The organism is Proteiniclasticum sediminis (genome assembly GCF_018128025.1).
GTDB lineage: Bacteria > Bacillota > Clostridia > Clostridiales > Clostridiaceae > Proteiniclasticum > Proteiniclasticum sediminis.
Map to the genome: position 1 here is coordinate 115,343 of NZ_JAGSCS010000002.1, position 57,671 is coordinate 173,013.

At 52.2% G+C, this 57,671-nt stretch carries 57 protein-coding genes and 1 other annotated feature (2 of these 58 running past the window's edge); of the genes, 49 read left to right on the forward strand and 8 right to left on the reverse strand.

All coding sequences use genetic code 11. The features are described 5' to 3' along the window. Positions 1–223, forward strand: the final stretch of a protein-coding gene (gene fsa / locus KCG48_RS02130; RefSeq protein ID WP_211799647.1) for a fructose-6-phosphate aldolase. It extends 422 nt beyond the left edge of the window; 223 of the gene's 645 nt are visible here — the last part of the coding sequence; its start codon lies off the left edge, out of view; the stop codon is at positions 221–223. Between the two features lie 56 nt (positions 224–279). Beyond that, complete coding sequence (locus KCG48_RS02135; RefSeq protein ID WP_211799648.1) at positions 280–798, forward strand: SixA phosphatase family protein; 519 nt, start codon at positions 280–282, stop codon at positions 796–798. Between the two features lie 81 nt (positions 799–879). Here the strand turns inward: KCG48_RS02135 and KCG48_RS02140 are convergent, their stop codons facing one another. Continuing rightward, on the reverse strand, positions 880–1,635 hold the full coding sequence (locus tag KCG48_RS02140; protein ID WP_211799649.1) for a sulfite exporter TauE/SafE family protein: 756 nt from the start codon (positions 1,633–1,635) through the stop codon (positions 880–882). 148 nt (positions 1,636–1,783) lie between these two features. Between KCG48_RS02140 and rlmD the strand changes: the two genes are divergently transcribed. From rlmD to KCG48_RS02215, 15 genes are all read left to right on the forward strand, one after another. Continuing rightward, the gene (gene rlmD, locus KCG48_RS02145) at positions 1,784–3,151 is read left to right on the forward strand and encodes a 23S rRNA (uracil(1939)-C(5))-methyltransferase RlmD (RefSeq protein ID WP_211799650.1); all 1,368 of its coding nucleotides are present in this window, start codon (positions 1,784–1,786) and stop codon (positions 3,149–3,151) included. Positions 3,152–3,153: 2 nt separating this feature from the next. Beyond that, positions 3,154–3,504, forward strand: a complete 351-nt coding sequence (locus KCG48_RS02150; protein WP_211799651.1) for a hypothetical protein — start codon at positions 3,154–3,156, stop codon at positions 3,502–3,504. A 226-nt stretch (positions 3,505–3,730) separates the two neighbouring features. Next, the gene (locus KCG48_RS02155; RefSeq protein ID WP_211799652.1) at positions 3,731–3,916 is read left to right on the forward strand and encodes a MerR family transcriptional regulator; all 186 of its coding nucleotides are present in this window, start codon (positions 3,731–3,733) and stop codon (positions 3,914–3,916) included. 669 nt (positions 3,917–4,585) lie between these two features. Beyond that, entirely contained in the window at positions 4,586–5,194 is a 609-nt protein-coding gene (locus tag KCG48_RS02160) for a TetR/AcrR family transcriptional regulator (protein WP_211799653.1), read from the forward strand. 4 nt (positions 5,195–5,198) lie between these two features. Beyond that, positions 5,199–5,873 (forward strand): flavodoxin family protein, encoded by a 675-nt coding sequence (locus KCG48_RS02165; RefSeq protein ID WP_211799654.1) that lies wholly within the window; start codon positions 5,199–5,201, stop codon positions 5,871–5,873. Positions 5,874–6,320: 447 nt separating this feature from the next. Beyond that, a complete protein-coding gene (locus tag KCG48_RS02170; protein ID WP_331000364.1) occupies positions 6,321–6,722 on the forward strand; it encodes an NUDIX hydrolase in 402 nt (133 codons plus the stop codon). Positions 6,723–6,961: 239 nt separating this feature from the next. Continuing rightward, entirely contained in the window at positions 6,962–8,437 is a 1,476-nt protein-coding gene (locus KCG48_RS02175; RefSeq protein ID WP_211799655.1) for a long-chain-fatty-acid--CoA ligase, read from the forward strand. A gap of 267 nt (positions 8,438–8,704) precedes the next feature. Next, on the forward strand, positions 8,705–8,890 hold the full coding sequence (locus KCG48_RS02180; protein ID WP_211799838.1) for a hypothetical protein: 186 nt from the start codon (positions 8,705–8,707) through the stop codon (positions 8,888–8,890). A gap of 16 nt (positions 8,891–8,906) precedes the next feature. After that, positions 8,907–9,122, forward strand: a complete 216-nt coding sequence (locus KCG48_RS02185; RefSeq protein WP_211799656.1) for a hypothetical protein — start codon at positions 8,907–8,909, stop codon at positions 9,120–9,122. A gap of 151 nt (positions 9,123–9,273) precedes the next feature. After that, the gene (locus tag KCG48_RS02190) at positions 9,274–9,795 is read left to right on the forward strand and encodes a hypothetical protein (protein ID WP_211799657.1); all 522 of its coding nucleotides are present in this window, start codon (positions 9,274–9,276) and stop codon (positions 9,793–9,795) included. Then, positions 9,792–10,709 carry an aminoglycoside 6'-N-acetyltransferase gene (aac(6'), locus tag KCG48_RS14955; protein WP_211799658.1) on the forward strand — a complete coding sequence of 306 codons (918 nt, stop codon included), beginning with the start codon at positions 9,792–9,794 and terminating at the stop codon, positions 10,707–10,709. The genes KCG48_RS02190 and aac(6') overlap by 4 nt, the downstream gene beginning before the upstream one ends. Positions 10,710–10,802: 93 nt before the next feature. Next, positions 10,803–11,129 (forward strand): DUF2200 domain-containing protein, encoded by a 327-nt coding sequence (locus KCG48_RS02200; protein ID WP_230976974.1) that lies wholly within the window; start codon positions 10,803–10,805, stop codon positions 11,127–11,129. Between the two features lie 361 nt (positions 11,130–11,490). After that, positions 11,491–11,940, forward strand: coding sequence for an NAD(+)--rifampin ADP-ribosyltransferase (arr, locus tag KCG48_RS15060; protein ID WP_408004691.1), 450 nt, complete (start codon positions 11,491–11,493; stop codon positions 11,938–11,940). A 107-nt stretch (positions 11,941–12,047) separates the two neighbouring features. Beyond that, positions 12,048–12,251, forward strand: a complete 204-nt coding sequence (locus tag KCG48_RS02210) for a hypothetical protein (protein ID WP_211799661.1) — start codon at positions 12,048–12,050, stop codon at positions 12,249–12,251. 268 nt (positions 12,252–12,519) lie between these two features. Next, positions 12,520–13,011, forward strand: coding sequence for a hypothetical protein (locus KCG48_RS02215; protein WP_211799662.1), 492 nt, complete (start codon positions 12,520–12,522; stop codon positions 13,009–13,011). Positions 13,012–13,143: 132 nt separating this feature from the next. Here KCG48_RS02215 and KCG48_RS02220 read toward each other — a convergent pair whose 3' ends face one another. Further along, positions 13,144–14,928 (reverse strand): sigma-54-dependent transcriptional regulator, encoded by a 1,785-nt coding sequence (locus tag KCG48_RS02220; RefSeq protein ID WP_211799663.1) that lies wholly within the window; start codon positions 14,926–14,928, stop codon positions 13,144–13,146. Positions 14,929–15,170: 242 nt separating this feature from the next. On the opposite strand from KCG48_RS02220, the gene KCG48_RS02225 reads away from it, so the two are divergent. The 19 genes from KCG48_RS02225 (at position 15,171) to KCG48_RS02315 (ending at position 34,882) form a co-directional block, all read left to right on the forward strand. Further along, complete coding sequence (locus KCG48_RS02225) at positions 15,171–16,430, forward strand: four-carbon acid sugar kinase family protein (RefSeq protein WP_211799664.1); 1,260 nt, start codon at positions 15,171–15,173, stop codon at positions 16,428–16,430. A gap of 4 nt (positions 16,431–16,434) precedes the next feature. Further along, entirely contained in the window at positions 16,435–17,670 is a 1,236-nt protein-coding gene (locus KCG48_RS02230) for a sialidase family protein (protein ID WP_211799665.1), read from the forward strand. Next, entirely contained in the window at positions 17,654–18,817 is a 1,164-nt protein-coding gene (locus KCG48_RS02235; protein ID WP_211799666.1) for an iron-containing alcohol dehydrogenase, read from the forward strand. Before KCG48_RS02230 ends, KCG48_RS02235 begins: the two co-directional genes overlap by 17 nt. Positions 18,818–18,853: 36 nt before the next feature. Further along, positions 18,854–19,762: a 4-hydroxy-tetrahydrodipicolinate synthase gene (gene dapA, locus KCG48_RS02240; protein ID WP_211799667.1), complete on the forward strand. Its 909-nt coding sequence runs from the start codon at positions 18,854–18,856 to the stop codon at positions 19,760–19,762. Next, entirely contained in the window at positions 19,763–20,857 is a 1,095-nt protein-coding gene (locus KCG48_RS02245; RefSeq protein WP_211799668.1) for a PdxA family dehydrogenase, read from the forward strand. It begins immediately after the preceding gene. A 108-nt stretch (positions 20,858–20,965) separates the two neighbouring features. Further along, positions 20,966–22,246: an SLC13 family permease gene (locus KCG48_RS02250; RefSeq protein WP_211799669.1), complete on the forward strand. Its 1,281-nt coding sequence runs from the start codon at positions 20,966–20,968 to the stop codon at positions 22,244–22,246. A gap of 155 nt (positions 22,247–22,401) precedes the next feature. After that, positions 22,402–22,749, forward strand: coding sequence for a VOC family protein (locus tag KCG48_RS02255; protein ID WP_211799670.1), 348 nt, complete (start codon positions 22,402–22,404; stop codon positions 22,747–22,749). Between the two features lie 207 nt (positions 22,750–22,956). Beyond that, positions 22,957–23,619 (forward strand): GNAT family N-acetyltransferase, encoded by a 663-nt coding sequence (locus tag KCG48_RS02260; protein WP_211799671.1) that lies wholly within the window; start codon positions 22,957–22,959, stop codon positions 23,617–23,619. 61 nt (positions 23,620–23,680) lie between these two features. Then, the gene (locus KCG48_RS02265) at positions 23,681–24,022 is read left to right on the forward strand and encodes an arsenate reductase family protein (RefSeq protein ID WP_211799672.1); all 342 of its coding nucleotides are present in this window, start codon (positions 23,681–23,683) and stop codon (positions 24,020–24,022) included. A 107-nt stretch (positions 24,023–24,129) separates the two neighbouring features. After that, complete coding sequence (locus tag KCG48_RS02270; protein ID WP_211799673.1) at positions 24,130–24,630, forward strand: flavodoxin domain-containing protein; 501 nt, start codon at positions 24,130–24,132, stop codon at positions 24,628–24,630. Beyond that, a complete protein-coding gene (locus tag KCG48_RS02275) occupies positions 24,627–25,415 on the forward strand; it encodes an SDR family oxidoreductase (RefSeq protein ID WP_211799825.1) in 789 nt (262 codons plus the stop codon). Before KCG48_RS02270 ends, KCG48_RS02275 begins: the two co-directional genes overlap by 4 nt. A 106-nt stretch (positions 25,416–25,521) precedes the next feature. Continuing rightward, on the forward strand, positions 25,522–26,157 hold the full coding sequence (locus tag KCG48_RS02280; protein WP_211799674.1) for a flavodoxin family protein: 636 nt from the start codon (positions 25,522–25,524) through the stop codon (positions 26,155–26,157). Between the two features lie 414 nt (positions 26,158–26,571). After that, positions 26,572–28,017 (forward strand): multicopper oxidase family protein, encoded by a 1,446-nt coding sequence (locus tag KCG48_RS02285; RefSeq protein WP_211799675.1) that lies wholly within the window; start codon positions 26,572–26,574, stop codon positions 28,015–28,017. A 250-nt stretch (positions 28,018–28,267) separates the two neighbouring features. Further along, positions 28,268–28,579: a hypothetical protein gene (locus KCG48_RS02290; RefSeq protein WP_211799676.1), complete on the forward strand. Its 312-nt coding sequence runs from the start codon at positions 28,268–28,270 to the stop codon at positions 28,577–28,579. Between the two features lie 305 nt (positions 28,580–28,884). Beyond that, the gene (locus tag KCG48_RS02295) at positions 28,885–30,249 is read left to right on the forward strand and encodes an MATE family efflux transporter (protein ID WP_211799677.1); all 1,365 of its coding nucleotides are present in this window, start codon (positions 28,885–28,887) and stop codon (positions 30,247–30,249) included. A gap of 141 nt (positions 30,250–30,390) precedes the next feature. After that, entirely contained in the window at positions 30,391–30,834 is a 444-nt protein-coding gene (locus tag KCG48_RS02300; protein WP_211799678.1) for a hypothetical protein, read from the forward strand. A gap of 307 nt (positions 30,835–31,141) precedes the next feature. Next, positions 31,142–32,116: a Tad domain-containing protein gene (locus tag KCG48_RS02305; protein WP_211799679.1), complete on the forward strand. Its 975-nt coding sequence runs from the start codon at positions 31,142–31,144 to the stop codon at positions 32,114–32,116. Positions 32,117–32,342: 226 nt separating this feature from the next. After that, positions 32,343–34,187: an FAD-dependent oxidoreductase gene (locus tag KCG48_RS02310; protein WP_211799680.1), complete on the forward strand. Its 1,845-nt coding sequence runs from the start codon at positions 32,343–32,345 to the stop codon at positions 34,185–34,187. Positions 34,188–34,519: 332 nt separating this feature from the next. Continuing rightward, positions 34,520–34,882, forward strand: coding sequence for a hypothetical protein (locus tag KCG48_RS02315; protein WP_211799681.1), 363 nt, complete (start codon positions 34,520–34,522; stop codon positions 34,880–34,882). Positions 34,883–34,969: 87 nt separating this feature from the next. Here KCG48_RS02315 and KCG48_RS02320 read toward each other — a convergent pair whose 3' ends face one another. Then, complete coding sequence (locus KCG48_RS02320; protein ID WP_211799682.1) at positions 34,970–35,446, reverse strand: gamma-glutamylcyclotransferase family protein; 477 nt, start codon at positions 35,444–35,446, stop codon at positions 34,970–34,972. 351 nt (positions 35,447–35,797) lie between these two features. Here KCG48_RS02320 and uidA point away from each other — a divergent pair, with 351 nt between their 5' ends. The 7 genes from uidA to KCG48_RS02355 all read left to right on the forward strand — a co-directional run bounded on the left by uidA (position 35,798) and on the right by KCG48_RS02355 (position 43,796). Next, the gene (gene uidA / locus KCG48_RS02325; protein ID WP_408004684.1) at positions 35,798–37,531 is read left to right on the forward strand and encodes a beta-glucuronidase; all 1,734 of its coding nucleotides are present in this window, start codon (positions 35,798–35,800) and stop codon (positions 37,529–37,531) included. Continuing rightward, positions 37,524–37,868, forward strand: a complete 345-nt coding sequence (locus KCG48_RS02330; protein WP_211799683.1) for a hypothetical protein — start codon at positions 37,524–37,526, stop codon at positions 37,866–37,868. The genes uidA and KCG48_RS02330 overlap by 8 nt, the downstream gene beginning before the upstream one ends. 363 nt (positions 37,869–38,231) lie before the next feature. Continuing rightward, positions 38,232–39,128 (forward strand): Tad domain-containing protein, encoded by an 897-nt coding sequence (locus tag KCG48_RS02335; RefSeq protein WP_211799684.1) that lies wholly within the window; start codon positions 38,232–38,234, stop codon positions 39,126–39,128. Between the two features lie 83 nt (positions 39,129–39,211). Beyond that, positions 39,212–39,469, forward strand: a binding site (T-box leader). A gap of 58 nt (positions 39,470–39,527) precedes the next feature. Continuing rightward, the gene (gene tyrS, locus KCG48_RS02340; protein WP_211799685.1) at positions 39,528–40,745 is read left to right on the forward strand and encodes a tyrosine--tRNA ligase; all 1,218 of its coding nucleotides are present in this window, start codon (positions 39,528–39,530) and stop codon (positions 40,743–40,745) included. A 149-nt stretch (positions 40,746–40,894) separates the two neighbouring features. Continuing rightward, positions 40,895–42,316, forward strand: coding sequence for an RDD family protein (locus KCG48_RS02345; RefSeq protein WP_211799686.1), 1,422 nt, complete (start codon positions 40,895–40,897; stop codon positions 42,314–42,316). 122 nt (positions 42,317–42,438) lie between these two features. Then, positions 42,439–42,924 (forward strand): RNA polymerase sigma factor, encoded by a 486-nt coding sequence (locus tag KCG48_RS02350; protein WP_211799687.1) that lies wholly within the window; start codon positions 42,439–42,441, stop codon positions 42,922–42,924. Further along, complete coding sequence (locus KCG48_RS02355; protein ID WP_211799688.1) at positions 42,921–43,796, forward strand: zf-HC2 domain-containing protein; 876 nt, start codon at positions 42,921–42,923, stop codon at positions 43,794–43,796. The genes KCG48_RS02350 and KCG48_RS02355 overlap by 4 nt, the downstream gene beginning before the upstream one ends. Positions 43,797–43,891: 95 nt before the next feature. Here the strand turns inward: KCG48_RS02355 and KCG48_RS02360 are convergent, their stop codons facing one another. From KCG48_RS02360 to KCG48_RS02370, 3 genes are read right to left on the reverse strand one after another with little or no spacing between them, the layout of a single operon-like run. Next, on the reverse strand, positions 43,892–44,986 hold the full coding sequence (locus KCG48_RS02360) for an FAD-binding protein (protein WP_211799689.1): 1,095 nt from the start codon (positions 44,984–44,986) through the stop codon (positions 43,892–43,894). A gap of 11 nt (positions 44,987–44,997) precedes the next feature. Further along, entirely contained in the window at positions 44,998–45,216 is a 219-nt protein-coding gene (locus KCG48_RS02365; protein WP_211799690.1) for a helix-turn-helix domain-containing protein, read from the reverse strand. Positions 45,217–45,225: 9 nt separating this feature from the next. After that, positions 45,226–45,702 carry a DUF2975 domain-containing protein gene (locus KCG48_RS02370; RefSeq protein WP_211799691.1) on the reverse strand — a complete coding sequence of 159 codons (477 nt, stop codon included), beginning with the start codon at positions 45,700–45,702 and terminating at the stop codon, positions 45,226–45,228. Between the two features lie 183 nt (positions 45,703–45,885). On the opposite strand from KCG48_RS02370, the gene KCG48_RS02375 reads away from it, so the two are divergent. Together KCG48_RS02375 and KCG48_RS02380 are read left to right on the forward strand one after the other, a co-directional pair. Further along, positions 45,886–47,256, forward strand: a complete 1,371-nt coding sequence (locus KCG48_RS02375) for an SH3 domain-containing protein (protein WP_211799692.1) — start codon at positions 45,886–45,888, stop codon at positions 47,254–47,256. A 137-nt stretch (positions 47,257–47,393) separates the two neighbouring features. Then, on the forward strand, positions 47,394–48,002 hold the full coding sequence (locus tag KCG48_RS02380) for a GNAT family N-acetyltransferase (RefSeq protein ID WP_211799693.1): 609 nt from the start codon (positions 47,394–47,396) through the stop codon (positions 48,000–48,002). A 135-nt stretch (positions 48,003–48,137) separates the two neighbouring features. Here the strand turns inward: KCG48_RS02380 and KCG48_RS02385 are convergent, their stop codons facing one another. Continuing rightward, complete coding sequence (locus tag KCG48_RS02385) at positions 48,138–48,413, reverse strand: late competence development ComFB family protein (RefSeq protein WP_211799694.1); 276 nt, start codon at positions 48,411–48,413, stop codon at positions 48,138–48,140. A 358-nt stretch (positions 48,414–48,771) separates the two neighbouring features. Here KCG48_RS02385 and KCG48_RS14960 point away from each other — a divergent pair, with 358 nt between their 5' ends. The 3 genes from KCG48_RS14960 (at position 48,772) to KCG48_RS02400 (ending at position 56,489) form a co-directional block, all read left to right on the forward strand. After that, on the forward strand, positions 48,772–51,018 hold the full coding sequence (locus KCG48_RS14960; RefSeq protein WP_211799695.1) for a putative bifunctional diguanylate cyclase/phosphodiesterase: 2,247 nt from the start codon (positions 48,772–48,774) through the stop codon (positions 51,016–51,018). Positions 51,019–51,115: 97 nt separating this feature from the next. Then, complete coding sequence (gene uvrA, locus KCG48_RS02395; RefSeq protein ID WP_211799696.1) at positions 51,116–53,623, forward strand: excinuclease ABC subunit UvrA; 2,508 nt, start codon at positions 51,116–51,118, stop codon at positions 53,621–53,623. A 145-nt stretch (positions 53,624–53,768) separates the two neighbouring features. Next, on the forward strand, positions 53,769–56,489 hold the full coding sequence (locus tag KCG48_RS02400) for a PAS domain S-box protein (protein WP_211799697.1): 2,721 nt from the start codon (positions 53,769–53,771) through the stop codon (positions 56,487–56,489). Between the two features lie 14 nt (positions 56,490–56,503). Here KCG48_RS02400 and KCG48_RS02405 read toward each other — a convergent pair whose 3' ends face one another. After that, on the reverse strand, positions 56,504–56,974 hold the full coding sequence (locus KCG48_RS02405; protein WP_211799698.1) for a VanZ family protein: 471 nt from the start codon (positions 56,972–56,974) through the stop codon (positions 56,504–56,506). A 185-nt stretch (positions 56,975–57,159) separates the two neighbouring features. Between KCG48_RS02405 and KCG48_RS02410 the strand changes: the two genes are divergently transcribed. Next, a protein-coding gene (locus KCG48_RS02410) for a putative bifunctional diguanylate cyclase/phosphodiesterase (RefSeq protein WP_211799699.1) crosses the window boundary here: on the forward strand, positions 57,160–57,671 show its start. 1,762 nt of this gene lie beyond the right edge of the window; the window shows 512 of its 2,274 coding nt (coding positions 1–512); the start codon lies at positions 57,160–57,162; its stop codon lies off the right edge, out of view.

Below are 57,671 nucleotides of genomic sequence, written 5' to 3' on the forward strand. Positions count from 1 at the left end.
GGAGCTCATTGAGGAGATCATGTTCATCTTCAAGAACTATGGCATCAAAACAGAAGTCATCGCCGCCAGCATCCGAAACCGCAACCATTTGGCCCAGGCGGCCACTGCCGGTTCCGATATCGCCACCATCCCCTTTAAGGTCATCATGGATTCCCTGAAGCATCCCCTGACGGACCAGGGCATTGAGCGTTTCCTGAAGGACTGGGAAGGCACGAAGAAGTAGAGGGAAATGAACCTTTTGGTGATCCTATCCCCATAAAGTTGAGAAGGAGGGAGTTTATGGCACTGCATGTGATATTGATCCGGCACGGCATCGCAGAAGGGGTGTCGGCCGACGGCCAGGACGCTTCCCGGCATCTCACGGAGAAAGGAAAGAAAAAGCTCCGCAAAGCCCTGAAGGGAATCCTGCCTCTTCTCACGGAAGGGGAGAGGCCCCTCATTTGGTCCAGCCCCTTGGTTCGGGCTGTGGAAAGCGCGGAGATTCTCCAGGAGGTCCTGGGAACGGGACAGGTGGAAGAGATTCCCTGCATTGCCACGGGGGATCTGGAAACCTTCCGGATGCTGGTGGAAGAACTGCCACAGGAGCCAGAGCCCTGGATCTTTGTGGTGGGTCATGAGCCCCATTTGGGGAACTGGACCCGAAAACTTACGGGGATTTCCCTGCCTTACGGCAAAGGCTCCGCAGCGGCGTTTCTCTCCCGAAGCGGGGAGCTGGATACGTTAGAGCTTCGCTGGTTTCTTCAAAGCTCAGCCATGGCAGAGCTGAAACGAGAGAAGAAACCGAAACAGGACAAGTAAAGAGCAAAAAAATAAACCTCCAAGCCGAGGATGTGCTTACCCCATGGGGAGCCGCTTCCTGAACAGGCTTGGAGGTTTTTTCTAGAACAGCATGCCGTAGAGGAGCTTTCCGAATACGGCAAAGGACATGATGAGAAAGATGGGCTTGATGAACTTGGCGCCATTGCGAATGGCCAGCTTCGTGCCCATGAAGGAGCCCAATACCATGAAGAGGGCAATGGGAACCCCCAGGAGATAGTCGATCTTCCCGTTGAAGGCAAACATCAGAAGGGACGTAAAGTTCGAGGTGAAGTTAATGAGCTTGGCGTTACCCGAAGCGTTGGTGAAGTCGAACTTGAAGGCTCGGATGAAGATGAAGATGAGGAAGGAACCCGTGCCCGGTCCGAAGAAACCGTCATAGAAACCTAAAGCAAAGCCCACCAGGGACACCAGGAGGATCTTCTTTGTGGTAATTTCCGTGAAGCCGTTGACCTGCCCCAGATCCTTCTTGAAGTAGGTATAGAGGCCCACAGCCAGGATGGCGATGCTCACCAAAGGGTAAAGGAAGTCCTGGGGAACCCGAAGGACGGAGTAAACCCCTAAAGCTGCTCCCAGGGCCGTGAGGGGAACCGCCGTGCGCAAGAGGCGGAAGTTAATTTTGCTGGAACGGGCATACCCCGCCGTGGAAACAAAAGATCCCATGGTGGCGGCAAATTTGTTGGTGCCTAAGGTGAAGTGGGGCGGAACGCCAGCCAGAAGATAGGCGGGGATGGTCACCAGGCCCCCTCCACCGGCGATGGAGTCCACAAAGGCACCCACAAAACCGGCAGCGCAAAGAAACAGCAGTCGAATATCCATAATCAGTCCTCGTTTTCTTTAATAAAGTTCATAAGGCTAATTATAGCATAATCCATGGGGAGCGAAAGGGATCCCTCCCGGGGAGAACGGAGATTTTCTTCAGTTTTTCCGGGGATTCTGGTATCATCAGGAAGGAGAGTGATGAACGTTGAAAAGAAATGAATTAATTGAAGTGAAAATAGAGGACCATAGTTTTCCTGCCACAGGCATCGGGTTTTTGGAGGGAAAACGGGTAAAGATCAAGGGCGCCTTTGTGGGGGAGACGGTTTCCGCCAAAGCCTATGAGATCCGCCAGGACAGGGCCAAGGGAAGATTCCAGGGACGGACCTCGGAAGCAGAGTATGCCGTGGAGGCCCCCTGTCCCCACTTTGGACGCTGCGGCGGCTGCATCAGCCAGCAGATCCCCTTAGAGAAGCAGCGGCAGTTCAAAGAGGAAGAGGTGAAGAAGCTCTTTAAGCAGAATGATGTTCCTTTGGGGGAGTATCTGGGCATGACGGGATCGAGGGAGCAGTACGGCTACCGAAACAAGATGGAGTACACCTTTGGGGATGAGGTAAAGGACGGGGAGCTCAACCTGGGGATGCATTTCCGGGGAATGAAGAACTCCGTGATTAATACCTCTGGATGTCTTCTGGTCTCGGAGGATTTTCGAAAAATCCATGACTACACCATTGCGTACTGCCGAAAGAACAACCTGCCTTACTATCGCGTCATGCGCAAGGAAGGCTACCTGCGAAACCTGATCATCCGTAGGGGAATGAACACCGGAGAGCTCATGGTGAACCTGGTGACCACCACGCAGCTGGATTTTGATCTTGCGGAGTACCGGGATGGCCTCCTCAGCCTTGCCTTGGAAGAGAAACTGGTGTCCCTCCTCCATACGGAAAATGACAGTTTTTCCGATGCGGTGATTCCGGAGAAGGTGAACATTCTCCATGGCCAGGATTACCTCACGGAGAAGCTGGGGGAACTGACTTTCAAGATTTCGCCTTTTTCCTTCTTCCAGACCAATACCCAAGGCGCAGAGGTGCTCTACCGGGAGGTAAAGGCCCTCATCGGGGAAAAGAAGAAGGAAATCTTTGACCTCTACTGTGGTACGGGTACCATTGGTCAGATTGTGGCTGACTGTGCGGAAAAAGTCACCGGGGTGGAAATCATCGAGGAGGCTGTTGTTGCTGCCAATGAAAATGCCGCCATCAACGGCTTGAGCCATGTACAGTTTCTGGCGGGGGATGTGAAGGACGTGATCCAGACCCTGGAAGGAGCGCCGGATCTCATCATCCTGGACCCACCCCGTAGCGGAGTCCATCCCAAGGCCCTGGAGTATGTCAAAGACTTCCAGGCCAAGGAGATCATCTATGTTTCCTGTAACCCAAAGACCCTGGTCATCGATTTAAAGTACCTGATTGATCAAGGTTACCAGGTGGAGAAGACCAAGATTGTGGACCTTTTCCCCAACACGCCTCATATAGAAGTCATTGTCAAATTAGGTAGAGAATTAAACTTAGGAGTGTAGTTATGAATACTTGGAAAAATGTAACCGGATTTTTCTCTGAAGATGACCGACATTATAAGAACACCTATATGGAAATTAGTGAAGTATATGATGAAAAAATCGAAGTGAGTTCATTTTCATCAACTGAAGGATTGCACGAAATATACTTTTCCTTTGGCATCATGTTTGGAATTATCTATATCGAGAGGGAAAAGGCCGATTCGGAACGACAAGAAGTGAAAAAGGAACTTTTAGAAGAATATCGGAAGCACAATGAGCCAACAAGTGAATTTATAAAGATGTTTTGTGAGAAGCATAAGGTATGTATCCCCAATGATATCTTTTTTGATGATTCATCCTTGCTTGACTTCTAATTATTGCTTTGCTAATAAAGTCGTTGTCGTGACGCGCCAGACTTGGTCGAAATGATGGGCTTAGAAGAGCAATCCCATTCTGCTCAGCCGGTCATCGACCGCTGAAAGGCTGGGGCAAACAATTTCAGCCTCGAATTATCGGAATAATACGTATCGTTTCGACATAAATATCATTGATATTATTCCGATGCTGCGTTAAATTGCTTACGATAGGGGAGGTGAGAGGATGCAATACATTACGGTAAAACAGGCATCAGAGCGGTGGGGCATATCTGACCGTCGTGTCCGTATACTTTGCGAGGCGGGGCGGATAAAAGGTATCGTCAGAGAAGTACGTTCTTATCTTATCCCGGCAGATACAATGAAACCGATAGACGGACGCACTTTGGGCGGTAAGATGATTCCGGAATAATACGCTGCACTTTTTGCGATAGTTGATGAGATGAAAGCCGAACTTGACCGTCGTCATCCTCTTGTGGCACTTAAACGACGAAGAAAATCCGGCAACTCATGGTGAAACTTCCCGGATCCCCTGCCGTTTTCGACTGCCGATCACCTTACACGCTTCCTGGCACAAGGGGCAGCAGCTCTTCTCCATACTCCGGACAAAAAACGCCTTTACAGCTATTCCATTCCAGTTCAAACTTTGATACAATAACCATGCTAATCAATTTAGTAAGAGGCCCTTCCTGATGCTCGTGTCGAAATGTGAGTTAGGGAGGGCTTCTTTCCGTCCTCCAATGTTGTTATGGTCATGATATCCGTCTATTTACGGACAGACAAGCTTAGCAGGTTTTGGGCTTTAAAACGTCTTTAACACAACTCCCATTGTTCATGTCTAGTAATCTAGAAATCGCATCAAATAATGACTTATTTAATATTGACAAAACTAACAGATGTTAGTTAATATAATACTAACAACTGTTAGTACATACGTTTCTTTAGCAAACTTCTGTTTGGCTATAGTTTGCTTTAGTTACTGCAACGCATGAAATTGGATTTTCATGGACAGGATGTTGATATTCTGGAATCGGAATCTTTGAAATGAAAGACCAAGAGAGTAGGAATAGGAGGTTTTTCCATGACGACGAAAGAACGAATACTGTATTCTGCACTTCAACTTTTTTCTGAACGGGGCTATGCGGGAGTTTCCATGCGCGAATTAGCCGCAAAAGTGGGGATTAAAGCTGCATCTCTCTATAACCATTTTTCAAGCAAGGAAGAGATTTTCAACCACCTCCTTGAGGAAATGCAGCATCGTTATGAGCAAACGGTCATCAGGATTCCGATTCCCAGTGGATCTTCCGAAGAAGCCGCGAAACAGTATGTCGGGATCACCGAAGAACATCTGCAGCAGATTGCAGGAGGCCTGTTCCAGTACTTTGCAAAGGATGAGTTTGCTGCCCCTTTTCGCAAAATGATTTCATCGGAGCAGTATCATCATTCTATTGCAGGGGATGCCTTTAGGCAGATCTTCATCCATGGCGCATTGGAGTATCAGGCCAATCTTTTTAAAACGCTTATGGAGCTGGGAGAATTTATCGATGCCGATCCAAAGATCGTGGCCATTCAATTTTATGCCCCCATATTTTTGCTGCTCGAAAGTTACGATGAAACACAGGAATCCGATACCATGGAAACATTAAAGAAGCATGTCAGTCAGTTTTCGAAAATATATGGTCGGAGGTAAAGGAATGAAAATTACGGTTGTACACGGGCAGAAACATCATGGCAGTACATGGAACTCCACTCGATTATTGCGGGATTTTCTCATGACAGAGGATGATGTTTGTCATGAATTTTTTGTCAATGACATCCCTCACTGCGTTGGCTGTTTTACCTGCATTTTAAAAGATGAAGAAAAATGTCCACACCGGAATTTAATCCAGCCGATCATTCATTCCCTTGATGAAGCAGATATCATTATTGTCGAAACCCCGAACTACTGCATGGGGATGACCGGACAACTCAAAAACTTTTTTGATCATATGGCGTATCGCTGGTTTAGTCATCGTCCCCTGGATGGAATGAAAAATAAAGTGGCCATAGCAGTTTCGACAACGGCGGGTCTCGGTGCGAGTACAGCCACAAAGCATGTTGCAAAACAGCTGTTTTGGTGGGGAGTTCCCAAAGTATACCGTCTTCATGAGGTGGTAGCTGCTTCGAACTGGGAGGAAGTGAAACCAGAAATCAAGGTAAAAATCGAACATAAGGCAGAAAAAATCGCGAAAATGGCAAGGAAGAATCACGAAAGAGTTCACTGGGGGATACGGCAAAAGCTGATCTTTAAAATGATGGGGAGAATGCAAAAGGCTGGTTTGGGGACTCCGAAGGATGCTACTTACTGGAAAGAACAAGGTTGGATTTAGGAACCTTAATCCTTGGAGAGTTCAAAGGCTGAGGTTATGCTTTCGAAAATGAGAGCTTGTAAAACCTCATCAAGCTCGTTCGTCTGTTGTGGCGATCTTGCGATGGTTACTGCAGCGGGATTCATTTCTCGGTTAGTGGTGGTCGTATCAAGGATATATCCGATCGGATATAAGTTGAGACCGACGTTTTTGGGAACAGAATGTCGGGTGGACGAGGAAGACGCGAAGACCATGGGGAAACTAGCTGTCTGCTCATTCGTCCAAAGTCGTCATTCAAGTTTCTTGAATTGAGGTGTATTATGCAAGATGTTAAATTAACCCATGGCGAAAACATGATGGGTCTGTAATTAGGAGAGGAATATGATGGAAATTTGGGATGCCTATAACGTAGAACTAAAACTGAACGAAAATCTTCAGCTTTATCGTGGACAGTAAATTCCCGAAGGCGTGTATCATCTCGTCTGCGATATCCTCGTGCAGCATGCCGATGGCACCTATTTACTGATGCAAAGAGATGCACGTAAGTATTACGGTGGTATGTGGGAAGCCACAGCTGGAGGATCCGCTTTGCAGGGAGAAACGCCGCTCCAGTGTGCCATAAGGGAGCTGCGCGAAGAGACGGGGATCATCTCTTCCGACTTGCGAGAAGTGGGAAGAGTGGTCAGCGATGAAACGCGCTCCATCTATGTGGAGTTTTTCTGTGTCACCGATGGGGATAAAGAAAAGATCGCATTGCAGGATGGCGAAACATCGGACTTTAGGTGGGTAAGCAAGGATGAATTGCTTTCCATGAAGAAGGATGAACTAATCACCATGAGAATGGAGCAGTTCATGGAATCGTTGAAATAAGAAATTCCAAGTCATTTCCATGAGATGGATTTAAACGAAGGCAATGATAATAATCCAAGCGTTTTTCCGATGGTGGATTAGAATACGCTGATCGGATTGCCCTAGACTGGGGTTTCCGGCTTAGAAATTAGAGGGTTGAGAAAAATTTGAATTTTTCTCAACCTTTTTACAGCGCTAGAAGAGTTTTTGTTGTATTATTTTGAGTATCACAGTAAATTTTAGAGCATATGGGGGACAATATGGTAGGTAGTATTTATAAGAATAACTTCAATCCCAACTCGATTGCCATTAAATACAAGGGAAACTGCATCACCTATAACGAACTGGATACCGCGGTGAATCAGTACGCCAGCCTATTGTCAAAGCTGGGCGTGAAAGCGGATGATCGGGTACTCTTGAGCTGTCCGAACTCCCCGGAATTCATCTACTCTTATCTGAGCGTCGTGAAGAATGGCGCGGTCATTGTGCCCATGAACCTGCAGCTGACCATGACGGAAATCCGATACTTATTGGACGACTCCGGAGCAAAGTTCATGCTGATTCATCCCGCCATTTTAAAAGCCATGAACCAAAGCCAAGGATCTCTGGAAGAGCTCTTGAACCTCCAGGTGTTCGTGCTGGATGAAGTATTTAAACAGGATCTCTTGGAAATTCCCCTGGTGGAGGTTGAAGCGATTTCCGATGAGAATGCGGTATCCACCTTCCTTTATACCTCCGGGACCACCGGAAAGCCGAAAGCGGCCATGCTGACCCATAAGAATCTGGTGACCAATGCGGAGCAGTGCCGGGTGGCCTTCAGTACCACTGCAGAAGATAACTTCATGTGTGTTCTTCCCATGTTCCATGTGTTTGGATTCACCGTCAGCGTGCTGAATCCTTTATGGACGGGTGCCACCGTGACGATCCTCGAGAAATTTCATCCCAAGGAAATCGTGGAATCCTTTATCCAGGACGAAGTGACGGTCTTTGCGGGGGTTCCCACCATGTATGTGGTCCTGCTGGAAGCCTGCAAGAATAGTGTCCTCTTCCCGAAGCTTCGCTTAGCCATCTCCGGGGGCGCAGCCATGCCGGTGGAAGTCCTGAGACAGGCGAAGGATATACTGAAACTCCCCGTGGTCGAAGGATACGGCTTGACCGAAGCCTCACCCGTGGTCAGTTTCAATCCACTCCATGGGATGCAGAAAGTAGGCTCCATCGGTGTTCCGCTCCAGGGAATTGCGTGTAAGATTGTCGATGAAAAGGATGTGGAGCTTCCAGCAGGAACGGTCGGGGAGCTCATCACCGTGGGGGACAACGTAATGCGGGGATACTACAAGAAGGAGACCGAAACAGCAGAAGCACTAAAGAATGGCTGGCTGCACACCGGCGATCTGGCAAAGAAAGACGACGAGGGTTATCTCTACATTGTGGATCGGAAAAAGGATCTGATCATCACCGGTGGCTTAAATGTTTATCCTCGGGAAGTGGAAGAAGTGATCTATCAGTTTCCGAAGGTAAAAGAGGCCGCAGTCGTGGGCGTTCCTGATAACCTCCGCGGAGAGATGGTGAAAGCATTCATCGTCCTTAAAACCGGCGAAGAATGCACATCAAGGGAATTACTGGCGTATTTGAAGGAGAATCTGGCCGGTTATAAGCTCCCGAAGAAAATTGAGTTTATCCCTGAGCTGCCTAAAAATGGATCCGGAAAAATTTTGAAGAGAATGCTTAAAGCGTAGTAGTAGATCCATTAAACTAAACTCAAGGAACGGATGCCTTATCGAGCGACCTCTCATTATGCCCAAAGGGCGGTAGTTCTTCTTCATCCTCCGGTCATAACGTCGTGACCGGTTTCCTATCCAATAATTGTAGTCAAGGGTTAGAAAGACTCTTCCTGATGCTCATATATGAGTCAGGGAGGGTCTTTTTCGTCCCTCATTCTTGCTAAGGTCGTATATTTATTTTGAGGATGTAAGATTGCCTCGTTTAGTTCATTTTAAAAGAGAGTGTCAGGCCTCAACACCTTTGATCCGAGTTCAGCGGCCATCGTTCAAGGAACCATCGCCGCTGCTGCGGTCATCAACGAGATCATCGCCGTGGTCATCGCCCAAAAAGCCTTTGAGTGGGCTGGAGAACTGGAGAATCATTCCCCCGATGATATTCCTTCAGACTGGGTGACCAGTTCCAACTAAAGGATATGAGGACCTTTTGGAGAGGATCTACGTTGCATTAGCCGGATTTGATCTTTCCTTCGATGAGAAGGAAGTTAACCCCGGAGTTTTCCATTCAGCCCTTGAGGTTTCTTCGGACAAGCCTCAAGGGCTTATTCATGCCTTGAATGGGGAGAATAAGATGAAATGGGGTTTTCCACGAGTGTGGCAAAGCCGTGCATTTCCAGTGAAGATATCTTATACTGAAATATAAGCAGAAGGGGAATAACCTCGTCCGGGAGAAGATTGGGGGAGTGCTCATCGGGTAAGCCTGGGACGCGGTTTCTCGTTAAACCGCTGAAGGGCGATGAGCTGCACCGCTAAGAATGGAAACTCCAGCGCTAACCGGGAAAAGGAGAGTAAGTATGGCAAAGATCAGGAGCATCACGATCAAGGGGTATTCTGGTTATGGTACCGATGACGAAGCCTTTCAGGACATCGTCCGGTTGACGGCGGATTCGATTTCCTATCACTATCAACCGCAAATCCCCTCAGAGCTTAATCCTGTGCGAAAATGGAAGTATCAAACAAACAGCGCCATTTACAAAATGAGATTTGATGCTGTGGAAGCGATGATTCCACTCGTCTTGGACAGTGCTAAGCTGGAAAACTGTACCGATATTGGAGGTATTGAGTTTCATCTCATATTTTCCGACAAAACCGAGTTTAAGGAAACTTACTGGGTACCAGGAGAGAGATTTGCGGATTGCTTTCGGCTCATAAAAAGCATGGTTCCCGAATGTGAGTATATTCCAGCGGTTCTCTTGACCGAAGAAGACGTTGAAGAAGATGATCAGGAAGAGGATGATAAAGAAGAAGAAGAAGAAGAAGAAGAAGAGTCGTTCAGCGAACCGTTAGCGGAAAGTGGAGAGGAGAATTTTGGATGATTTTTCGAAAAGGAACGGAAAGCGATCTTGTACCGTGGATGGAATTGGTCCGAAAAGTAAGTCCCGGGTTTCCGGGGTTGGAGACCGAAGAGGCCCTAGCCCAGCATCAGGAGACTGTGCTGAAGTTTATTAAGGGGGGAGCTGGAATTTGCGCAGAGGATAACCAGAAAATTATGGGTGTTCTCCTATTTTCCAAATCCCATCAGAAGATCTGCTTCCTGGCCGTGGATCCCGCATACCACAGGCTAGGCGTCGCTTCCCAGCTACTGGAGATGGCTCTGGGGGAACTGAATCATCGGGAAGACACCACCGTATCCACCTTTAGGGAGGAAGATCCCAAAGGGGAGGCACCTCGAACGCTCTATGCCAAGTTTGGATTCAAACCGGAGGAGCTGACGGAGGAGTTTGGCTATCCCAATCAGGTGTTCCGGCTCCCGGGGGAAACCTCTGACCAACAGGGCAAAGACACGTTTAGGATCCGAAAAGCAATGCTGGAGGATCAGGAGGATGTGGCAAAACTTGCCAGCAGATTATGGCCCCATCACACGCCGGAGGAGTTAGTCGAAGAATTTGCAGGGCTTCTGGAAAATGAGGAGTGTGCCGTTTTTCTTGCCTTTCAGCAAGGAGTACCCATGGGTTTTGCCCAGTGCCAGCTGCGGCATGACTATGTTGAAGGGACAGATTCATCGCCTGTGGGTTATCTCGAGGGGATCTTCGTGGATCCGTCTTTTCAGCGCAGCGGTGTGGCCCAAGCACTCCTTAATGCTTGTGAAGCATGGGCGAAAGAGAAAGGGTGTCAGGAGTTTGCCAGCGACTGCGAATGGGGCAATGAGGACAGTCTTGCCTTTCACCTGGCGGTAGGTTTTACGGAGGCCAATCGAATAATCTGCTTCACCAAAAAGCTGAATCCCTGAAGCTATCGAAGATATCGGCGATCGCTTCAGAATACATCGAAAGAAATCGAAGAAAGAGAGGAATAAACCGTGAATTATGAACGAGTATACAAGATGGCATTTTCCAGCGTGTACCCGCTCCTTGTCCAGAAAGCGGAACGCAAAGGGCGCACCAAAGCTGAGGTCGACGAAGTGATCTGCTGGCTGACCGGCTATGATGAAGCGGGTCTAAAGGAGCAACTCGAAAAAAATGTGGACTATGAAACATTTTTCGGGGAAGCACCAAACCTGAATCCCAACACGCATCTCATCACCGGCGTTGTTTGTAAAGTCCGCGTGGAGGACATTGAAGATCCCTTGATGCAGAAGGTCCGCTGGCTGGACAAACTGGTGGATGAACTGGCCAAGGGGAGGCCCTTGACGAAAATTTTAAGAAGCTGAAGAGGCTTGGTGGACATCGATTTCCAGGTTCTACAGGCTTCAATGAGACATGAGGTGAAAAATGAAAAATCAGTTTGATCCCAAGAATAGGATTATTCAAGAACTTCTTCAGGGGATGGCCATGGAAGATCAGGGGAAACCTGAGGATGCCCAGGTTCGGTTTCTGGGGGCCTGGAAGAATGCAGAGGATGATTTAGAACGCTTTCTCGCGGCATATTTTGTCGCCAGGCACCAAAAAACCGTTGAAGAGCGGCTGGCGTGGCTGGAAACCTCGTTGAAGCATGCTCTTAATGTGGATGATGATGCCGTGAAAAGTGCTTTCCCTACGCTCTATGAGAAGATTGCCCATTGCCATGAGGAGCTGGGGGATGAGGAGAAGGCGAAATGGAGCAGGGAGCAGTCTGCGGCCTACAATGTAGCCCCTTCAGACGCGGGTCCTTTTTATCACGGGACAAAGGCTGACTTAAAAATCGGGGATCTGCTCACGCCGAAAAACGAATCCAACTATCAGACTGCGCTCAAAATGAACCACGTCTATTTCACCGCTCTTATCCCGGGTGCGGGACTGGCTGCCGCCCTGGCCAAGGGCGAGGGCCGTGAACGGGTTTATGTGGTGGAACCCACGGGGGACGTTGAACATGACCCCAATGTCACCGATAAGAAATTCCCAGGCAATCTGACCCGATCTTACCGCTCCGAAAAGCCCTTGAAAATTGTGGGAGAGGTTCAGGATTGGCGGCATCAGACCACTGAGGACATTCAGAAATGGAAAGAAAAACTCGCTAGCAACAAAGGAGAAATCATCAACTGAAGAATGAAATCGTCTGCTGCAGATAGAAGGGCATTCACTGCGCGGTAGATGGAAGCTGAACAGGACGTTTGAGGTAACATAAAGTAAAATTGAGGTGATTAACGAATATGGCAATCCTTGCATTCCTTCTGATTGGATGGATCCTCAGCTGGGTGAAGTTCGAAAACTTGTTTATCCAATCTTTTAAAGAACTGTTCGGAAAGGACGTCACAAAGGCCAGCTACTATTTCCTGTTTTTGTGTATTGGAATCTTTGGAGAGTTTGTCCTGCTCCTTCAAGGCGCATACTATACCGTCTTCCTGTATCGATAAAGAGATCCTGGAGGAACGATTTTAGCTTCGTGGAAGGTTAGCCCCTGGAAATGCAGATGACCGCAATTTCCAGGGGCTTTTTAGAAGCGTCCATCTACAGACGTCTGTTCAGGACTTTTTTGCGTTTGCCCGAGATGAATATGCGATGGACATGACAATCCGCAGAACGATCAAAATGTAAAGAAAAACGGCATGGCATGAATAGCGAGGGTTCATCATCAGTTATCGATAAGTGCATAAATTATGGTATAATGCTTTAAACCTTTTCATGATCTGGGATAAGGATTATGGCGTAGGGGAAGTGGAGAAATGGAAGGAAAGCGAGGGAACAATACGGATGAAAACCATGCTGAAGCTGATGCAAAATCCAAAGAATGGAATCCCCGAGGAGAAGCTGCCCCGGTTTGAAGAGATTGTTCAAACCACCAAGGGAGCGGAGTGCGAAGGAAAGTTCATGAAAGCCATGGCGGAGCGCCTGGCGCTGTATACCCAAACCTACGGTAGGACCGCAGAGCTTTTGGATGACCACACGGTTCTTGTTACTTTTGCCTGTCATCATGGCTATTACAAGCATGCGCCTAAGGGGAAGTTCCAGTTTCCCGATTCCGTGGAAACCTACTTTGAACGCTGTGCGGGCGGAAGGCTCTATGAGTACGAGAAGGCCCTGGGCATCAAGCTGAGGATCAAATCCGTGGATACCTCGCCGCTCAAGGAGAACATCCTCCATCCGGTGAAGTTTATCTTTGAAATTCTGGAATAGAACGGGGAACGAGAAGATCCGTAAAGTCTGGGCCAAGGCCTGACTTTACGGATCTATTTTTGTGCAAGGTTGAAGAAGGGAAGGACATCTTAGCTCTTTCGGTTTCCCGTATATATTTCTGCATCTCTCCGATTATTTCTGCACCAGACGCCATAGGGTGGTGCGGCTGATACCCAGACGCTTGGCCGCTGCCGTCTGATTCCCTTCAGTTTCCTGAATGACCCGTAGGGCAATATCCTGGCTGATCTCCGCCAAAGTACGGTTCAGGTCCAGGGGAGCGGCTGCATTTTCCGTTTGAGGGGTGAAGGCACCCACATGACGTTCCTTGAGGAAGACCTGATGGACGTTGTCCGCCGTGATGATCTGGCCGGTGCCCATCACCGAAAGTTCGCCCAGAACCCGCTGGAACTGGGTGTAATTATGGGGCCAGTCATAGTTCTGAAGAAGAGACAGAGCTTCCGGGTCTGCCCCCAGGATCTGCCGCGGCAGATTAATGTTCATATGGCTGAGACAAAGGTTCAGCAGCGTGGGGATCTGATGGGAAAGCTGCCTTAAGGGGGGCAGGTAGAGTGAGAGGGAAGAAAGCTTTTCCCGGAAGAGGGCACCTACTTTGGAGATATACTCGTCGGGCTGGCACACGCAGGAAATCATCACCCGATTACGCTGGCAGACCTCCATCTCCGTTAAGACGGCGATGAGCTGATACTGCCGCTCCAGAGACAGGACATCCACATTGGCAAAGTAGAGGGTATTGCCTTCCTCGGCCAAGGGGGAGTTGTGGTGTTCCATGAGGTATGCCCAGCTGCGGTCGTTCAGGAGACTGCAGTTGATGGAGATCAAGGGATTATTTCGCTGGGGGCCCTTGATATAGATCATCTGGACGATGGATTCTTTTCCGGTGCCATCTTCCCCCGTGAAGATCACGGGCGCGGGGCTTTGGGTGATTTGCTCAATTTCCTGCTGAAAACCCTGAAGATTCCCCACAAAACTGAATATACTGTTATAGTATGCTTTCTCCGCTTCCGCCCGGTCGGTGAAGCTGATCCCCAGCTGGTTGGAAGCCACGGGGAGTTTACGCTCATCGATGAAGAAGGCAGTGTAGTGGGCGGCTCCGCTGGTTAGTCTTCGGATGCGAATGGAGTAGCGCATTCCCTTTAAGGAGCGGGTGATTCGCTGGTTCTCCTCCAGCTGATCCTGGGCGAACTCCTGGCGAAGAAGTTCCAAAAGCTCCGGCTTCAGCTCCTCCAGGGTGGACAAGACAAGATTTCCCTCCTGGTCGAAGACCAGGGTTTGGCTGAGCTGTCCCCGAAGAAGCTCCCGGAAAAAGGCGTTTTCATCCCGCAGGTGCTGCTGGCTTTCACAAAGGAGAAGGGCCTGATGGAAGGCGTTTCGGATGCTGTCGATACCGGAGGTGATGAGGAAGGAGTTGATTCCCAGCCGTTGGGCCGTGGTGTTGACGATCACATCGCAGAGAATGGTTTCGCACTGCTGCTCCTGGAGACGGCGCAGGGTCGGCTCCACCGCCTCGATGGTCTCCACCGTGTGGATATCGATGTCACACTCGAGAAGATCGCATAGGGGCAGCATCTGGTTTCCGATGTCGGCAAAGGAGATCATGGCCATTTTCTTTTTTAGGCCATTTGCCAGCTTGATGGCAAAGAGAATGTCATACATGGATATCTCAATCTCAATGACAGGGATAGTGAGCTGCTGGCGAAGCATCTTGGCAGTGGCGCCTCGGGAGATCACCACATCGTATTCGCCATGGAAGTTGTTCCGGGCAATAAGCAGTCCCTGTTCCATATCGCCCACGTAGACCGTCAGATCGATTTGGGGATACTCCTTAGCCAGATTCAGCATTTGGATTTTCATTCCTTCATAGGGCGCAATACCCAATACGCGGATATTATTTTTCATAAGCACCTCAACAATGTTTCATATTTAAACACATCATAGCAAAAACTGTAAAGGTTCGCAATAGAAATCATAACGTTTCAAATCTAAACGTTTTTAATGCAAAAATGATTTGACGATGGGGCAGTACTTTGGCAAAATGGAGAAGAAATGAAAATGAAAAGGATAACAAAAACGAAGGATAAGCAGAAGAGGGAAACAACCCTCCAAAACTGTTTCATAATGAAACGGAGTAAGGTGGACGTATGGTAAAACTATTGATTATCGCGGATGACTTCACCGGAGCCCTGGACACGGGGGTGCAGTTTGCAGCCAAAGGGGCCCAAACCCTGGTGGTCACCGATCTGAACTATGACTTCCATACCGAGGAACATCCGGTGGATGTTCTGGTGATGGTGGCCGAAACCCGTCATCTCTCTCCCCGTAAGGCCTACGAGATGGTGTACAACACCGCTAAGCGAGCCGTTGAAGCGGGCGTTCGGTATCTCTACAAAAAAACAGACTCGGCGCTGCGGGGAAACATCGGCAGTGAACTCACCGCCCTCATGGATGCTGCAGAAGTGGATACTCTGCCGTTTATCCCCGCCTTTCCCAAAATCAACCGCATCACCCAGGAAGGGATCCACTACATTGACGGGATACCGGTGGCCCAGAGTGTCTTTGGGCAAGATCCCTTTGAACCGATCCTCTATTCCGCCGTGGCTGAGCTCCTTGCCCAGCAGACGCCCGTGCCCATTGTCCTTCATTCAAGAAGGGAGAAGGGGAAGAAGCTTCCGCCAGGGATACAGGTTTTCGACGCGGAAACCGATGCGGATCTTGAGGATATTTCCAAAGAACTGGGTCCCCAGGGACTGCGTTTCAGTGCCGGATGTGCCGGATTCGCTACAGTGCTGGCGGAACTTCTGGATTTAACAGGACCGGCTCCCCAGATGCCCAAGTTTGTTGAACCGCTCTTCATCGCCTGCGGCAGTGTCAACCCTGTGACGATCTTGCAGATGAATACCGCAGAAAAAGCGGGGTTTCCCCGGGTGAACTTAAATCCGGTGCAGAAGCTGGAGCGAACCTGGGTGGACAGCGAAGCTGCCGATGAGGCCATTCGGCAATGGATGGTGCAAGTTAAGGAAAGTCAGCGCTTCATCCTCGATGTTAATGATCCGGAAGGGACAGAAGATACAGCGGACTATGTCCGTGCCCATGAACTGACCAGCGAAGAGCTGCGGGTTAAGATTTCCAATAACCTGGCTGCCCTCATGAAGAAACTCCTGGACAGCGGACTGAAGGCTACGCTTCTTTGCACGGGGGGAGACACCCTCATGGCGCTTATGCAAGCCATGGAGGTCACCGCCCTGAAACCCCTGGAGGAAATGGCCACCGGTGTCGTCGCGACGACCTTTGACTATCGCGGGAACACCTATCACATGATCTCGAAATCCGGCGGCATTGGCGAGGAAAATCTCCTCATTGAACTGGCAAAACAGCTCTCATCAAAAGCATATTGGAGGTAATAATATGATGTATCCGACTCTCCCCGGCTTAACTCTGGACGGCCGACTCTACATTAACGAAGACATGGGAACTGTGGAAGCCATGGTCCCCCCCGGTCCATATTCCACCTGCCACTCTCCGGCCATGGTGGAGCTGCCCAACGGCGACCTTCTCTGCTGCTGGTTCGCCGGCACCTACGAAGGAGAAACCGATGTGCACATTATCTGCGCCAGGCTGCCCAAGGGCGCTCACCGATGGTCTGAGCCCGTTTCCATCTCCGGTGACCCGGAGCGGAGTGAGCAGAATCCTTCCCTCTTTCTGGGACCCGATGGTGCTGTTTGGTGTATGTACACCGCGCAGATGGCCCGGGTACCCGGAAAAGACAATATGCAGTACACCTCCCAGATCCGCTGCCAGAAGAGCTTCGACGGCGGCCTGACCTGGAGTGATTATGAGACCGTATTCCCCCGGGAAGGCAGCTTCTGCCGCCAGGAGATTCAGGTGCTTCAGAATGGACGATGGATCTTCGGCAACTGGCTCTGCACAGACTCCGTGGAAGGACTGGCAGGGGACCCCAGCGTCTTCCAGCTCTCCGATGATCAGGGAAAAACCTGGCGCATGGTGGAAATGCCCAATAGCCGGGGAAGAGTTCATCCCACCGTGGTGGAACTGGATAACGGTCACCTGGTGGCCTTCATGAGAAGCCGCGAGGCGGATCATGTCTACCGCAGCGAGTCCCTGGACTGGGGCGAGACCTGGTCTGAGCCCAAACCCACACCGCTTCCCAACAACAACTCCTCCGTCAGCGCCATCCGCACCCAAAGCGGCAGAGTGGCTGTGGCCTACAATCCCACAGCTACCCCCGTGCCCATGAAGGGCAAGGCGGCCTGGCCGGGACTTCGCTGCCCCGTAGCCGTGGCTCTTTCCGAAGACGGCGGGCTCACCTTCCCCCTGATCCGATGGATGGAACGGGGCGAAGGGTTCATGGGCGACGAGAATAAGGTGAACAACAAGCAGTACGAGTATCCCTACCTCATGCAGAGCGCAGACGGCAGGCTTCATCTGACCTACGCCGCCTACACCCGAAAGTGCATCAAGTACGTGAGCTTCACCGAAGAGGATGTCATTGGCGCCAAGCGGGAATACTTCAGTATCTATAACCCGACCTCCGGAGAAGGGGCGAAAATTCCAGCCACGGAAAAAAAGACCCTGACCCATGTCGTACCCGAAGGAGGGAACATCCGTGTTGACAGTTTATAATCTAAAGATGCCCCATGCGGTCTATGGCGGCGAAAATGCCATGGACAACATCACTGCCATTTTAAAGAACCATCAGGCGAAGCGCGTAGCGCTCTTCACCGATGGGGGGATCCTGGCCTCCGGACTTTTTACACTGCCGGAAGCGGCCGTGAAAGCGGCAGAAGCCGAGTACTATGTCCTCAGCGACATCCCCCCGGAACCCTCCTACACTGCAGTACAGCAGATCGTGGACCAGTTCAAGGAAAACGGTGCGGACATGATCATCGCTGTCGGCGGGGGAAGCGTCTTGGATGCCGCCAAGCTTGCCAGCGTCCTGGTCACCGATGAATATGGGGTGAAAGAACTTCTGGATACCCCAGGCCGCGCGAAAAAATGCGTGCCCACCATCCTCATCCCCACCACCGCAGGAACTGGTGCTGAAGTGACCCCCAACGCCATTGTGGCGGTTCCCGAAAAGGAACTGAAGATCGGCATCGTCAATGAAAACATGATCGCTGACTATGTCATCCTGGATGCCCGCATGGTGAAAAATCTTCCCCGGCCCATTGCCGCAGCCACGGGCGTGGATGCCCTGGCCCACGCCATCGAGTGCTACACCAGCAAGAAGGCTAATCCCTTCTCGGACACCTTTGCCCTGGAAGCCCTGGATCTCATCTTAAACCATATCCTTCCCGCCTGTGATGATCCCGAGGCCATGGAGGCCAAGAACAGGATGCAGATTGCCGCCTTCTACGCCGGCATCGCCATCACCGCCTCCGGCACCACCGCTGTCCATGCCCTGAGCTACCCCTTGGGCGGCAAGTACCACATTGCCCACGGCGTCTCCAATGCCATCCTTTTGGCGCCCGTCATGCGGTTCAATGCTCCCGTCTGTGAGGATCGTCTCGCCAAAGCCTATGACCGCTGCTGCCATGAGGCAGAGAACCGCTGCCAGAGTGATTCTGAAAAGGCAGAATGGGTCATCGGAAAGATCGAGGAAATCGTCCGTCACCTGAACATCCCCACCAGTTTGAAAGAGTTCGGCGTGCCGAAGGAAGATCTGGACGGTCTGGTGGAAGCGGGGATGCTGGTGCAGCGCCTCCTGGTGAACAATATGCGCGAAGTCACCCCGGAAGATGCCCGAAATCTGTACCTGGAAATCCTGTAACGCTGAAAGAGAGATCAATAAAAGGAGATTAGAAGAATGAAAACTGTAGAACTGAAAGGTATTATCCCGCCCATTCTTACCCCCATGAATCCCGATGAAACCATCAATCTGGGGGAACTTCGAAACCAGATCGAACGGATGCTGGAAGGCGGAGTCCACGGCGTATTTCCCTTCGGAACCAACGGAGAAGGCTATATCCTGAGCGAGGCGGAGAAGATCCAGGTGCTGGAAGCCACCATCGACCAGGTCAAGGGACGGGTTCCCGTCTATGCCGGCACCGGATGCATCTCCACAGCGGACACCATCCGCATGAGCAAGAAGGCGGAAGAACTGGGCGCCGACGTGCTGTCCATCATCACCCCCAGCTTTGCCCTGGCTTCCCAGAAGGAACTTTATGATCATTATGCCGAGATCGCCAAGCACGTGAACATTCCCATCGTGCTGTACAATATCCCCGCCCGTACGGGAAACAAGCTTCTGCCGGAAACTGTAGCCAAGCTGGCTCAGGATGTGGACAACATCATGGGCGTGAAGGACTCCAGCGGCGACTGGGAGAACCTTCTGGCCTACATCACCCTCACCAAGGATCTGGAGAAGGACTTCCGCGTTCTTTCCGGAAACGACGCCCTCATCCTTCCTTGTCTGGAAGCGGGTGGAGCCGGCGGCATCGCCGGATGCGCCAATGTGTATCCCCATACCCTGGCATCCATCTACGAGCTCTTCAAGGCAGGAAAGATGGAGGAAGCCAAGGTGGCACAGGACTCCATTGCCTCCTTCCGCGCGGTCTTCAAGTACGGCAATCCCAACACTGTGGTGAAAAAGGCTGTGTCCCTGCTGGGGTATCCCGTGGGCGACTGCCGACGTCCCTTCAACTATCTCTGTGACGAAGGGGTGGAAGCCCTGAAGCAAGTGCTGAAGGACAATGCCGACAAAGGGATGAAGTAAATGAGTGCGCCAGTAAAGCCCATCATCGGCATCACCCTGGGCGATCCCTTCGGCAATGGGCCGGAGCTCACGGCTTACGCCCTGGCCGATGGAAAGCTCTATGAGCAGTGCAGACCGCTGGTGGTGGGGGATGCCACTTCCATGGCCTATGCCCTGAAGGTGGCCAAAAAAGTCCGGGGACTGGATCTCTCCCTCAATATCATCAAAACCCCGGCGGAAGGCAAGTACACCCCAGGAACGGTGGATCTTCTGGATCTGAACCTCATACCTGCCGAAGAAATTCCGGATACCTTGGATCAGGATGCCCCCAAAGCCTATGGCGTGGGCGCCTGCCCCCTGGGAGGAGAAGCCGCCTTTTCGTATGTGGTGAAGGTCATTGATCTGGCCATGAACGGGGAGATCGATGCCACGGTCACCAACGCCATCAGCAAGGAAGCCATCAATATGGCGGGGCATCACTACTCTGGACATACAGAAATCTATGCTGACTACACCCACACTCCTAAGTACACCATGATGCTGGCCCATCATGACCTGCGGGTGGTCCATGTGTCCACCCACGTCTCCCTTCGGGAAGCCTGCGACCGGGTGAAGAAGGATCGTGTCCTGGACTGCATCCGCATCGCCAATGAAGGCTGCAAAGCCCTGGGGATCAAAGAACCCCGCATCGGGGTGGCTGGGCTCAATCCCCATAGCGGAGAAAACGGCATGTTCGGCTGGGAAGAAGTTCAGGAAATCCAGCCCGCCATCGATGAAGCCCTCGCCGAAGGGATCCTCATCCCGGAAAAGAAGCCCACACCCCCGGACACCATCTTCTCCAAAGCCCTGGGCGGATGGTATGACATTGTCGTCGCCATGTACCATGATCAGGGGCATATCCCCCTGAAGGTAAAAGGCTTCGTCTACAACCGGGCAGAGCAGCATTGGGAAGCCGTGGAAGGGGTGAATGTGACCCTGGGTCTGCCCATCATCCGGGCCAGTGTGGACCACGGCACAGGATGGGATTTGGCCGGTACTGGCCGCTCCAGTGAACTGAGCCTGGTCAATGCCATCGAATACGCCCTGCAAATGGTGAAAGCCAAGAAAGAAGCCTAAAATTTCGGGAGCGATTTTCTCCCACCCCTTGGCCCCGGTCAAGGGACTGCAATGATAACGATCAGTCCTGCAAGAAAGTAATCCAAATGAAGAGAGGAGCTCAAAAAAATGACGACCCCAATGATTATTGCCCTAGTCATTACCCTTGTAATGATCATCTTAATCATGACTGAAAAACTTCCCTTTGGTGCACCCCCAATTCTGGCTTGTCTTCTCCTGGTTCTCTTCGGTGTCGCCGACATCAAGACGGCTTTCGCCGGATTCTCCAACTCCACCATCGTTATGCTGGCATCATTCATGGCCATCATGGCCGCACTCCAGAAGACCAGCCTCATCGCTTCCTTCAAGAACGCCATGTACAACATGGCCACCAAGGGCGGCTTTAAAGCCTATGTGCTGCTGATTCTCGTGGTCATGCTGGGCAGCAGTCTTTTCGGAACCGGATCCACGGCTTACTATGTTCTGACCCTCGGTATTCTTTCCACCATTCCCTTCAATGAGAAACTTCCTGGATCCAAGATCATTCTATCTTCGGGTTTTGCGGCCAATCATCCGCTGATTCCGGTGAATGTGGCCCTTCAGTATGGCATCGTGGTGGCCGTTCTTCAGAGCGCCGGAGCCGTGGTGGCGAAGATTTCCCTGGTGAAGTTCTCCATCGTGAACTTTATTCTGTCTGCAGCTTTCATCGGCTGGTGTCTCCTGGCATACAAGAGACTGCCCAGTCACCCCATTGCGTCGAATAGTGACACCACGAAGCCCCAGGGTCAAGCAGCTGTCGCTATGCCCAAGTGGAAAGAAACCACAACCTATGTGGCCTTCGCCGTGGCTGTTGTGGGCATGATCCTTCAGAGCAAAATCGGCGATGCCGGTTATGTCCTGCCTGGTCTGGCTGTTACCGCTCTTCTGGCCGTCAACGTGCTGGACTTCACGGAAATCCGCAACAGCATCGGTTCTCCCATTATCCTCATGTCTGCCGGTGTCATCGGTATCGCCGATGCCCTGGGCAACACGGGACTCACCAAGCTGGTGGGCGAAACCGTCGCAGGGATGCTGGGTACCAGCATCAATCCTTTCCTCCTGGTCTTTGCCTTCTGTATGCTGACCAGCATCCTGGCCACCATGACCGGATCCACCCTGGGGACTGTGTTTGTCTTTGCCCCCTTGGCCATCTCCACCTGTCTCAGCCTGGGTCTGAACCCCACGGCAGCTGCAGTGGCCATCGTTATTTCCGGATGGAACGGACACTTCCTCCCCATTGACGGAATGCCCGCCATGATCATGGGTCTGGGCAACTACAAGCTGACGGAGTTCTGGAGTTTCACCATCCCCATGTACTTCATCCGTCTTCTGGCCCTCACCGCAGGCGCTCTCCTCATGTTCCCCATGTAGGGTTGAATCCGTTATCCACCTGACTTTTGAATCCTAACCCATACCCCGTGGAAGGGGCAGAACTGGGCGATTGGATTAAGAGATCCCAAGATCCTGTCCATGCCCCGGATCCACGATGAGCGATTTCTTTGAAAAAAAGAGAAAGAGGTACGAAGATGAAGACGAAATTTGAACTGGAACATATCGGCATCAATACCCCCAATGCGGAGGAAGCTGAAAAGCTCGCCCAGCTTCTCAGTCTGATGTTCAACCTGGAACCCCGTCACGGCCAGAAGTCGGAATTTGGCGGACCCTATTTCGAGTGCATGAAGGCTCCCTTCCTGGGCGCCAACGGCCACATCGCCATGCGGACCCCCGACCTCACGGCAGCCGTGGAAGAACTGAAAGGAAAAGGATTTTCCTTCAACATGGACACCGCAGCCTACTTCGAAGACGGACGCATCAAGAATGTCTATCTTGATGGAGAGTATGGCGGTTTCGCCATCCACATCATGGAAAAGTAAGCCAAAGCATTAGTCCTGCGCATAGGGCATCCCCCTCCAGAAAAGGGAAGAAAGGATCCTCGTGGCATTCCAAAACCATGGAGCTGGCTCAGAAATCCCATATCGGGACCTGAGTCGGCTCTTTTTTTGCTTCAAAATCCGATTGGCAGAAATGACCCTCACCGTAGTATTCATCGGGGGGCTGGAGAAGGAATTTTTCTACGGGAAATGGACAAGATCGAAGTCTTCACGGATAATAAGGAGTGTAAGATTTTAACGTTCAGGATCCCTAGACGACCCCATCGTGGGAAGGTTGGTCTCTGGGGGATCCCCAAGGAGAAGCTCATGGAAACCGCAAGACTTTTTATCCGGGAGCTGCAGCTTTCCGACAGTCCGGGACTACAGCGGATCGTTCGGGATTTTGAAGAATCCGCCTATACCATCTACGACAAACCCTTTCCCAAAGAAGACGAGGCCTTTCTGCGGGTGGTTCAGCGGTTTGTGGAGTCCCAGCTCTTCTTCGCCGTTTTTCGAAAAGGAGATCCGGAGATGATGGGCTACATTTGCTTTCACCTAGATGGCCAGCAGATGGATCTGGGCTACTGCTTTCATTCCACAGCCCAGGGAAAGGGCTACGCCCGGGAAGGCTGCCAGGCCCTCATGGCGGAGCTGACCAAGCGATTCCAGGTGAAAGGCTTCACCGCCGGCACAGCCCTGGCCAATATCCCTTCCCGAAAACTTCTGGAAAACCTGGGTTTTCAGCTGCTGGGGACGGAGGAGCTGGCTTTCCATGAGGATGCAGAGGGAAGACCCCTGATTTTTCAAGGGGGAATCTTTGGGTGGACGCCCAAGACCCCACAGTCGAAGCCAGAGGCTGTAGAGTCAAAATAAAGGAATTTTGTGGAACCGCCTCAAAAATCCAAAGTTAACTTTACCCCGGAAGGAGGAGCCCATGAACATCCAGATTTTTGGAACCACCAAATGCTTTGAAACCAAGAAGGCTCAGCGGTACTTCAAGGAGCGAAAGATCAAATTCCAGTTCATCGACCTGAAGGAAAAGGGGCTGAGCAAGGGCGAATACCTCAGCGTGAAAAAAGCCGTGGGAGGACTGGAAAATTTGCTGGATCCCCACTGCAAGGATCAGGACGCCCTGGCCCTGGTGACCTACCTTCGGGACATCGATAAGGATGAGAAGGTACTCTCAAATCAGAGCGTGCTTAAAACCCCTATCGTCCGAAACGGAAAAGACGCCACGGTGGGGTACCAGCCCGAAGTCTGGAAGGACTGGACCTAGGAATCATAAAAAATGATTGTGATGGAAGAACTGGGTACAGAGTAGGCTGGAGAGTCAGGAAGAATCAAAATGGGGCCCCATGGCGGATCCCCTGAAGGAGAATGCGCATGATCATTGTCTATACGTCAAAAACAGGATTCACCAAACGCTATGCGGATCTGTTGGCAGAAAAGACTGGGCTTTTGGCTTACCCAGCCACAAAGGTCCCCCGCGAGCTGGAGAAGGAAGACATTCTCTACCTGGGCTGGATGAAAGTGGGGAAGGTTCAAGGGCTAAATAAGGTCCAGCGGGAGAAGATCAGGGCCGTATGCGGATCGGGCACCGGAGAGACGGCAGAACCAGACCCCGAGACAGTCATCGCCCGAAATGATCTGGCGAAGATTCCCTTTTTCTATTTACGGGGCGGGTGTTTCCCCCTGAAGGAGCAAAAGGGCGTCGACAAACTCATGCTCACGGCCTTTGTACGGATGCTGAAGACCCGGGAGCCTCAGGATTCCAAAACGGAAGAAGCCATTCGGATCATCGTGGAGGGCTTCGATGGAGTAAAAGCCGAGAATTTGGAGCCTGTCCTGCAGTGGCTCCAGGAAGAAGGAGAGTGGAGACAATGAAAAGCGTGGTGATCACGGGGAGCACTCGAGGGATCGGCTGGGCCATGGCCATGGAGTTTCTGAAAGCCGGCTGTCAGGTGACCCTATCGGGCCGAAAAGACACCCTGCCTTTGGAGGTTCTGGAGAAGCTGAAGCCCTATGCCCAAAGGGTGATCTACATTCCCTGCAATGTTCAGGACAAGGCCAGTCTGGAAAAGCTCTGGGAGGATTCCCGGACCCACTGGGGAAAAGTCGATCTGTGGATCAATAATGCCGGGCAGAATACGCCCCATGTCCTGCTTTGGGAAACGGAGGAGTGCTACACCGAAAATGTTCTTCGGACCAATCTATTGGGGATGATCTATGGGGCACAAGTAGCGGCAAAGGGGATGCTGAAACAGGGGTTTGGGGCCATCTACAGCATGGAAGGGCTGGGCTCCAATAATATGATCCAGCGAAAAACCGTTCTTTACGGCACCACGAAACATGCCCTCACCTACTTCATGAAAGGCCTGGCCAAGGAACTGGAAGGGACGGGAATCCTTGCAGGAAGGCTTTCGCCGGGGATGATGCTCACGGACTTCATCACGAAAACCCCCGATGGCGAGCCCTCGGAGGTCATACAGGATAAGGCCTTTCAGCGGATCTTTAACACCCTGGCAGATCATCCGGAAACGGTGGCAGCGTTTTTTATCCCCCGAATGCTGAAAAACAGCCGAAATAACGCCCACATCGTTTGGCTGACCCCGGGGAAATCCGCTTGGCGGTTCCTAACTTCCGGATTGAAGAAGCGAAAGCTCATCTAGAGGCAAGCTAAGGGTAAACGATCCAGACATCCTTCGGGGCATTCTCTTAGCCGGGAAGGCCAAAATTCTGATCAAGACGAAAATAAGAAGACTAAAGGAGATCATCATGAAAGTTATCGCATTTAATGGAAGTCCCAAGAAAGAGGGAAATACCGCCCAGGCGCTGAAGGTGGTGCTGGCGGAGATGGAGAAAGCCGGAATCGAGACGGAGATCATCCATGTGGGAGCCAAGGAGCTTCGCCAGTGTACCGCCTGCGGTATGTGTGCCCGGAACAAGAATGAAGAGTGCATCCTGAACCAGGATGACGTGAATCTGTGGATCCAGAAGATGAAGGAAGCCGATGGCATCCTTCTGGGGTCCCCCGTCCATTACTCCGGGATCAGCGCCTCCATGAAGGCTTTCCTGGACCGTGCCTTCTATGTGGCCAGCAATAATGCCGGCCTCTTCCGCCACAAGGTGGGAGCATCCCTGGCCGTGGTCCGGCGCTCTGGCGGTGTACCGGCCTTTGATGCCCTGAACCGCTACATTCAGTATTCGGAGATGATCATGCCCTCCTCCAACTACTGGAATGTGATCCACGGAACCCGTCCCGGAGACATCCATAGTGATGAAGAGGGGCTTCAGATTCTTCGGGTTCTGGGCAAAAACATGACCTGGCTTCTCCAGGTACTGGAAGAAGGAAAGAAGAAGTACCCAGCTCCCGAGCGGGAGAAAAAGGCCGTGACAAACTTCATCCGTTAGTGGGAAAAGAACGGCGAGTAACGGCTTCTTAGGTTCGAGAATGAAGAATACAGCTCCCGGGCAGGCCATCGCAAATCGTACCGGGAAGTTCTTGGACAAAATAAATTACTCTGCTGGCTCTCCTCAAAAAGAGCTGGTAGAGTTTTTTGGTTTTGAGGACACAAAATCTTCGTGTTCTTCGGGTTTTGGGAAGAAAACCCAGAGGAGGGAAGTTTATAGACGAAAATTCTTGCCCTCGGGGGAAGAATAGAGTTCGTCACAAATTGTCAATGTTTTTGAGGTAGAATAAGCCTATAAGCAAAGTGGGTATCCTGCGTGAAGGAAACCCCATGGGGAGAAAACAGATTAAAGAAAATCAGAACGGAAATCTCGTTGTCGTGGATTAGTTCCCTTTCTTGGGAGGGAGGAATGAAGATGAAAACTATAATGAATCCTTGGCGTCATCGCCATCAGATCATGGCGGGACTATGCCTTGTCCTCAGCGGAATTCTCTTCTCCAGCTGCAGCCTGTTGCCCAGCAATGGGGGAAGACCAGGGGATGGCGTAGTGTCTAGCGAGAGGAACCCGTTAAGAATTCCAGAGCTTCTGGAGGACCGAAATCCAGATCCGAACATGGCGGAGTATGCCCTGGAAGCACGGGAAGGAGAGCAGGAGTTTATTCCCGGGAAACTGACGAAAACCTTTGGGTATAACGGCGATTATCTGGGGCCGGTGCTGCGAATGCGAAGAGGCGAACAGGTGAGCATCCAGGTCTCCAACGCTTTAACCGATGATACGACCATCCACTGGCACGGTCTGGAAGTTGACGGGGAACAGGATGGGGGACCTCACCAGAAAATCAAACCGGGCGATACCTGGAATCCTCAATTCACTGTGGACCAGCCGGCGGCGACGCTGTGGTTCCATCCGCATCTGGCGGGAACCACGGCCAATCAGGTCTACATGGGACTGGCCGGGCTGATCTACATCGAGGATGAGGTCTCCGACGGGCTGAATCTCCCCAAGGAGTATGGAGTCAATGATCTGCCGGTTATTGTTCAGGATCGGAACTTCAAGGCCGATGGAAGTTTTGCCTATGAGGTCAGCATGATGGGCGTTGTTCCGGGGAATCACCTGCTGATCAACGGAACAGAGAATCCTTATGTGGAAGTGAATCAGGGGAAGGTCAGACTGCGACTCCTCAACGCCTCCAATGCGGATAACTATACCTTTACCTTAAGCGACAATCTCGATTTCCAGCAGATTGCCTCCGATGGAGGTTTTTTGGAAAAATCCGTGGTGAGGAAGGCGATTGAACTTTCTCCCGGCGAAAGAGCAGAAGTCGTCGTCGATCTGTCTGCGGTAAAAGAGGACAAAACCTATCTCCTCGTGGAGGGTTATCCCGGGCTGGAATTTCGGATTCTTCAGCTAGGGAAGGATACGACGGAAGTTCCTTCACAGCTGGTGGTGCTGCCCAAGGCGGACGCCACCTTGTCCACGGGGGAAAGAAGCTTCCAGCTGGAAGGGATGGGAATTCAGGGAACCATCAACGGGAAAGTCTATGATCCCGACCGTATGGATGAAACTATTCCCCAGGGAAAAACGGAAATCTGGACGCTCACCACGACCTTCGGAGGCATGATGCAGTCTGGCGGTCATCCCTTCCATGTTCATGGAACACAGTTTAGAGTGCTCTCTCGAAATGGCAAGGAACCCCCGGAAGAAGAACGGGGATACAAGGATACGGTTTTTGTGGGGGTGGGGGAAGAAGTACGGATCCTCATCCAGTTTAAACATCAGGGGATGTACATGTACCACTGTCATATTCTTGAGCATGAAGATTATGGCATGATGGGACAGATTATGGTTACTGCGCCGTAACGTACAGGAACTCTTCAGGTATAGGATATAGGGAGTCAAAAGTAGTCCTGCAGGAGGGAGAAGGATCGCAAGCTAAAGAAAAGTCTTAACGAAGATGGCTTTGGAGCCGGGTACAAGGTTCATCGAGGATTGGATAAGCTCAGGGTATGCCAATGGGTTTTGATGGGTGGAATCTTCTCCATGGAATCTCCACAATTACCCGGTATATTTACATCGTGATCTCCATGGAGCTCACGAAAGGAAGATAATGATGATCAAGAAAATAGCTGGACTATCCATACTCCTCACGATGTTAACCACCACCCCGGTTTTGGCTTCGGTGAACCCCAATACACCTGAGAAGGCAGCACCTGCCATCGCCGTAGAGATGCTGAAGAACTGCGGAGTTAAGGTAAATGGGGATATTTTACGACAAGTCACAGAACAGATGGGTCCAGGGGGAACGTTCATGGGCATGGAGAAAAGTGATCCCCACTACAAGCACCATGTGATGCACTACCTCCATGAGGATCTGGGGGTCATGGGAGACCAAGACTGCATGACCCACGGACAGATGGAGTAAAGCGAAAAACGTTGGAGCGGAAAGGATTAACCTGCCGCTCCTTTTTCATGGACAAGAAAAGGACACGGTTCGGCCACTTCCCTGAAGGATCCTGGAGGAAGGGAAGAGCCAGGGAAGAGAAAGGGAAGAGAAACGTCAAATTTCAGGGAAATCTCCTTGACTTCATTCGGGAGGTCGGGTACGATAAAAAGAATTTAATCGAACTTGAACCTTGCCACCGGGTAAGGAGGATCAGGGTGTTCTGCCCCATTCCGTTAGGTCTTGGAAGGAATGGGGACGGAGCACCCTTTTTACAGGAGGATAGTATGAGAAGCCGTCATTTGTTTTCCCGTTTTGCCCAATATGTCAGTCTCAACATCCTGGGGATGCTGGGACTCTCCTGTTATATTCTGGCGGATACTTTTTTTGTGGCCAAAGCCCTGGGCGCTTTCGGTTTGGCTGCTCTGAATTTCTCGATCTCCATCTACAGTCTTATCCATGGGGCGGGACTTCTCCTGGGTGTGGGTGGAGCCACCCGTTATCGGATTCATACAGCGCAGAAGAATATTGAAATGGGACGAAGGGGATATGGCACCACGGTGAAGATCGGAGCCCTTGCCGGAGGGGCATTTCTCCTCCTGGGTCTTCTGGGGACGTCAGGCCTGGCTCGACTCCTGGGAGCGGATGCCTCTACACTCCCGTTGACCGTTACCTATCTTCGAACCATTTTTGTCTTTGCGCCATTCTTCATCCTGAACAACATTCTCCTTGCCTTTGTCCGGAATGACGGGAATCCCGCCCTGGCCATGAAAGCCATGCTCTTTGGAAGTTTCTCCAATATCCTCTTGGATTATCTCCTGATGTTTCCGCTGAATCTGGGGATGTTTGGGGCGGCCTTCGCCACGGGACTGGCTCCCATCCTCAGTATCATCGTCATGGTTCTCCATCTGCGGCGAAGTCCGGGTCTGCGAGGGTCCCTGAACCTGGCTCCGCAATGGAAGTTACTGCCGGATTTCCTCGATCTGGGGATGTCCTCCTTCATCCTGGAGATCTCCTCCGCTGCGGTTCTCATGGTCACCAATCGGGTGATTTTAAAGATTTCCGGGAATTTTGGAGTTGCAGCCTACGGCATTGTGGCCAATCTGGCCTTGGTGGGCATGGCGCTCTTTGCAGGGCTGGCCCAGGGAGTGCAGCCCTTGGTGAGCAGTGCCCATGGAAAAAAACAGAACGAGGAGATCAGGAAACTTCAGCGGTATGCCGTAGCCAGTGCGCTTCTCCTCTCATTCGTGCTCTTCGGAATAGTTTTGGGGTACCGGGAGAGTATCGTGGAGGCCTTTAACGGTCAGGGAAATGCCGTCGTGGGGCAGATGGCGGAGGAAGGGCTTCTTCTCTACTTCTTGGGGTTCTTCCTGGTAGGCTACAATATTCTGGAGGCCACCTTTGCCAGTGCCACGGAAAACACCCAGGAGGCCTTTCGGATATCCCTGCTGCGAGGATTCCTCTTCATCCTCCCCCTAATTCTTCTTCTTGGGAGATTCTATGGGATGAAAGGGGTCTGGCTTTCCTTTATTCTAACGGAAGCTCTGGTTCTCCTCCTTACGGCCGAAGGAAAACTGAGGCACAGACAGTCTCAAAAGAGGGGACTTGTCCTGGGTTCCTCGCCAGTGGATGAGACCTGGAACGGAGGATGAAGGAATGAGGAAGAGCTTTAATGAGAGGAAAAAGAAGCAATATGCTGAACTTAGATGCAAAGCATGGGATAGATATGCTATGCTATCTAAGTAATTGTTGCATCGATGCTCATGGAAAGACCCATGGAAGAGGAGTACAACATGGTTTTAGCATTCATCGGAGAAAGCTGTACCGGGAAATCCACGGTGGCAGATGTTCTTCAAACAAAAGTCCAAGTGGAAATTACTTCCGGGAAGGATTATCTTCGCTGGGAGAAGAATCCTCAAATGGCTGAGGTTAAATTCAAACAGTATCTGGCAGAGCATGAAGCCAGTCCACAACTGGTTTTATTCGTGATCTCTGAACCGGAGCACCTGAAGCTCCTGCCCGAACACCATCAGGCATACCTTTTCCAAGCCCCGCTGGACGTTCTGAAGGATCGTTTCGCCCAGCGCATGGGCGGGAAGCTGCCTCCTCCAGTGGCCATGATGCTGGAGCGTAAGCATGGCCAGTTTGATGCGGTCCCTTCTCGACGAACCTTCAATACCGCTGAGGAAACACCGGATGCCATCTGTTCCGAAGTACTTCAGTTGATTCGTTCGTAAGCTCATACCGACTAACCTCTTTGCCGATTTGGCCGAGAGGTTTTTTTGTTGGCTCAACTTTCCAGGGGCGAAGGAAAGGATCGGCTTTTCTAAATATACTAAATTTAACTTTATTATCTTGAAATTAAAGGTATAATAGATAATAAATTAATACAAAAAGTAGATGATAGTTATCTTAACGAAATGCATATAATTATTTAACACTTACGAATCACTCCACATCAATAGTTAAAGAATAGAATAGGATCATGGAGAAATCTTAGGGTACTTCACGGGTTGCTGTTGGGATGTATTGAAGGAGGTAGGAATGAAAAAACATTGGAATGCATTCAGGAGAAATGAAGAGGGGCAGGTCATGGTCCTCTTTGCCCTGATGCTTGTGGTAGCACTGGGCATGGCTGCATTGGTCATTGACTTGGGCTGGGTTCAGATCAGTAAAAAACAATTGCAAAATGTGGCCGATGCGGCAGCCTTGGCGGGAGCCCAGGATCTGCCCAGCGAAAGTGAGGCGGTGGCATCTGCTCTGATCATTGCAAAAGAGAACAAAATGAAAGTACAGAAGAATAGAGTAACCAACGAAGGTGACACTATTGAAATCACAACTCCCTATGACGGTGATGTGACAAAGATTGAAGTGGTGTGCAAACGCAAAGTCCCGTATTTCTTCGCTCAGATTTTTGGGTTTGCCGACACGGAAGTCACGGTTCGGACCGTTGCCCAGAAAAAAGGCAATCTAAAGGAGGTTGTAGGTCTGCGACCCTGGGCTCTTCGAAATCAATATTCCATCGAGCAGGCAGGCATAAAAACCTGGGTAGATTATCATTATACCTATGGTATGGAGCTGGTTTTGAAGGATGGAGGTGGGGATGGATTTCAAGGCTTATATCGGATCGTGGGTTATGGAGACCAAAATCCAAATGCGGCGGATATATACAAGAAAAATATTGCGGATGGTTACTCAGGGAAAGTTCAATTGGGGGACCTTGTAATTGAAGGATCAGGAAATATGAATGTGAAAGGTGAAATCGATGCATTGATGAAGCGTACAGGAGATACCTCCGAAGACTATACAAAAGCTACCCATGGGAACTCACGGGTTGTCTTTATTCCAAAAATCGATGCCCACACCAAGGAGGTTTTAGGATTTGCGGCGATTTATCTCAAGTCCGTGGATACTCACGGTAACATCACCGTCAATTTCCTCTACGACACCACTTGGTCTGAAGTGGAGAAGAGTAAGGTGGAAAACTGGGGATTGGGAGCTGTAAAGATCGTGGAGTAAGCCTGTTTCGAATTGAATCGGAAACCGCAAAGAATCCCTCGTCCAATCGGGGGATTCTTTGCGTTTGTCTTCAAGGTAACTCTTGGTTGACTTACGCAAAATTCCGATAAATTCATATTCCGTCTTTTGTCCCTATGTTAGAATGAAGACAAGAATACACGCTGCGTTGATCGACAGAGTTTTTGGCCCGTTGATTAGGAATGCTGGCGGGTGAGGGGGAACGGATATGGATTATGAGGTGATCATTGTGGGGGGAGGACTCTCCGGACTTACAGCCGGGGCACTTTTGGCGAAACGGGGACTCTCCGTGGCTGTCATCGACAAAAGTCAACATCCCGGGGGATCCTGCGGTGTATTTAAACGAAGGGAGGTTATTTTTGATCAGGGCGCAGCCATGCTCTATGGGTTCGGCGAAGCCGGGTTCAATGCGCACCGATTTGTCTTCAACTGTTTGGAACAGCCCATCGCCATGATCCGCCATGATGAGCTCTATGCCGTGAACTACGAGGGGCAAAGAGTCCGCTTTTTTCGTGATCTTCCGGCATTTATGGAGGAGTTATCTCGGGTTTTCCCCTCGGAAAAAGCCAATATTCAAAGGTTTTACGGAGCCATGGAAAAACTCTACACCCATATCATGGTGGATAATCCCACCTATTCCACCGCCGATGAGACGGACCCCTGGACGGGGTTCAAGGGGCTCATGAAGCACCCCGTGTCCTATGCCCGGTTTTTAGGGTATCTCAATCAGAGTGCCCGAAGCCTCCTGGAACAGTATTTTGAGGGTCCCGAGATCTTCCGTTTCTTTGACAAGCTGACCTCCACCTACTGCTATGCCACCGTGGAAGAATCCCCGGCGGTGTTGGCGGCGGTGATGTTTGTGGACAACCATGTGGGCGGCAGCTATTATCCGGCAGGCTCCACGTTGTTTCTTCCCGGGAAGCTGGAGAAAGTGATTGAAGAGCATGGGGGCGTCATGATTCCGAAACATGAAGTCACGGCCTTTCTCACGGAAGGGAAAAAGATTACCGGGGTTCGGCTCCATACGGGGGAAGTGCTCACGGCCAGAGACTACATCTACTCCGGAACCTCCTGGAACCTCTTTGGTAAACTTCTGGATCCGGAGGTGACCACGCCGAAGGAGCGGGACCGGATTCTTTCTCAGGTGCCCACCTATCCCAGTGTCGTCCTCTATACAGTCGTGGACAAAAGGGTGATCCCCGAAGATACCCTGCCCATTGAAATGCTGGTGGGCAATCCGGAAAAGCTCGATGAAAGCGAAGTGACGGTATATCTTCTCAGCATCGATGATCGAAGTCTTTGTGGAGAAGATGAGCATACGGTGACTGCCATCGGCCCCAGCTTTATCAACTGGAAAAGGGCAGATCAGGAGGGGTATCAGGAGCAAAAGAAAGCGGAAGTCCAGCGGCTCCTGGAGGTTCTGGAGAAGCGATTCCCGGGATTCACCCAAGCGGTTCGCCATGCCGAGCTGGCTACCCCGCGGACCATTGAACGATATACTTTGAAAAATGGCGGAGCTGTGGCTGGGCCCAAACAGATGCTGGGTCAGCATATGTTCAAACGCCTCCATACCCGCACCACCTGGGAAAATCTCTTCTGCTGCGGGGAGTCCACCGTCATGGGCACGGGAACTCCCACGGTGACGGGATCCGGGGTTTCCGCTGCCAATGCGGTACTGAAGAAACGGGGTCTTGATCCCTTTGTTCATGATCCGGATCGAAAGAATGTGGTGCATATGGTGGAGAAACCCTTCACCAAGAAACGTTTATACGAAGAGTACCCGGAAACCCTGCGCCCTCTTCTTCAAAAGGCCATGCGCTGCCGATTCTGCGAGAAACCCACCTGCAGTACCGCCTGGGATATTCCCGGGATCCTTCGGCGCACCGCCGTGGGAAACCTAAAAGGTGCAGCAAGGCTTTGGAAGAGTCATCCTGCGGAGGAGTCTGTCCTTTTGGCCATGGAAGAACACTGCATCCAGGCGCTGGAAGGAAAAGATGCTGTGGAGATTCGAGCCGTGATCCGTATGCTGGAGGAAGGACACCATGGGGAATGACGATGAGGTCATCATCCCAGGTGGCGGAGCCGCTGAGCTCACCGCCGCAGTCTATCTCTCCCGGTAGGCGTAAAGACCCTCCTTTTGGAGAGAGGAAAGAAACCCGGAGGGCTGGTCAACACCTTCTGGCATGAGGGTTTGCCTTGTACGGAGAAATCCTGGAAGAGCACCGCTTCACGAAAATCAAGAGGCCATCGACACCCTGATACGCCATGGCTGTCCGTTGGCCAATGGACGTTCAGTCCCGCTGGCCTTTCGCTGTCCATTCTCACGGGCAATGTGGCCGCAGAGGCGATAGTTAAGGCGATGAAGACCAAAAAGGAAGTGAACCCATGACGAAAACAGTTCAACATAAGGAAGAAAGAGCGATGAAGACCCTGGAAGCCACCCGAAGGAACTGCCAGCAGATGGTAGGTAAGTTTCCGGAAGGGTCGTCCCAGCATTCTCTTTTGCGAAACCGGATCCAAGCCCTCCTGGTGGCAGAAACGGCTCTGCAGTCGGAGGTTTCCTCATTACCGCTATCTCCGGAGGAGCTAACGGAAGCGCTGCCACCGCTTTATTCCATCATCCGGAAATGCCGTAAAGGACAGGAAAAGCATGAAGTAGAGAGTGCGACCTATCAGCGGCTTCAGGGGATTATTGAGGCCATGGAAACGGCTGTCGTAAAGATTGAAGCGAGCGTGGAGGAGGCTTAAAAGCATCCGAAATCGAAACCTCGCCAAGTGAAAAAATCCGGAGGCCTTACCCTCCGGAGATGAATAATGATAGTATTTTTGAACGAATCAGGGACGGGAGTGGAGAATCTTTTGGCTGAACGCCAGTGCATCCTCCAGGGGCTTGGGGTCAAAACCTGCTTGGGCATAGCCTTCTCGCACCACCCCCAGATAACGGGCACTGGGAAGGTTAATCTCGATGGCATCCGTTAAGGTGTCGATCATGACGTAGACCATGACTTCCACGATCTCCCCGCTATCCATGGTCACGAGAACTTGTTTCTTGGTGTAGAGTTTGGGGTAGTTTTCATAGCGGTCCAAGGCTTCTTCATCCGAAGGAAGAAGAGCCCAGACCAGAACGGGGATTTCGCTTTGGGCATCCGGCTCGATGGTGAGATAGGCGTGACGAGGCAACCCTTTGAAGCGGAGACGGTACCCCTTCAGGAGTCCTTTGCCCACCACCGAAGCCGTGGGGCATCGCCCGGCCATTTGCGGAAGATGGAGATTGGATCCATAGGCGGCATTGAGACGTTTTTCATCCAACATGTTCAGCCTCCTTTTTTGAGTGATCGGCTCCTCTGGGCCTGGGCCATTTTCCGTGCAAAAGAGGTTCAGCAGCATACTTCGCCATGGTTACCTTTGCCTCAAAATCGCCGAAGTAGGTTTCCTTTTCTTAGGCTCAGTGTAGTCCCATTGCCGAGAAAATTCAATCCCCAGGATTACCCCAAATTTAATAAGAAGCTCCATCAGAAACCCGTAGATAACCCTATCCTCGATGAACCCGAAGGAGGGAGAATTATGCTGTATCCTCGAATCAATGAATCAAGAAGTGTCGTCGATTTATCCGGGATCTGGGCTTTTCAGCTGGATGACGGATCGGCGCTTGAGGACCGCTGAGTGGAAGGTCCCCTGGACCACCCGCTAAATATTGCGGTTCCGGCATCCTATAATGACCAGCAGGAGGGGGTGAACTTCCGGGATCATTATGGCTTCGTTTTCTATCAAAGGGAGCTGGAAGTGCCCAAGGTGCTTCAGGAGCAGCGACTGGTCCTTCGGTTTGGTGCAGTGACCCATGGAGCCCAGGTCTATCTCAATGGGCATCGGGTGGCTCAGCATCAAGGCGGGTTCCTGCCCTTCGAAGTGGAAATCACAGAAGTCTTGCGTCCGGGTAAGAATCGCCTCACTGTGTCGGTGGACAACCGGGTGAGCCAGAAAACCTTGCCCGTAGGCAGCGACTCTGGCGGAAACATGCTTGGCGGGCTTCTGCCGGAAATCCCGGGGATTCAGCTTCCGCCCCAGAACTATCCGAATTTTGATTTCTTCAACTACGCCGGCATCACTCGGCCGGTGAAGCTTTACACTACCCCCAGGGACTATATCGAAGATGTGACCTTGGTTTCCCGGGTGGAAGGAAATCGTGCAGTGGTGAGCTACCGGGTGGACACAATGGGTCAGGGGGAGGTTCGCCTCCTGATCCGGGACGAAGAAGGCAAGGAAGTGGCCCAGGCAGTGGGGGACAAGGGGGAGTTTGTGATTTCTCCGGTTCATCTCTGGCAGCCCTTGGCAGGGTACCTTTATACGGCGCGAGTTGAGTTTGGGGAGGACTGCTACGAGCAGACCTTTGGGGTTCGCACCGTGGAAGTTCGGGGAATAGAATTTCTCATCAATGGCAAGCCCTTTTATTTTAAAGGGTTTGGTCGCCATGAGGATTCGCCCTTCCATGGGCGAGGCATCGATGAAGTGCTCCACGTGAAGGATCTTTCCCTTCTTTGCTGGCTGGGGGCCAACTCCTTCCGCACCAGCCATTATCCCCATGCGGAAGAAATGATGGAACTGTGCGACCGGGAGGGGATCGTCGTCATTGATGAAACCCCTGCCGTGGGTGTCCATGCGAATTTTGGGGCCATGGCTACGGGGACGCCTCAGGACACCTTTTCGGTGCTCCAGGTGAAGGAGCCCCATGAAGAAGTAATTCGGGACATGATCGCCCGGGACAAGAACCACCCTTGTGTGGTCCTATGGTCCTTAGCCAATGAGTCGGACACCACCACTTTTCCGGAAAAGTCCGTGGCTTACTACAAGCCCCTCTACGACCTGGCCAAAGCGCTGGATCCGGAAAAGAGACCCGTAACCATTGTGGGGGTGCAGAATGAATATCAAAAGGATCTGACCCTCCCACTCATGGATGTCATCTGTCTTAATCGCTATTACGGCTGGTACCTTTATGGCGGAAACTTTGATGCGGCAAAGCAGGCCTCAAAAATGGAGCTGGACTACTGGAGTACTTTGGGGAAACCCGTGATGCTCACGGAGTATGGCGCAGACACCGTGGCGGGGCTCCATTTAGCCACCCCCACCATGTTCACAGAGGAATATCAGGTGGAATTCTATGCCGCTGTCCATGAGGTGGTGGATCAGTATCCGGGTTTTGTCGGGGAACAGCTCTGGAACTTTGCAGATTTTGCCACCATCCAAGGAATTATGCGGGTGGATGGGAACAAGAAGGGGATTTTTACCCGGGACCGTCGTCCCAAGATGGCTGCCCACGCCCTGCGGGAAAGGTGGAGAAAGATTCCGAACTTTTACTACAAATCTTCGAAAGCCGTGAAAAAGGAGAAGTTGGATGAATGAACAGGTAAAAAATCGATTGGGAGCCTATTCTCCTGAAATTCAAGAGATATTTTTAGCTGTCCGGACGTTAGTTCTGGAGAGTTCGCTAGAGCCCTTGGAAGAGTTGCTTTGGGCAAATCTTCCCACCTATCGAAAAGGAAACCGCTTTGTCCGGATCATCCCCTTTCGGGACCATCTCAATGTGGAGGCGGCGAGGATTCGAAATTACGCGGATGACCTTACCGGGTACACCCTGACGCCCAAAGGCATGCTGAAGATTGGGCTGAAGGAGGAACTTCCCATGACATGGCTTCAGCGGATTTTTCAGGAAACCTTTGAGACTCCGCCTGAACCATAACACCAGCAGAAAACTAATAGTTGTTCTAGATTCCCTCTTTTCGGAGAGAGAATCTTTTTTTTTTTTTTTGCTTCGGCATGCCTTTTACATAGAATTCCCCAAAAGGAACGAATCAAAATGACTAAATTCGACAAGAAATGACAAGAGAAAACCGTATAATCCTGCTGAAGAACAAATAAATTGTTAATAATAAGAACAGTTCTCCATACAGTATATATTTTTATGTGAATTTCAATTATAATGGGTGAAAACAATGAAATTATTCTCTTTTAGAAATAAATGGTGTCGAATTTTGGCTTATGTGGTGATCTCCTTCTTCTGCATGGCAGGATCGGGAAGGCTCTCTCGTGGGGAGGATTAGAAATGAGAAAGTTTTGGAGTAAATTTAAACGGGAAGACGGTCAGGTAATGATTATCTTTGCCTTTGCCATGGTGGTGCTCATCGGGTTTGCGGCGTTAGTCATCGACGTGGGCACAGTTCAAGTGGCGAAGCGGCGAATGCAGACAGCGGCCGAAGCGGCGGCGTTAGCAGGAGCTCAGGATTTGCCGAAAACTGCGGAAGCCATCAGCGCGGCCAATACCGTCGCAAAACTTAATGGGGGATCGTTGATTCGGACAACGGTAAAGGCCCCCTACCAAGGAAACAGCAATCAGATCGAAGTTATCTGCACCATCAATGTGCAATATTCCTTCGCCCGGATATTGGGGTTCACGGATACGGATGTCTCCGGACGGGCTGTGGCCCAGAAGAATCCCCAGTGGGCGGGAGAAGCGCTGCCCTTTCTCAATCTGGATGATGACTATCTGGCCAATCCCAAGATCGTGGCGTGGGAAAAAACTGCACCCGGTGATTTTGAGAGTCTCTGGCCAGATGATTACAACGTGTACTTTGGCGGAAAGTTTGATGATCACAGCAAGACCTACTTCACCGTGGATTTTGCCGATGGAATCACCGTGACCAAAGGAACTGTGGCCACCGTAAAGCAGGAGATCGGATACATCTACGGACAGAAAAAACCGGTCTACATTTTCAGTCTTTCCAGTGCCGTGATCAAATCCGGTAAGTACAATAACATCAAGAATAAGGATGTTGTACCGCTGGAGGATCTGGTCCTCCTCCAGGTGACCTTTGACTCCTTTGATGAACAGGACAAGAATCTGTTCTTAACCACCACCAAGGTCTTTGACATTAATAAAGGGGAGTATCCCACCGACTATCTGACCAGTCCCGGTGGGACCAGTGCGACGATTGTAGAGTAACCAGGCTTGACCCAGGGACAAGACCGTGATACGATGGACAAAACTTCAGTCTAGGGATACACCCAGTGAGGCTGAACATCAGGAGAAAAACGAAGAAGAGAACCAGTACCTTTTTCAAAGATCCGAACAGAAAGATGCCGGCTGATGAGAGGCTCACGGAACGAAAAAGGGAATACATCTCGGAGTTTCGCACCGAAGGAGTACATCTCTGGTAGGCTGCGACGGAAATTGCACACCGTGAGCAAGGTGCAGGGGTATCGCTTAGGCCGTACTTCATGAGGTGGACAGTGTGAGCTGGCCATGAATTTAGGTGGTAACACGGGAGTATGCCCGTCCTTTTGGAGACAATTGGACGGGTTTTTTGTCGTTTGAAAATGAAAGGGAAGAAGGAGAGAAAACATGAAGAGTGTGGAAGAGCAAATCCGAATAATCAGCAAAGGAGTGGAGTTTCCCCTAGAGGAGGATGCCCTTCGGGCAAAACTGGAACGATGGATGGATACCGGCAAGCCTTTAAAGATCAAGCTGGGACTGGACCCCTCGGCACCGGACATCCATTTGGGCCATGCGGTGGTGCTGCGCAAGATCCGCCAGATCCAGGATCTGGGCCATGAAGCCATCATTGTCATTGGGGACTTCACGGGCCGTATCGGGGATCCCACGGGAAAAAGCAAAGGGCGGAGCGCCCTTTCGGAAGAAGAGGTCCGGGAAAATGCCAAGACCTATACCGAACAGATCCTGAAGGTTCTGGATCCGCAGAAGACCCGGATGGTCTTTAACAGCACCTGGCTGGCACCATTGACCTTTGAGGAGATTCTGAGACTGGCTTCCACCACCACCGTGGCTCGGATGATGGAACGGGAGGACTTTAAGTATCGCTTCCAGCAGGGAGTTCCCATCGGCATCCATGAGTTCTTTTACCCCCTCATGCAAGCCTATGATTCGGTGGTCCTGGAGGCGGACCTGGAGCTGGGGGGCACGGATCAGACCTTCAATATCCTCATGGGGAGAACCCTGCAGAAAGCCCTGGGCAAAGAACCCCAGGTGGCGCTCTTCATGCCGATTCTGGAAGGGCTGGACGGGGTGGCGAAAATGAGCAAAAGCATGGGGAACTACATCGGAATCAGCGAAGCCCCGGAAGTCATGTTCAAAAAGGTCATGGAGGTGCCCGATGCCCTGATTTTGAAGTACTTTGCCCTGGCCACGGACATTCATCCCGATGAACTGGAGAGGGTAAAAAATGAACTGGAACGGGGGGTAAATCCCCGGGATGTAAAATACCGGCTGGCGACGGTGATCACGGGGCTCTACCATACGGAAGAAGAGGTGGAGAAAGCCATGGTGTTCTATGATACAGCCTTTGGCCACAAAGCCATTCCCCAGGATGTTCCGGAGCTTCTTGTGGACGAGCTCCCCCAGTCCCTGGACAGCCTGGTTCCTTTGCTGAAAAGCGAAGGGTGGATTTCCAGCAAAGGCGAGTTTTTTCGGCTCCTTCGTCAAGGCGGAGTTCAGCTCCAGGGGGTGAAACTCCGGGAAGAGGACCGCTCAATACTCCTGGAAGATGGAGATGTGCTGAAGCTCGGAAAGAAGACCTTTGTTCGGATGACCCAAAAGGGTTAAGGACAGAAGGGGATGGGGATCCCTTTTCCTGGATCCGATGGGGTATCATGCGATTAATCTGAACATTAATGAAATATCTGCAGAAATGCATCGAATATTCTTCCGTTATCGGCTATACTTAAGCTATTAACGAGATAAAGGAGAATGCCATGAATCTGCACGAACTCGAACTTGCTACTGGTCTTCCTGCAGAAACCATCCGTTTCTATGCTGCAGAAGGGATATTGGGTGCTGCTGGAGAAAAGCCTGGACAGAATAACTATCCCCCCGAAGCGGTTACCGTGTTGAAGAAAGTCGTGTTCCTCCGGAAAATGGGGATCCCGCTATCGGAAATCCGTGCCTATAAGGGGGGCTTTCGAAATCTGTCCGCGCTCCTTGACGCTCTCCCGGAGGAGGATGAATCTAGCGTAGGGCTTCTGCAAAAGCTTAAGGAAGAGAATCCAGATTTTGAGGTATTGAATGAAGAGGCGCTAGGGACTTTCTGGAAAGCCAAAGACCCGCAATCTAAAGGAAACCGAGGGGTACCGGGGGATAGTTTTACCCCCCTTTATGCCCCCTGGAGAAGATATCTTGCCCGGATGTTGGACCTCTCCCTCTACTCCCTCCTGTGGAATGCTTTCCTCGTTTATGGACTGCATTGGAATCTTCTTAACCAAACCCTGGGGCGAAGGGTGCTGGATGTATTGATCACAGCAGGGTTCATGCTGCTTCTGGAGCCTCTTTTTCTATCGAAATGGGGCACCACCCCAGGAAAAGCCCTGCTGGGCATGAGACTTCGAAATCGGGAAGGAAATCTTCTGTCGTACAATGAAGCTTTTGACCGGACCCTAACCGTCTTTCACAAGGGCATGGGGCTGAATATCCCGTTCTACAACTTCTACACCCTGATCAAAGCTTACCAGCGGGCGAAGGATGAACAGCCCCAGGTATGGGATGATCAGGCTCTCTACACCATGAAAGAGCCCAGGATCATCCAGGGCGTACTTCTGGCTGGAGCGAATGTGGCTGTCTTTTTCCTCATTTTGGTCCTGATTCTCTCCCAGCGCATTCCCCCGAACCGAGGGAATCTCACGGTGCCGGAATTTGTGGAGAACTTTAATTACTATGTCCAGTACTATGACGTGGATCTGGGGGGACAAGTGCTAAAAAATGACGGAACCTGGGTAAAAGAGGAGATCCAAGGCGTATTTATCCTGGATCCCTGGGAAGGACATATGCCCCAGTTTACCTTTGACCTGGAAGGGGAGAAGGTAAAGGGGGTGTCCACGCGAGTCGCCTATCAGGGAAAGGATACCTGGCTGGCACCTTATGACAATCTCAATATCATGACCGCCCTGGCGCTTACCGGTGCCCAGAAAAACGTGGGACTCTTTTCCCGGCTCCCGGACAATGTGGCGGATGCCATCTCCCAATTTCCCTATGGGCCCTATGATTTTGTCAAGGGGGGAATTCGATTCCTTGCCGACAGCCGAATCACAGGGTACCAGATCTACACCAGCGGATATCTGGTTCCGCTTCCTGAGGCCAAGGTTTATGATTTCTGGCTGAACTTCTCCGTTGCCCTGCCTTAAAGGTAGCTTTCGGCCAAGGACTGCTGTGTACAAACACTGAGTTCTTGGCCTTTTCTATTTTTCTCTATTTTTTTTGTAAGATTTTCTCCTGCGCTGCGTCTTATGGGTAAGGAGGTGAGAAAGTGATCGAAATCGAGGCCCTGTACCGGGAATATTTCCGCCCGGTGTATGTTTATCTGCTGCAACTCACCAAAAACCAGACCCTGGCGGAAGATCTCACCGCGGAGACCTTTCTACAAGCCATGAAGTACTTAGACCAATATCGGGGAGAAGCGGATATTCGGGTATGGCTCTGCCAGATCGGAAAGAATGCCTACTATTCCCAGTTGAGAAGGCGCAAACCCCTGGTGGATCTGGACACCCTTCCGGATCTTCCGGGAACCGAGGATCCCGTGGAGGAGATACTTAACGCGGAGCTCCAGGAAGCCATGGCCACAGCGCTGGCAGCCTTGGAGGAACCCTACCATGAAGTCTTCCTCCTTCGGCACTATATGGAACTTAGCTTCCGGGACATTGGGAACCACTTCGGAAAAAGCGAGAACTGGGCCTGTGTCACCTATCACCGGGCGCGGAAGAAAATCCGGAAAGAATTGGAGGAAAGTCAATGAATATCCCTTGTGCCATTATTCAAGATCTCTTGCCCCTTTATACCGAAGACCTGTTGAGCGACGAGAGCAAGGGGGTGGTGGAGGAGCACCTTCACCAGTGCACCCTATGTCAAACTGAACTTCAGGCGCTGAAGTCGGCGACGCCACTACCGGAAGACCGAAGTACTGTGCCCCTGCAGAAAATTCAGCAGCGGATTCAAGCCGGGAAGATGAAGACCGGACTGCTTTACGCCGCCATTGCCATGCTTTTCGCCTTGCTCCTCATGCTTTGGCTCACCGCTCCCCGCTATCTTGAGTATTCCCCGAGTCAGCTAAGATTTGTGGAAGCTGATGGGAAAGTCATGGCAGTGCTGGGCGAAGAGGTGACGGGCTATGAGCTCTCTCAGGGTCCTGGGGGAGAATACACATTAACACTGTGGAACAGCTTCTGGGACCAGCGGGTGCTCCACCGCCAGGCAGGAGAGGTGCTCCTCAATCCCCATGGAGAAAAGGTGGAGGCAGTCTATTATTCCTCAGCCTCAGGATTCCCGGATCGGTTGATCTATGGTCAGCCTTTAACCGGGGAAGAGGGAAGAATTACCCTGCCTCGATTGGCTCTTAATTATTATCTGCTTCTTGCGGTGGGGCTCCTTCTCGTTTTGGGGGCGATGGCCCTGGTTCGCCGTAGAAGTCCAGGTTTGCGAAGGTTGGCTCTGGTGCCCCTGGCCTATATTCTCAGTCACGTTCTTGTCCTGGGCGGTTCCTCGTCCACCTATGCCATCCTCCGGGACCTCTCCGGAATCCTCATGGTGATGATCCCCGTCTACGGCATTTTGTGGATGATCAACCAACGGTTCTTCTCTCCGAAAATCTCAGAGGGGAAGAATAACTGAAGCTAAAGTAAAGTCAATAAGCTCAAAGAGGAGATCCCGCGGGATCTCCTCTTTGGCTTATCGATGATCTTGAAGATTAGTTTTGAAGGCTTCCCTTATCGCGGACAAGGCCAGAGAAGGGGGCTGTGGAAGGGTTTCATGGCGAGAAGCCCCGAAGCCATGACGGCTTTACGCAGCCGGGGCTGATACATGAAGGGGGACTTCAGCCGTTTTCCCAGGAGGTTTCGGCGAAGGGGGAAAAGGCTCTTGGCATAGCGGGAAAGAACACCGGGAATGCCCTCTTCCAGGGCTTTGGCCAGGAGAAGGGAAGTGCGCAGGGCATAGCTGATCCCTTCCGCAGAACTGGGGCTGATGGCCCCGGAGGCTTCTCCCACCAGGAGTACGCCGTCTTTTCCGGGAGAGAATTGGCTGTTTTTCTGGGGACGCAAAAGGTGAGCGCCCTCGGTGCGGATTTTCTTTTGGAGAAAGATTCCCTTCAGCGCCAGCCTGGACCGGAGTTTTTCCATGGCTTCCCAAGGATCTTTTCCTTGGGGAACGGCCAGTCCCAAAAGAAGATGGTTATCCTTGGGAATGATCCAGCCGTAGAAGTCCGTCACGGCCAGATCAAAGATGGCGGTAAAGTATGGGGGAAGATCCTCTGCCGGATACTCCTCCTGGATGCACACATAGGAGGAGGGATTTTGGGGAAGGGCCAGGGTGCGGCGAACTTTGGAGAAAGCGCCGTCTGCGCCGATGAGAAGCCTGGTCTTGACCTCCTTAAGCTCACCCTTTTGTCGATAGCGGACGATAAAACCTCCCGGTATAGCCTCATGGGAGAGATACACCGCGTTGAAGCAGGTCTTCACCGATGGGGGAAGGAGGGAAACCAGCCACCGGTCAAACTTTTCCCGGTCCAGATTATAGTAGTGCCGCTGATAGAGGGCTTCTTCTCCGCTGGAAACATCCAAAGTGCGAACCGCAAAAAGCTGGGGATCCACCAGGACATCCCGGGGGATTCCCAATCCCATTTCCCCGAGGATTTTCTGGGCATCGGGGGCGAGAAGCCCCCCGCAGCATTTGGTTTTACGGTTCAGGGGATTCTCCCCGCGCAGATCCCGCTGGTCCAGGAGGAGCACCTGATGCCGCTCCCCCGCCAAGCGGGCCAGATTGGCACCGGCAGGACCGGCACCCACAATGAACAGATCAACCATGGAGCACCTCCTTAAGAATTTTCCGCTTCTTTTTCGTATTCCAAAAGGTCTCCGGGCTGACAGTCCAGAGCCTTGCAGATGGCTTCCAGGGTGGAAAAGCGTATGGCTTTGGCTTTACCGTTCTTCAGCACGGAAATGTTGGCCATGGTGATGCCCACCTTTTCCGACAGTTCTGTAACGCTCATCTTCCGCTTCGCCAGCATGACATCTAAATTAATCTTGATTGTCATTTTGCCACCTCATATGGTGAGATCAAGATCGTTCTTGATCTGCAGGGCTTCCTGGAGAAGCTTTTCCAGGACGGCAGCGAATACACCGATGACAAAGGCGGCGAAGGTGGGAAGGAGGCCGATGATGACAAAGCCTGGGGCGTCGTCATACTCCGCCATGAGGTAGAACAGGGGAAGACAGAGGGTATAGAGGACAGTGATGACTGCGGCGAGGTTTCGGATGGTCCGGAGTGCCTTCACGGAAGCGCTGGTAAAAGCTTCTCCCTTGTCGATGAGGCGAAGCAGTTTCCAGGCCTGTCCCAGGGCACCGAAGAAAGGCAGCGTGGTCAGGTAAAGCCCAGCCCCCAGGGGATAGATCACCAACGGGGGAAAGAAGCCCAGGGCATCCCGGAGGATGGCGGGGAGGGCGAGGAAACTGAGCAGCAGGACAAAGAGTCCCATGAAGAGGACAGCAGCCCGGAGAAGGCCAGTGGAACGGATAGACATGGTATTCCCTCATTTCATCGTTATTGCCTTTACTATAGCGATAGATTTATCGATTGTCAATAAATAAGTATTGCAAAAAGATAAAAATCAAGGATTGTGAAGAATTGTCATGGGAATGATACAGAATTTTCAAACCTCTTCGTTATACTGAAGCCAAGAAGACTTCGAAAGGAGGAGAATGCCATGAAACGACTGCTGGTTTTGCTGCTCCCCGTACTGCTCCTTTTTAGCGCCTGTACAGCCAAGGATACACCGCCGGGGGAAACCCCCACGGAAAGTCCCGGGGAGACCCCGGTAGAAACCCCTGCAGAGACGCCGTCGGAGACTCCAGTGAGCCTGGAGGACTTTCAGAAGCTCACGGTGACGGCTAAGGACCCCCTGGAACTGCTTCCAAAGCTGGAATCACTGCTGAAGGAAGGGGGCGAGGGAGACCATGACGCCGCCATGATGGCCTATCTTCAGTATCTTCGCACCTACAGCTTCATGGGAGTTCAGGATGAGTACCTGCAGTTTAATAAGTTGGAACCTTACTTTATGTATAATGAGGCCGAGGGTTCCGATGTGCTCCAGGTGGAGAAGATTCCCGCAGGTGAGCTGAAGGACCTCTATGACCGTTTTGCCAAGATGGGGTATACCTTTGCTCGGGTGGAAGGGTCGGTAATGCCGCAGATCGATTTTTCCTTCGTAGATCAGCATAAAGAGGCCTTGTCCCCGGGAATGATCGCTTATGGCGCTTTCAAACAGCTTGATTCCGACCGGCTCTGGGCTTCTGACGGCGGGCTAAGGATTCCCGTGAAGGAGCTGGGTGAACGGGTGGCCCAGGGGGAAAAGCTTCTCCAGGAGCATTCGGCGGACCTGCTTCCGGCGGTGAAGGACGATGCCCTGCGGACGTTCCAGAACTATTTCCGGGTCTACCTGGTTGGCCTGGTCAATACGCCGGTGATTATAGAAGGGAAGATCCGTCCAGAGGTTCAAACGGCTTACGAGGACTTTCTTAAAAATCATCCGGAGACGGAATCGGCCAAGATCCTCGCCCGCTATTACAGCGAACTGAACGGTGCAGGTTTTGCTGCCCCCTATGAGGAGAACAGCAGCGAGAGCATTCTTCGATTCCGAACCCGTATGGAGAAACTGGTTCAGGACGTCACCGGGAAATTCGGCACGCTGAAGGATCCCGTGACCTACGGAAAGACCTCGGTGAATCTTCATCTTCGTACGAATCCGGATCTGACTTCGGAAGTGCTCTACACCATCCCGGCGGGAACCGTAGTGAAGATCTGGATGCTCTACAGCGGCTGGGTACAAGTGGAGACAGCCGGATGGTATGGGTACAGCCGGGAAGAGTATCTCACTCCCGTCACATTAGGTCCCCAGTACCGCATGACCCTTCAAAACCTGAATCTTCGCGAGTCGCCTTCCCTGACTAGTCCCGTACTCATCGTCCTCCCCGCCCAGACTCTGGTGGAGCTGGAAAAGGAGGAAGGGGAGTGGGGAAAGACCACCTATGGCGGAAAAACCGGGTATCTCTTCCTGGAGTATCTGGGAACGCCCTAGATTTGACTGAAGGATCCAAAAAAAGAGATCTTCCCCCGGTCAAAGGGAGAAGATCTTTCTTTTCGGGGCAATCTGCTATAGGATGAAAAATGAGAAACGAGGTCCCCGTAAGGAGAATTCTTTGGGGAGACCCTGCCATGAAGGAGAGAGAAGTCATGAAAAAGAGTCCCGCCCCCATCCGGGGAAAGCATATTACCCTGAAGCCCCTGACCTTGAAGGATTTCGATGTTTACTACGAATCGGGGTTTCAGCAGGAGGATCCCGAAGTCCTGAGGCTCACGGGAACTAAGGCCGGGGTCACCCGGGAACAGCTGAAAAGCTATGTGGTACGAATCGTGAACGCCGAGGATCGCGTGGATTTTCTTCTCTGGAATGAAGAGGGAAGACTCGTGGGGGAAGCCGTCCTCAACGAGATTGACGAAGAGGTTCGTCGCGCCAATTTCCGCATCGCTTTTTTCCAGGAGAAAGACTTCGGCAAAGGCTACGGATCCGAAGCCACTGCGCTTACGGTGGACTATGGGTTTACCGAGCTACATCTCCACCGCATCGAACTGGAAGTATTTTCCATTAATCCCCGGGCGAAGCGCGCCTATGAGAAAGCCGGCTTTCAGCTGGAGGGATGTCTCCGGGATGCCGAGATCATCGATGGCGCTTACTGTGATGTTCTCCTTATGGCCATGCTGGAGGAAGACTATGAAAGGAAAAAGATTAAAGAGATCCAAGCCAAGAACAGCGTTACGGTTTAGTTCGCCACCTCCGGGAGTCCCGAAAGGTTTTCCTTCCGGATCTTTGCTTCCCGGTTTCCCAGACGTCAAAAGCTCATGGCAAAGTCTGCCATGAGCTTTTCTGTTTCCAAATCTGATAAATCGGGGAAGAGGCGCCTAAAAGGAAGGCTCCTCATGATGGGGATTATCTTCCACCACAGCCATGGCGCGGGACAGCGCCTGGATGATGTCGGACTGAAACTGGTGGTCAAACTCCTTCAACTTGGCATAGATCCGGCCCTTGTCGCTGACCATGTAGAGGGGCTGGAGCTGGTTGAGGGCTATGGCCCGGATATCCTCCTGGCAGCGCAGGCAATCCTTGAGATGCTCATGACTGCGGACCAGGGGCGGGAGCATGCTGTCCACCAGAACTTCCATATAGTTTTTTGGCATGGATCATACCTCCTGGAGTGAATTATTTGATAAGCCATAAGAATATGCATAACGAATCTTCCTGAGAAGATGAACTAAAGGTTTACTCAAAATATTATAGCATTCACATCTTTTCCTGTCACGAAAAGCCGGTGAACCTTCAGCCAGAGATTTGAAAAAAGGAGGGAGTCGCGTCTGGGGCTGAGCATGAGGGGATATCTTCCCTAGTCCCGGGTGGCATCACGGAGGAATCAACATTTTCCCGAAAAACTTCTTAACAAAAGGAGAAGTCCGCCGATAACAGGAAAGAACATCCGAACGAAGACGAGGGAGCCTCCATATTTTTTCCAAGGGGATGGGAGACTCAGGGGAGAAGGTTGTGAAAAGAAAGTTCAAGCATAAAAGTGTCAATGTCAAATATTTCATCATCCCGTTCTTCGTCGTCGCCATTCTTTACTCCTATCTGGTCTATGGCAAGCTCGTCGGCCTCACAGACAGGAAGTACGACTATATGCGACAGGAGACGGTGAGTGTGGCCCGGGTTTATGCCCAGTATCTCAACAAGGCCATGCATGCCAATGACGTCATTTACGCCCAGGTGGATGAACGGCTGCAGCTGGCGGCCCAGTCCATGGGAGCCCGTCAGGAAGCCCTGGGCAGCTCGCTGCTCCGCTTTTTGTCGGAGTCCCTTCGGGTGGATGTCATCTACCGCTATGATGCCCAGGGCGTACTCCGGGAGGACAGCAGCGGAAAATATGAGGGACTCGTTCTGACGCCGGAGGATCCGGCCTGGAACTTCAACATCAGCGGAGAAAAAACCCGCATCGACCAGCCTCGACCGGGTATCGAAGGCACGGGGGTCTATAAGTTTATCTATGTGCGGCTTCGGAATGAGGATTTCTACCAGATTGGCATCAATGTGGACAACATCAGCAGTCTGGTCATGGATTTCGGTCTTTCCCAGCTTCTTCTGGACATTGAGTCCAATGAAGCCATCCGATATGCCCATTTCATCGGCGTCGACGCCACCATCGAAGACTCCACCCAGGAAAAAGCCAAAGGCACCAAGGTGGAAGAGCCCAAGATCCTGGAGGCCATGGCGCGCCATGAAGAATATGTCATGCCGGATCCGGAGGAGAAGGATCTTTACCAGGTCTATGTGCCGGTGATTCTCAATGGGGCCAATGTGGGAACCCTGAGCCTCGGGTATAGCACCAAAGGTTATGTGGACACCACGCTCTCTGTGGTCTCCTACGGTTTCTGGATTCTCCTCAGCGTGCTGGTCCTCATGGGAGGAGCCGTCTTTATCATTTACCGAAAGACAGAGAAGCATCTGCGCCTGGGGTACTACGATACCCTGACCAACCTGCCCAATGAAGTCTACATGAAGGAGTTCCTGGCAGGGAAGCTGGGCCAGAAAAAGGCGGGAAACCGGGCGATTTTCCTCATCAACCTGCGTAACTTCCGGACCATCAACATCGCCCTGGGCTTTGAAGTGGGGGATCAGATCATCAAGGATGTATCCCATCGTCTGGAGGAAGCCCTGAAACAGAAAGGCATGCTCTTCCGCTTCAATGCGGACCGCTTCGTCTTCTATGTGGAAGGCTATGAAAAGAATACACAGCTGGAAGATCTGTCGGGCCTCATCACCGAAGCCTTTGCGAAACCCTTCCAATATGTCCGAAGCAGCAAACAGATCCGGCCGGAAGTGGGGATCGTGGAAATCGATGAGCGCTACAAGAATGTGGATGATCTCATGAAGGACGCCTCCATCACCATTTCCTACCTGAACAAGGGCATCATGGACCACATGGTCTTCAACGCCGAAATGCGTAACAAGATCGAGCGGGAGGAGGTCATTGAGTTTGAACTCATCCGCTCCTACAAGGATATCAAAGAAGAGATCATCCATCTGGAGTACCAGCCCAAGGTGGATGCGAAGACCAGCCGCATTGTAGGCTTTGAGGCCCTGGCCCGCATGAGCTCGAAGAAGCTTGGCATTGTCTCGCCCACGGAGTTCATCGACATCGCGGAGAAAAAGCAGCTGATTCTTCCCCTGGGCACCATGATCCTGGAAAAGGCCTGTATCTTTACGCGGCGTCTGGTGGACATGGGCTATAAGGATCTGCGCATGGCGGTGAATGTCTCGGGAATCCAGCTCCTCATGGATGATTTCACCGATACGGTGGCGGACATCATCAGCCGCACGGGGATCAATACCCGAAATCTGGAGCTGGAGATCACGGAAACCGTCCTTCTGGAAAACTATGACATGATCAACGCTGTGCTTCAGAAGCTCCGGAACATGGGCATTGAAATCTCCATGGATGACTTCGGCACGGGCTTTTCTTCCCTGGCCAGCATCGGCGAACTGAACATCGACATTGTGAAAATCGACCGCCACTTCATCCAGAAGATTGTCCACGGCGGAGAGCGTAACCTCATCACCACGGACATTATCTCCATGGCCCACAAACTGGGGCTCACCGTTATTGCGGAGGGTGTGGAGAACAAGATTCAGAAAGAGTACCTCCAAAGGAACGGTTGCGATGCCCTCCAAGGATACTACTTCAGCCGTCCGGTCAGCGAAGCCAAAGTCATGGAGCTGCTGAAGGAGGGGATTTAGACCGGGAGGGAAACCTCCCGGTTTTTTTGCCGGAAGGACTGACAAGGAAGAAGGGCTGTGGCACAATGGAAACAGGAGAAAAAGGGAGGGAAGAGTCATGGCAAAGGAAGTCCAAAAAGTCCTGCGGATCTACGGTGCCCGGGAAGGGAATCTAAAAAATCTGGATGTGGCCATTCCAAAGAATCAGCTGGTGGTGCTCACGGGACTTTCCGGTTCCGGAAAGTCCACCCTGGTCCTGGATGTGCTCTTCATGGAAGCCCAGCGGCAGTATCTGGAAGCCATGGGCTTTCAGGGCATTGCCAAACCAAAAATCGACGAAGCCCGAAATCTTTCTCCGGCGGTGCGCATCACTCCCGGAGAAGCCCAGCGAAATCCCCGGTCCACCGTGGGGACCCTGACGAACCTCTACACGGATCTGCGCATGATTTTTGAAAAGCTCGCCCAGCGGCCCTGCCCCTCCTGCGGAACGCTCATCGGGGCGGAGGATTGCCGGGAGGAGGTGGAGAAGACCGCCGAGGATTTTCGGGTCTTCATGATCTGCTCCCACTGCGGCCACCGCATGGAAAAGCTCACCCGCACCCATTTTTCCTTCAATACCCGGGAAGGTGCCTGTTCAGTCTGTCATGGCCTGGGCGAGGTGCTGGAGGTGGACCTTCCCGCGGTGCTGAAGGCCGATCTTTCCTTAGCCGAAGGGGCAGTGGACTTTTGGGATCACGCCTACCGGGACTATCAGGTGAGGAGTGTGGATGCCGCCTTCCAGTATTATGGGGAACCGCCTTCCGGCAGCACTTCGGTGAAGGATTTTACCCCCGGTCAGCGGGAAATCTTTCTTTATGGCGCGGAAAGCGAAGAAGTGAAGACCCTTTTTCCGGGCAAGGAGGTGCCCAAACGGGTCACCGATGGCCGCTTTGAGGGACTGCTCACCACCCTTTGGCGCAGGCTCGAAGAAAAAGGCGGAAATCCGGGAAATCTCTCCGCCTATTTTAAGACCTCCCCCTGTGGGGAGTGCCACGGCGAGAAGCTTTCTGCCTTGCCCCGCCTGGCCACCGTCCAGGGGAAACGGCTGCCGGAGCTGTCCCGGGAATCCTTCCAGGGACTTCAAGCGTGGCTGCTAAACTTTCAGGAAAAGCTCTCGCCTAAGAGTCTTGCGCTCGTAAAGCCCTATGTGGAGGATCTGGCCACGAAAATTCGCCGAATCCGGGCCGTGGGTCTTTCCTACCTCACGGCAGACCGGGCCATGCGGACCCTTTCCAGGGGCGAAACCCAGCGGCTTCGCCTCTCCGTTCTCCTGGATTCCACCATGGAAGGGCTCCTCTATATTCTGGACGAACCCACCGTGGGACTGCATCCCGAGGATACCCAGGGAATTCTGACCATTCTCCAAGGGCTCCGGGACGGGGGGAACACGGTGCTGGTCATTGAGCACGATCCGGAGGTCATGGCCCAGGCGGACCACATTCTGGATCTGGGACCCGGAGCGGGAAAGCGCGGCGGGGAACTGGTGGCAGCGGGCAGTCTGGAGGAGATCCGGAAAAATCCCCGTTCCGTCACCGGGGCATACCTGAACCGTCAGGGAGCCACTTCCATGCCCCGGCGGCCCTGGCCCGAAGAAACCTTTCACATTCGCCATGCCCGACGGAACAATCTTCAGGATCTGTCCCTGGAACTGCCCGTGGGACGGCTCATCAGCATCACCGGAGTATCGGGATCGGGAAAGTCCACGTTGGTTTTGGATGTGCTTTCCGGCGGAGATACCCCACCGGGGAAAGGGGAGGATGTGGTGGAAGGCTGCGCTGTCTTTTCCCACATCGTCACCGTGGAGCAGGCTCCCCTGACCCGGATGAAACGCTCCAATGTAGCCACCTATTCCGGGCTTTACCGTGAGATCCGGAAGATCTTCAGTGCTCTCCCCCAGGCCAAGGCCGCAGGGCTTCAGGCTGGGGACTTCTCCTTCAACACCCCGGGAGGACGCTGTGAGCGCTGTGAGGGCCTGGGCACCATTTCCAGCAATATGCTGTTTTTCGCCGATATCGATGTGGTCTGCCCCCAGTGTGGTGGGCAGCAGTTCAGTCCGGAGGTGCTCCAGGTGACCTTTAAGGGACACTCGGTCCACCAGGTGCTAAGGTGCAGTGTGGAGGAAGCGTTGGAGCTCTTTCACGGCCATGGGCGCCTCATGAAGGATCTTAGGCTCCTCAAAGATGTGGGGCTGGGGTATCTGGAATTGGGACAAACCCTCACCACCCTCTCCGGGGGAGAGGGACAGCGGCTGAAGCTGGCTAAGGAGCTCCTGGGCTCCAAAGGAAAAAAGGGACTGTACCTCCTGGATGAGCCCACCACGGGGCTCCACCCCGTGGATGTGGAGAACTTCCTCCTGCTTCTCCAGAAGATGGTGGATGCGGGAAACACCGTGGTGGTCATCGAGCACCAGCTGCAGGTCATCGCCGCCTCGGACTGGGTGGTGGACCTGGGGCCTCGGGGAGGAGAAGAGGGGGGACGGATCCTGGTGGAGGGGACACCGGAAAAGGTGGCCGCCTGTCCGGAATCCTATACAGGGCATCACCTGAAGAGCCTGCTTTCCCTTGGTAAAGAGGACGAAAATCGGTGAAAAGGTTATCCGGGAAAATGATTTGATCATCAAAGGAAAATAAATTGTCAAGGATGGGCAAAAGTCTTTATAATGGAGACATTGGTCCAGGAAAGCGGTTCAGGGATCGCGCTTAGCGCCAGTTTGAGGATGTGGAGGAGTCGGGATGGAAGGTTGGATATACGATGAAAAAAGCGGGGAATCGGGGATCAATCCCCGATCCTCCCTGCCTCACCGGGTGGAGATGCTCATGAAAATCCTGGGGGTAATTCGCCAGTGGAATGAACAGGAAAGCGGACCCTGCGACTATGCCGGCATGACGGCGGTGCTGGGTCAGCTTCTCCATGCTCCTTTTGCGCTGCTGCGCCTTTGGCGTCCCCTGGAAGATGTCTTCCGAGTGGTTGGCCGCTTTACGGTGGCAAAAGAGATGCCTCATCTGGAAGCTGCCCTTCTTCAAAGCCCTTTGCTTCATATTCCCGTGGAGGAAATGGCGTCGGTGGACCTTCCGGAAGATGTTCTTCTCGAGCGGGGGAAAAGGTTCACCCTTTGGCGGATGCCCCTTTTGGGCAAAGGAAAACTTCTGGGGGAGTTCACGGTGCTTCTCCCCCAGGGCCGGTTCCTCCGGGATCCGGAAATCATTGAGATCTACACCGCCCAGGCGGGGCTCTATCTGGATAAGCGAAAAACCGAGGAGGAGCTGCAGGAGTCCATTCTGCGTTACCGCCATGCCGTGGAAGTATCCAAGGCGGGCACCTGGGAGATGAATCTTTCCACGGGGAGCCGGGAGGTCAGCGCCCAGTGGGCGGCCATTCTCGGGTATACCCAAGAGGAAATGGAAAGCTTTCCCGAGGATCCGCTTCTCTCCTTCAGCCATCCCGAGGAACGGGAAATGATCCTGGAGCGATTTCATGAGCTGCGCAGCGGGCAGAAGGAGCAGGTGATTCTGGAATGCCGTATGCGTCACAAGGAAGGGCACTGGATCGAAACCATGGACCGGGGGAAGGTGCTGAGCTACGATGAGGCAGGCAAGCCCCTGCGGCTTTTCGGAGTCATGATGGATGTTTCCGAGCTGAAGAAGATGGAAAAGGACTATGTGGAGAGTGCGCGAAACTTCCAGACCCTGGTGGAAAACAGCCACGACATCCTTTACCGCATTGAGCGCGGAGGAGCCTTTTCCTTCATTTCCCCGGCCTTTCAGAGTCTTTTGGGGTATTCGGCCAAGGAGCATATCGGAAAGTCCTTCCGCGTGCTGGTACATCCTGATGACTCGGAAAAGATGGAGGCTTTCTTTGTCAAGGTCCGGGATACCCAGGATCGGCAGGAAAGCCCGGATTTTCGGCTGAAGGATACCCAGGGTCACTGGCATTGGTTTGACACCAATGTTACCCCCATCTGGAACAGCAAAGGGGAGACCGTGGGGTACACCGGAACCGCCCGGGAAATCACGGATAAGAAGCTCATGGAAGAGTCCCTTCATCTGGAAAAGGAGATCTTCAAGACCACCCTCATGTCCGTGGGGGACGGGATCATCGCCACGGATGTCCATGGCCGGGTAACGATCATGAACCAGGTGGCGGAGGAGCTCACCGGGTGGACCCAGAAAGAAGCCATGGGGCGGAAACTGGAGCTCATCCTTTCCCTGCGGAAGGACAAAACCCTGGAAGATTTAGGCAACCTTGCCCTGGAAGCCATCCAGGAGGAGCGGGTCCTCATGCTGCAGGATCTTCTGATCACCACCCGAAACGGGCTCCTGGTGCCCATTGAGGAAAGCGCCGCCCCGATACGGGACAGCAGCGGAGAAATTACCGGTGCCGTCATTGTTTTCTGGGACATCACCGATAAACGGGAGAAGCAGAAACAGGTGGAGTATTTGAGCTTCCACGACCATCTCACAGGACTCTATAACCGCCGCTACATGGAAATGATCATCCGCCGCATGGATGAGGCGCAGATCCGTCCTTTGGCCCTCATGGTCATCGATGTCAACGGTCTGAAGCTTACCAATGATGCCTTTGGCCATGACATGGGGGATCTTCTCCTGAAAAAAGTGGCGGAGATCATCACCTCCTGCGTCCGGGAGGAAGATGTGGTCTGCCGGGTGGGGGGCGATGAGTTTGTGCTGGTGCTTCCCCACACCACGGAGGAGGAAGCGGAGTGCCTTCGCAGCCGCATCAAGACCCTGGCCCTGGAGTCCAGTATGGAATCCGTGATGATTTCCTTGGCCATGGGCTATGCGGTGAAGACGGATCCGGAGCAGGAGCTCACGGAGATCCAGAAGCTGGCGGACAACAACATGTACAAGAACAAGCTGAAAAAAGGCCGAATCATGCGAAGCCGCACCATCGAGACGGTGCTCCGAAACATCAACTCCAAGTACGACTATGAGCAGATCCATACGGAGCGGGTTTCCCAGTTCTGCGAGCGCATTGCCCTGGCCCTGGGGCTTCCGCCCAAGGACGTGGAGGATGCCAAAATCAGCGGATCCCTCCATGATATCGGAAAGATCATGATCTCCCCAGAAACCCTGAACAAGACGGAAAAGCTCACGGATCGGGAGTGGGAGGAAGTGCGCAAGCACCCCATGACGGGCTACCAGATCCTGCGGGGGGTGGACGAATATTCCTCCCTGGCCAAAGTGATTCTTCATCACCATGAGCGCATGGACGGAAAAGGCTACCCGGATCATCTGGCAGGGGAGGAGATCCCGCTCTTGTCGCGCATCATCACCGTGGCCGATGCCTTTGAAGCCATGACGGCCAGCCGGAGTTACCAGAAGACCAAAACGTTGGAGGAAGCCATTGCGGAGCTGAAACGCTGCCGGGGAACCCAGTTTGATCCGCGTATTGTCGATGTCTTTGTGGAGCAGGTGCTAAAAGCGGGCGATTAAAAACCCCGGAAAGCTTACGATGCTTTTCGGGGTTCAAGGGCTCGATTTTTTGGTTTGCCGTGGCGGAGGCGGGTTCCTCCCCACTGGAGAAGGATCCCCAGGGCGGCTCCGGAAGTGTCTATCAGCACATCCGTCACCAGCCCGGCACGGCCGGGAATAAAGGTCTGATGAAATTCATCGGTGACGGCGTAGAAAGCGCACAGCAGCAGGGCTTTCAGCCGGAAACCTCTTGGTATGTCTTCTAGGGTCCGTAGGACCAGGAGAGACAGAATGAGGTACGCGGTGAAGTGAGCCCCTTTGCGAAGGACGAGGTGCAGCAAGGGCAGCGGGAGCTTCGGCGGTAGAAAGGGTGCCAGAAGACTGAGGATTCGAGAAAGGAGCCCGGAGCTTAAGGCGCCCGACCGGGAGGCGTCCTGATGGGAGAGGAGAAAGATCACGAGCATCCAGAGGATCACAGGGATCCATTTTCGGAATGAAATTTTCATGGGAGACCTCCTTTGGGGATAGGTTCCCCGGATTTTTCCAGTATAGCAGAACTCCTGAATCTGGACAAATCTTCCGGGGAAAGGACTATAGATTCCGCCGAAGACGGAACAGATGTTGCCGGAAGAAAAATAAAGCAGGATCTTGTATGGTAAAATAAACAGGAATGATTGGAAGGAGTGAGTACATGACCAGAAAAAGAATTAAAACCGTGGAGCTCAGGATTTTTCTGATTCCTCTCCTTCTGGCCCTGATTATTGTGGCCCTGGTGGGCGGAGTGCTGGCGAATATTCAGGTGAGAGCTTACAAAGAACACCGAAAAGAGGATGCCCTGCGCTATGCCAACACCTACTCCTACAGCGTGACCAAGGCTTTGGAAGCTCAGCAGGCCATGAAGACCCTCATGGAGGAAAAGATGATGGCAGCGGGAGAAATGGCCGGTTCCATGACTTCCTATACGGATGAGGGGCTGAGCCGCCTGGCTGATCTTCTGGACATCGATGTCATCTATCAGTACAGCGCAGAAGGGATCATTGAGCACACCAGTGACGGGCGTTACCGGGGCTGGACAGCGAAGCCTGGGCACCCGGTCTATACCTTCATGACCGGGGACCAGGACCGGATGGTGGAGGAGATCCGACAGGATACCGAATCCAAGGAATATTTTCAGTACATGTATTTCCGTCGGCCCGATGGGAT

Excerpts from the sequence above, each read along its gene's own strand:
- KCG48_RS02135 (WP_211799648.1), top strand. The coding sequence starts at position 280 with ATGGCACTGCATGTGATATTGATCCGGCACGGCATCGCAGAAGGGGTG.
- KCG48_RS02140 (WP_211799649.1), bottom strand. The coding sequence starts at position 1,635 with ATGGATATTCGACTGCTGTTTCTTTGCGCTGCCGGTTTTGTGGGTGCC.
- KCG48_RS02150 (WP_211799651.1), top strand. The coding sequence starts at position 3,154 with ATGAATACTTGGAAAAATGTAACCGGATTTTTCTCTGAAGATGACCGA.
- KCG48_RS02155 (WP_211799652.1), top strand. The coding sequence starts at position 3,731 with ATGCAATACATTACGGTAAAACAGGCATCAGAGCGGTGGGGCATATCT.
- KCG48_RS02160 (WP_211799653.1), top strand. The coding sequence starts at position 4,586 with ATGACGACGAAAGAACGAATACTGTATTCTGCACTTCAACTTTTTTCT.
- KCG48_RS02165 (WP_211799654.1), top strand. The coding sequence starts at position 5,199 with ATGAAAATTACGGTTGTACACGGGCAGAAACATCATGGCAGTACATGG.
- KCG48_RS02175 (WP_211799655.1), top strand. The coding sequence starts at position 6,962 with ATGGTAGGTAGTATTTATAAGAATAACTTCAATCCCAACTCGATTGCC.
- KCG48_RS02190 (WP_211799657.1), top strand. The coding sequence starts at position 9,274 with ATGGCAAAGATCAGGAGCATCACGATCAAGGGGTATTCTGGTTATGGT.
- KCG48_RS02200 (WP_230976974.1), top strand. The coding sequence starts at position 10,803 with ATGGCATTTTCCAGCGTGTACCCGCTCCTTGTCCAGAAAGCGGAACGC.
- KCG48_RS02210 (WP_211799661.1), top strand. The coding sequence starts at position 12,048 with ATGGCAATCCTTGCATTCCTTCTGATTGGATGGATCCTCAGCTGGGTG.
- KCG48_RS02215 (WP_211799662.1), top strand. The coding sequence starts at position 12,520 with ATGATCTGGGATAAGGATTATGGCGTAGGGGAAGTGGAGAAATGGAAG.
- KCG48_RS02220 (WP_211799663.1), bottom strand. The coding sequence starts at position 14,928 with ATGAAAAATAATATCCGCGTATTGGGTATTGCGCCCTATGAAGGAATG.
- KCG48_RS02225 (WP_211799664.1), top strand. The coding sequence starts at position 15,171 with ATGGTAAAACTATTGATTATCGCGGATGACTTCACCGGAGCCCTGGAC.
- KCG48_RS02230 (WP_211799665.1), top strand. The coding sequence starts at position 16,435 with ATGATGTATCCGACTCTCCCCGGCTTAACTCTGGACGGCCGACTCTAC.
- dapA (WP_211799667.1), top strand. The coding sequence starts at position 18,854 with ATGAAAACTGTAGAACTGAAAGGTATTATCCCGCCCATTCTTACCCCC.
- KCG48_RS02245 (WP_211799668.1), top strand. The coding sequence starts at position 19,763 with ATGAGTGCGCCAGTAAAGCCCATCATCGGCATCACCCTGGGCGATCCC.
- KCG48_RS02250 (WP_211799669.1), top strand. The coding sequence starts at position 20,966 with ATGACGACCCCAATGATTATTGCCCTAGTCATTACCCTTGTAATGATC.
- KCG48_RS02255 (WP_211799670.1), top strand. The coding sequence starts at position 22,402 with ATGAAGACGAAATTTGAACTGGAACATATCGGCATCAATACCCCCAAT.
- KCG48_RS02260 (WP_211799671.1), top strand. The coding sequence starts at position 22,957 with ATGGACAAGATCGAAGTCTTCACGGATAATAAGGAGTGTAAGATTTTA.
- KCG48_RS02265 (WP_211799672.1), top strand. The coding sequence starts at position 23,681 with ATGAACATCCAGATTTTTGGAACCACCAAATGCTTTGAAACCAAGAAG.
- KCG48_RS02270 (WP_211799673.1), top strand. The coding sequence starts at position 24,130 with ATGATCATTGTCTATACGTCAAAAACAGGATTCACCAAACGCTATGCG.
- KCG48_RS02275 (WP_211799825.1), top strand. The coding sequence starts at position 24,627 with ATGAAAAGCGTGGTGATCACGGGGAGCACTCGAGGGATCGGCTGGGCC.
- KCG48_RS02280 (WP_211799674.1), top strand. The coding sequence starts at position 25,522 with ATGAAAGTTATCGCATTTAATGGAAGTCCCAAGAAAGAGGGAAATACC.
- KCG48_RS02285 (WP_211799675.1), top strand. The coding sequence starts at position 26,572 with ATGAAAACTATAATGAATCCTTGGCGTCATCGCCATCAGATCATGGCG.
- KCG48_RS02290 (WP_211799676.1), top strand. The coding sequence starts at position 28,268 with ATGATCAAGAAAATAGCTGGACTATCCATACTCCTCACGATGTTAACC.
- KCG48_RS02295 (WP_211799677.1), top strand. The coding sequence starts at position 28,885 with ATGAGAAGCCGTCATTTGTTTTCCCGTTTTGCCCAATATGTCAGTCTC.
- KCG48_RS02300 (WP_211799678.1), top strand. The coding sequence starts at position 30,391 with ATGGTTTTAGCATTCATCGGAGAAAGCTGTACCGGGAAATCCACGGTG.
- KCG48_RS02305 (WP_211799679.1), top strand. The coding sequence starts at position 31,142 with ATGAAAAAACATTGGAATGCATTCAGGAGAAATGAAGAGGGGCAGGTC.
- KCG48_RS02310 (WP_211799680.1), top strand. The coding sequence starts at position 32,343 with ATGGATTATGAGGTGATCATTGTGGGGGGAGGACTCTCCGGACTTACA.
- KCG48_RS02315 (WP_211799681.1), top strand. The coding sequence starts at position 34,520 with ATGACGAAAACAGTTCAACATAAGGAAGAAAGAGCGATGAAGACCCTG.
- KCG48_RS02320 (WP_211799682.1), bottom strand. The coding sequence starts at position 35,446 with ATGTTGGATGAAAAACGTCTCAATGCCGCCTATGGATCCAATCTCCAT.
- KCG48_RS02330 (WP_211799683.1), top strand. The coding sequence starts at position 37,524 with ATGAATGAACAGGTAAAAAATCGATTGGGAGCCTATTCTCCTGAAATT.
- KCG48_RS02335 (WP_211799684.1), top strand. The coding sequence starts at position 38,232 with ATGAGAAAGTTTTGGAGTAAATTTAAACGGGAAGACGGTCAGGTAATG.
- tyrS (WP_211799685.1), top strand. The coding sequence starts at position 39,528 with ATGAAGAGTGTGGAAGAGCAAATCCGAATAATCAGCAAAGGAGTGGAG.
- KCG48_RS02345 (WP_211799686.1), top strand. The coding sequence starts at position 40,895 with ATGAATCTGCACGAACTCGAACTTGCTACTGGTCTTCCTGCAGAAACC.
- KCG48_RS02355 (WP_211799688.1), top strand. The coding sequence starts at position 42,921 with ATGAATATCCCTTGTGCCATTATTCAAGATCTCTTGCCCCTTTATACC.
- KCG48_RS02360 (WP_211799689.1), bottom strand. The coding sequence starts at position 44,986 with ATGGTTGATCTGTTCATTGTGGGTGCCGGTCCTGCCGGTGCCAATCTG.
- KCG48_RS02365 (WP_211799690.1), bottom strand. The coding sequence starts at position 45,216 with ATGACAATCAAGATTAATTTAGATGTCATGCTGGCGAAGCGGAAGATG.
- KCG48_RS02370 (WP_211799691.1), bottom strand. The coding sequence starts at position 45,702 with ATGTCTATCCGTTCCACTGGCCTTCTCCGGGCTGCTGTCCTCTTCATG.
- KCG48_RS02375 (WP_211799692.1), top strand. The coding sequence starts at position 45,886 with ATGAAACGACTGCTGGTTTTGCTGCTCCCCGTACTGCTCCTTTTTAGC.
- KCG48_RS02380 (WP_211799693.1), top strand. The coding sequence starts at position 47,394 with ATGAAGGAGAGAGAAGTCATGAAAAAGAGTCCCGCCCCCATCCGGGGA.
- KCG48_RS02385 (WP_211799694.1), bottom strand. The coding sequence starts at position 48,413 with ATGCCAAAAAACTATATGGAAGTTCTGGTGGACAGCATGCTCCCGCCC.
- uvrA (WP_211799696.1), top strand. The coding sequence starts at position 51,116 with ATGGCAAAGGAAGTCCAAAAAGTCCTGCGGATCTACGGTGCCCGGGAA.
- KCG48_RS02400 (WP_211799697.1), top strand. The coding sequence starts at position 53,769 with ATGGAAGGTTGGATATACGATGAAAAAAGCGGGGAATCGGGGATCAAT.
- KCG48_RS02405 (WP_211799698.1), bottom strand. The coding sequence starts at position 56,974 with ATGAAAATTTCATTCCGAAAATGGATCCCTGTGATCCTCTGGATGCTC.